Below are 42502 nucleotides of genomic sequence, written 5' to 3' on the forward strand. Positions count from 1 at the left end.
AAACAAAAAAGACTGTCGATATAAAACCCGAAATCCTTCGGATTTGTCGACAGTCTGAAACACCGTTTGTTCTCAAACGGTGTTCTTTATGTATCAAGATTCGAGGATGATCATAAGACATTTGATGATAAGATTGATGTATTTTTTTTACTGCCTTTCTTAATGAAAGCCTTTTTTTATTTTCCACGTATTTCCTTCATTAAAATTCAAACCGTAAAACAAGCTAATAATAAAATGATTTAGAGGTGTCTTATGACAAAAATACCAAAGTCCTTATTGTTTACTGTTTCCATTTTTATTTTTTTATCCATAGGGTTACTATTCTTAGGAAAAAATACAAGAAACGAAGAGAATCAAGGAAATAAAACAGCTGCTGTCAAAAACAGATTGAATCCCTCTATAACCCGTGTTCAAAATGTTGAAAACGAAAAAAAGGTTCTTCAAATAAACAGCCTTTCCATGGGTCAAACCATAAAGAATCAATTAAGAAATGATCCTTCCGTTTTTCTAATTAAACACAATGAAAAAACGGAGAGTCATTATATTAAGAAAGAAGTAAATGTTACATTCAAGACTCTTCCACCAACAGAGGAATTAGAATCGATGGCACGGGAAATAAATGGCAAAATCATTAAAAATCTAAATTCTACGATTGTTTTTCGTTCTAATAAGCTTACGACCAAGGAACTTATTGAATATTTTAACAGACAGGCTATTGTTGAATTTGCTGAACCCAATTATCTTTATCTGCAAAATCAAATTGAACTTCCGAATGATTTGCTGTATAGAGAACAATACCAATGGAACTTATCGGCAATTCAAGCAGAAGCAGGCTGGGATATCACAAAAGGGGATGAACATATTATTATTGCTGTTATAGACACTGGCGTTGATCTGGACCATCCTGATTTGAGAAGACGATTAACAAATGGTTATAATGTACTGTTGAATAATGATTTCCCTGATGATGACAACGGGCATGGCACCCATGTATCAGGAATCATTGCATCGGAAACAAACAACCAAGAAGGCCTTGCTGGTGTCACCTGGTATAACAAAATAATGCCTATAAAAGCAATGAATGCTGAAGGGTATGGGACGACCTTTGATATAGCAAAAGGGATTTTTTGGGCAGTGGACCATGGAGCAGACGTCATTAATATGAGTTTGGGCAATTATCAGTATTCTTCACTTTTAAAAGAGGCAATCGATTATGCATACAATAAAAATGTTGTCTTGATTGCTGCAGCAGGAAATGAAAATACTATGCAACCGAGCTATCCAGCTGCTTTTCCTAAGGTTCTAAGTGTCGCCGCCGTAAGTTACACAGGACAACGTGCCCCATTCTCAAATTATGGAGATTATATCGATGTTTCAGCTCCCGGAGTCCAAATTCCGAGCACCTATTTTAACCAGCAGTATGCGTCCCTTTCAGGCACCTCTATGGCTTCACCACATGTAGCGGGACTAGCAGGTCTAATGCTTTCTGCAAACCCTAATTTAACTAACAAAGAAGTAATAGACATTATTAAGAATTCTGCTTATGATTTAGGAATCCCTGGAACGGATAACGATTTCGGTAGTGGTTTAATTAATGTAAAGAATGGATTGGAAGCAGCCCAAAATCAATAATCGGAAACTCTCACTCTGTATGGATATTCCTCCGATCTGCCACCCGCCGGAGTCATCCAATATTAATTAATATAGTTGTTCAAAAAAGCCCTTAGATTTAAATGATCTATGGGCTTTTCGTATGCATTAAAAGGGATACATCAAATTTTTACGGCTATACCGACTAAAAGAGGTACCTTGCTCCATTTACCTCTGAGAAAGAGAGGGAAGGTTCCATCTAAAGTATATTCCTCAAGTGATTGGGAAATTTAGTAAAGAATGTGAACCTGCCTGCAGCATTTTAATTATTATGAAAGAGAGGAAATTTATTGTTACAACTAAAAAAGTTATATTCAGATCTTCAAAACCAAACTGAAAAAGCAATAAAGGAAATAGAAAATTCTGATCACCCGATTGCGATTTTACTTCAAACTATTTTGAGAGAGCAACTGGAAATGATTAAAAAGCTAATGCAAGAGCTTGCAAATGATGGGGCCGAACTAAAGAACATAACAGAATTTCTGACTATTATTTATCATGATAATGAAATAGCCAACCCTACATTTCGAGCATGGAAAAGAGCGGTTGAATGGATGAGTCTTCCATACCAGGAATCAGTGAGTAATTTGGAGCCTTTGTTCCAGGAGATTAAGACCAACCTTGAACACGCAGCTGCCGAATTGGAAAGGATTTATGGGGCTGAGCAAACGAAGTATATCATTCCTTCTTTTTACATATCTGCCCTTCGCTAACAGCAAAATCCTTTATCTCACAACTAATATCCAAGGAGGAATTTCAATGTCCTGGGAAACTGAAAGAACCGATATAAATGTGTACAGCCAGGGAGATATCGATAAGTGGGTGTACAGTACTTGTAATATATGCTCAATCGGCTGCGGCTGCTATATAGCTGTGAAAGATGAGAAGATAGTTGGAATCAAGGGAAACAGTGCCCATCCCATTAACAGAGGCAGACTTGGCCCCAAAGGGGAAAATCAGTGGTATGCCAACAATAGCCCCGATCGTCTGTTAACTCCCCTGATCCGTGATTCTTCCGGAAAGTTGGTTCCTGCAACACGGGATGAGGCGATGAATTTAATAGTAAAAAAAGCGACCGATTCTCTAAAACAGAAAGGGTCAAATAGCATAGCCATCTATTCAACCGGACAAGGTCTCTTAGAGGATTACTATACAATCGCAAAGATTGGCAGGGCCGGCTTGCAAACTCATTTGCTAGATGCCAATACCCGGCTTTGTACAGCTACCACCGAATTTTGCTTACTACAATCATTTGGTGCAGATGGCAGTCCAACTTCCTTTGATGATGTAGACGAAACTGAAACGCTCATGTTGTTTGGACACAATGTAGCTGAAACGGGTACAGTGCTGTTTGAACGGATAATGGATCGTAAGAAGAAAACAGGAAAACCGTTCATTATCACTGTTGATCCTAGAAGAACACTGACAGCAAAGGCCGCGGACATCCATCTTCAGCTTTATCCTGGAACAAATGTGGCTCTTATAAACGGAATCCTTTATCTGATTTTAAAAAATGGCTGGATTGATCAAAACTTTATTGATAATCATACAATTGGGTTTCAAGAAATGGAGGAATCCGTAAAAAATTGGACCCCGGAGAAAACGTCTGAAGTAACGGGGGTACCTATCGACTTACTCCTGCTTGTGGCAGCACAGCTAGGGAAAACTCCATCACTTATCACCACCACTCTGCAAGGAATCTATCAAAGCGCTGATGCGACAACAGCTTGTGTCGCCATCAATAATTTGCATTTGATTAGAGGGTTAATTGGCAAGCCAGGCTGCGGACCATTCCATATGGCAGGACAACCAAGCTCATCCGCTAACCGGACAGCAGGCGGAGTGGGAACTTTTCCAGCACAGCGGAATTCGGCCAACCCGTCACATATACAAGAGATGGCAAGGCTATGGAATATGGATGAAGCGAAACTTCCGGTGGGGCCGGAAAAAGGGATTGAGGAACAAATTGATATGATGGAAATGGGCCAAATCGGCTTCTTTTGGAATATCGGCACCAATCCCATGGTTTCTCTTCCGAATAGACGGCGGGCCAAAGCAGCATTTGAAAAAACATTCGTTGTAGTTCAGGATCCTTTTTTAACTGAGACGGCGACCGTTGCCGATGTTGTTCTGCCAACTGCTTTATGGGGAGAAAAAGAGGGAGTGATGGAGAATACAGATCGAACGATTAATTTATTAAGAAAAGCCGTAAACCCTCCGGAAGGAGTAAGAACGGATTTTGAAATTTTTTTAGATTTTGCAAAACGTATGGGCTTAAAGGATCGTGATGGAAATCCGTTAATTGCTTACACAACAACAGAAGAGTGCTTTGAAGAGTGGAAAAATGTCTCTCGTGGCCGTCCTTGTGATATGACCGGAATAACTTACGACAAGTTAGAAAAGTATAATGGCCTTCGCTGGCCTGTAAATGAAGAGCATCCTGAAGGTACAACCAGACTATATACTGATTTTAAATTTCCTACAGAAACAGAATATACCCAAAGTTTTACGAAACATCAATTTACAGGACGGCCTTTAACAAAACAAGAATATGAAAGGAAAAATCCAAATGGCCGGGCCATCCTTTATCCAATCACCTATTTGCCACCTGCTGAACAGCCAACAAAAGAGTATCCAATGTGGCTGACAACAGGACGACTTGTTTGGCATTGGCATACCAGGACAAAGACCGCACGCTCACCTCTTTTGCATGTAGCTGCTCCCCAAGGATATGTGGAAATCAATGAGGCAGATGCGGAGTTACTTTCGCTTCTTCCCGGAGAACTTATTCGTATCTCGTCCCCACGTGGATGGATTGAGGTTCCTGCAAGAATTGGAAATGTGGTACAAAAAGGACTAGTATTTGTTCCATTTCATTTTGGCAGTTGGGAAAGACGGGAAGCTGCAAATGAGTTAACAGCGGATTTTACCGATCCATTATCCAAACAGCCAACATTTAAGCAATCAGCATGTAAAATCGAAAAGTTGCGGACCCAGCATATCGTTACGGAAGAAGATACTTTGCAATCGCTGGCTAATCAATATGGCATATCCGTTGATAATCTACAAAAAGCCAACGCATTCATTTCGCCCTACGATATTCAAATGGGAAAGATACTTGAGATACCGGCATCAACCATAAATGTACCAATACCACCGTATTTACCAGAGTTGAAGGATGGCTCGTTTTAAAAAGGGATTTTTAATGAGGAAGGGAAGCATGATTATTGCTTCTCTTTTGTTTTGATCTCGTCCATATCAGGACAACTTTCATCGTCCATTTCCGCCATCATCATTCGTCCATAACACCATCATCTTTGCATATAGAAAAACTTATTAAGGAACATGCACTAGAAAAAATATAAATCATATATAGGTGATATCCCGTTTGAATGGTTGAGGAGGATATTATGAAACCTATGTTACCTAGTGAAAAATATTTCGGTGATTTCGAATTAGTTTATCCATTTTATGGAGCTATGCCTACAGGTGTTACTGTTTCAGAAACTGGTCGTATTTTCACTTGCTTTCCGAAATGGGGAGACGATGTTAAATTTACGGTGGCGGAAATTGTTGAGGATCAATTGCAGCCTTATCCTAATTTACAAACTAATGTGGTTGACCCTGGGAATATCACAATGACTTTCATCAGTGTCCAAAGTGTAGTAGCTGATGGAAGGGGAACGGTTTGGGTATTAGATACAGCGGCACCTAATTTTTCTGAACCTATTAAAGGGGGGGCAAAATTAGTCGCCGTTGATTTAGAAACCAATACAATAAGAAAAGTATATACCTTTACAGATGATGTTGTCCTGCCTACCACTTATCTGAATGATGTCCGTTTTGATTTTCGTGTTGGGAAAGCAGGTTATGCCTATATAACGGATTCTTCTTCAAGAGGACCAGGAGCTATAATCGTCGTAGATTTATCAAATGGAAATGCCTTTAGACGGTTAAATGGGGCAAATTCAACTTCACCCGATCCCTATTTCATACCGAAAGTAGAGGGAAAAGTGTTGATGAATCGAAATAAAGATGGCAGTACTTCTCCATTTAGACTGGCGTCTGACGGTATTGCGATTTCTCCTGATGGAAGTGTATTATTTTTTTGTCCACTAACCAGTCGTCATCTGTTCTCGATCACAACAGAAGCCCTGAGAGACAGAAATATACGGGACATGGATTTACCTTATCATGTGGAGTATTGGGGAGAAAAAGGTGCGTCTGATGGAATGATCACCGATGCAAAGGGAACGGTTTATGCTGGAGATTATGAAAACAACAGTATCCGTAAAATATTGCCCAATGGCAAAATGGAAACTATCGTACATGATCCGAGAATTTTGTGGCCGGATACTTTTTCAATTGGTCCGGATCAATATTTGTATGTCATTGTGAACCAATTACATCGACAGCCTAGATTTCATTATGGAAAAGACTTACGACAGAAACCCTATAGTTTACTTCGTATCAAAATTGATGAATTTCCTGCTCCGACCTTTTCATAATAAAATCCAAACTGATCTGTTCGTTTGTATTTCTTCCCGGGGTTCTAATTAAATTTTCAAAAAAGCCCTCAGATTTGAATCGTCTGAGGGCTTATGGAATGTATTATTATGATTATTTTCAAAATAAAAGTTAATAGCTATAACAGCGGAAAAAGTAGGCGGGCCCCTTGCTGCATTAACCGCTGTGAAGGCGAGAGTTGCAATAAATCATCCATTCGCAATGGGACAGAATCACAAAGGTCTTGCTCAAACTGTTCTGTAAGATCTTTCGCCACATCTTTACTGTGAATAAATTCACTCACTTCGTAATTCAAACGAAAACTTCTCATATCGTAGTTTGCTGCTCCCACTTCTGCTACTTCCCCATCGATAACCATCGTCTTCGCATGTAGCATTCCTTTGTTATATAAGTAGATTTGGACCCCTGCCTCCAATAATTCTCCATAATAAGTAAAGCTTGCACGTTCTACCATTTTTTGGTCCCCTTGATGGGGAACCAGCAATCTTACACGTACTCCACGTTGCACAGCCGTCTTAAGCCCCATAATAATATCCTGATCTGGTACAAAGTAGGGTGTGGTGATATCAACAGTCTTTGTGGCTTGTGTTAACCCTATAAAGTAAGCTTGCCTAATAAAAGGTGTAGGAATACTTGGATTCCCTTCTACTGTCTGAACATAGGCTTGGTGCATTTTCTCATTAGCCGGAACTTTATTCGTCTTTGTTCGTTCAACCGTGCCCAGCTCTGTGCTCCATTCTGTCATCATGGTAAATGGTTTTAACCTGCTGGTTTTAGGAATGATTGAGGGTCCACCCTTTATTGTTTTCATTCCAGAATTCCCCTTAATGTATTCTGGTGAGGCAATCTTCCAATGGTTCTCGAAAACCATTTTCAAATCAGCTGAAGCTTCCCCAACAATTTTTACATGAGTGTCACGCCAGTGGCCTACATTTGGCTTTAATCCAGTATATTCTTCCCCAATATTAATCCCACCGGTAAACGCTTCTTTGCCGTCGATTAGGGCAATCTTACAATGATCCCGGTTATTCAATGTTGAAAATATCCAAGGGGGACGTAAAGGAAAAATAGTCCGGCATTCTATTCCAGCATCCATCATCCGAAAAACCTGATTTTTGGATAATTTCCTGCTCCCCCAACCGTCTCTTATAAACCGGATATGTACACCTTCCAATGACCGTTCAATCAGTAAGTCCGTCATGTACCTTCCGATTTCGTCGTCTCTATAGATGTAATATTCAAGGTCAATCGTTTTTTGGGCGTTCTGTATAGATTCCATAAGTTTTTCATAAGTATTCATCCCATTTATAAGTACTTGTACTTGACCTGACTTTACTCCATTCCCGGTTAAATGTTTCAATGCTTTCGCTATTTGCTGAGCTGAGCTGCCAAAAGAATCAGGAAGCATGTCTGATTCAGAAGAAATAATCGCTGGCTTTTTACTTCGATTCATACGTATCGGATTTGATGTAATAAGATAGAGCCCAAAACCAATCACAGGGAAGATAAAACTAATGGTTATCCAATTTAAAGCCACTGCTGGTCGCCTTACCTCGCGGATCGCCATAATGATCATAAAAATAGTATTTAATAAATAGAGTCCAAAAATCCATACCAATATAAAGCCCCCTCCTTTTTCTTTTAGAATGTACAAATGGTAACTCGTTTATAAGTTTCTTTAAAATTTAGTTCCATAAGGAAAACTGTATCGCATACTACTGAGCAATTAACTACTCTACTTCCTTTTTGGGGTTATTTTGAGATGTGCCGTTTTTTCAAATCATCCTAAAAGCCAAACCTATCCATTATTATGTGAATTCATTTACATAATAAAAAAATTGAACTTTTAGACTGGTAGATATAACATTCATTTTAAGAGATAAACTGCTATGATTATTGAATCAGCAGTTAATTGTATGAAGATCAACTCATTAAGAAAGGTGAGTAGATAAATGGTTTCAAAACGACAAAAAGACATCGTGTTGTCTTTAATGAAAGAGAAGGAACCTGTTACAGCCGAATGGATAGCAAAAGAGCTCGGTGTGAGTGATAGAACCATTCGTACCGAGATCAAGGAACTTCAATCACAATCCACTTCGCTAGGAATCATGATTGAATCGGTTCGAGGAAAAGGTTACCTATTAGATATAAAGGATACTGAAGTGTTTGAGCAGGAGTTTATTTCTAATGCGAATGATGCAATAAATGAAAGCCAATCTGATTTTTCTGAACAGGAAAATCGGGTTTTGTATATGTTAAAAAGATTTTTATTAGAAAAGGAACCTATAAAATTAGAAAGTCTTGAAGAAGAGCTATTCGTTTCCAAGCCAAAGCTTCAAAATGACTTAAAAATTGTCCGTGAATTATTGGAAAGTTATCATCTAAAGTTAGTTACAAGACCGCATCATGGTTCGCAGGCAGAAGGCGATGAATATATGAAGCGGCTATGTTTTTCGAATTATATTTTACGGCGAAACAGCAACTTAAACATTGACAGTCATTCCTTTCAACTTTTGGATCAAAATTTGTTTGAAAGGGTAAAGGAAACGATCATGAAAAAAGTGAATGAATACAAAATTGAGGTATCTGACATTGCACTCGAAAATTTGGCAACCCATATCACAATTGGATGCAATAGAATTGAAAAAGGATTTGTCATTGAAAACCTTGAACAAGATTTAATAGGAAAATATCCATTTGAAAAAATAGTGGCAAATGAAATTGTCAAAGAGGTAGAGGATTTTACGGGTTTGGAATTTCCCAAATCTGAGATTGACTATATTATTGTCCATTTGTTGGGGACAAAATTAATTCATAAGAATACGTTGAATGAATTTAGTAAATTTGATGAACTAGGCACCATCATTCAATGCATGTTGGAAAGATTGAAAACTGAATTAAATTGGAATTTCCAAGAAGATTCCGAATTCATTCAAGCACTGACTTTACACATTCGGCCAGCAATGAACAGGTTACGCTATAACATGAACATTCGGAATCCATTATTAGAGGAAATTAAACGAAAATATCCTATTGCCTTTGAGGGGGCAGCCATTGCGAGCAGATGCATCGACGATTATTTGGAGAGAGAGGTAGGAGAACACGAAATTGCATATATTGCCTTACATATAGGGGTAGCATTAGAAAGAATGAAGACAAGGCAGAAAAAAGCAAAACGGGTACTCGTGGTATGTGCGTCTGGTGTGGGCAGTGCAAGGCTTTTGTTTTATCGCTTACGAAATGAATTCAATGATGAACTCGATATTGTGGCTACAACCAATTATTATCAATTAAAAGAATACGATCTATCGTCTATTGATTTTATTATTAGTACGATCCCTGTAAAAGAAGAGATAGGCGTTCCAGTACTAGTCGTTAATACCTTTTTAGGGGAAGGAGATATTGCCAATATTCGGAAGGGAGTATCGTCTGGAAAAGAGTGTCAGAGCTATTTAGATAGATCCAAAGTGTTTATTCATAAAGACTTGAAGGATAAAGAAAGTGTTATCCGTTTTATGTGTGATGAATTATACAAACAAAAACTCGTCTCCAAAGATTATGTGAATTTGGTGTTGGAAAGGGAGGCGGTTGCTCCCACCAGCTTTGGGAATCTGGTGGCCATCCCTCATCCACTTACGCCGGAAACAGATGAAACATTTTGGACCGTGTGCACATTAAAGAGGCCAATCGAATGGACAGACAAACATAGGGTTCAATTTATTTGCTTGTTGAACATAAGAAAAGTACCTGAGAGTGATCTGGATAGTATGTATAAAAGGCTCATTGCTCTAGTTGAAAACAGTACAACGGTCCAAAAAGTTATTAAAAGTGAATCAGCAGAAGAAATTATAAAGATATTAAATGAATCTTAACTTATGCCATAGGAAAAGAACGAGGGTATTCCAAAAGGAATTCCCTTTTTTATATTGGGTCTAAAATTTACATGACAGTAACTTCATAATAATTTTTAGGCTGTGTTAAAGGAAAATGTTGATTTTGGCACCCTGTTGACCTTCGTTACAGGCACGAAGACTCCTGCGGGNNCAGGGGAGACCCCGCAGAAGCGCAGCGACGAGGAGGCTCCCCGGCACGCCCGCGAACCGCTTGTGCCCTGAACGGAAATCAACAGACTGGTTACACAGCCAATTTTTATTATATTTCCGTTACCTAACGGAAAAAACCTTTCTGTAAAATTAAACGCTTTCAACGTAAACTATAAAACATAAAGAGGTTAAAACACTTTAGATTGTTTTTCAAAATAACTTTTATGAATAATAGGAGGAATAAATCAATGAATATTTTATTATGTTGTGCAGCAGGAATGAGTACAAGTTTATTAGTAACCAAGATGGAAAAAGCAGCCCAAGAACAAGGGTTGGAAGGGAAAATCTGGGCAGTTGCAGCTAACTCAGTCAATCAGCATATTGACAATGCAGATGTCCTTCTTTTAGGACCTCAGGTTAGATACCTTCTTTCAAATATGAAAAAGTTAGGTGAAGAAAAGGGCATACCAGTGGATGCCATCAATCCCATCCACTATGGTACATGTAACGGTGCAGAAGTTTTAAAAACAGCTATAAATCTAGCCAATAATAAATAATAAAGGGAGAAAAGAAAATGAGTAAATTCAACAGCTTTCTAGAAGAGAAAGTCATGCCCGTTGCAGGAAAAATTGGTGCGCAAAGACACTTATTGGCTCTTCGTGATGGTCTTATTGCGACCATGCCATTCATTGTCATTGGTTCATTTTTCTTGATCGTGGCTAATTTACCGATTCCAGGTTATGCTGATTGGATGACTTCTATTTTTGGCCCAACATGGGCTGCTAAATTAAGTTATCCAGTAGATGCAACTTTCAATATCATGTCACTTATTGCAGCGTTCGCCGTGGCTTACCGACTAGCAGAAGGCTATAAGCTTGATGCAATGAGTGCGGGTGCAATTTCAGTTGCTGCTTTCATGTTGACAACACCATTTAGTTTCTTATTTACTCCAACTGGAGCTGAAGAAGGAGTTTTGGTAACTGGTGCAATTTCAAAAGCTTTCTTGAGCAGTAAAGGTTTGTTTGTTGCGTTACTTTTTGCCATTATATCAACAGAAATTTATCGTTGGGTTGTCAAAAAAGATATTGTTATTAAAATGCCAGCGGGTGTACCGCCTAGTGTTGGTAAATCATTTGCAGCATTAATTCCAGGATTTTTTGTTCTTCTTGTGGTTTGGGTAATCCGTTTACTTGTTGAAATGACTCCTTATCAAAGTATCAACGGTTTAGTTACGACCCTTTTAGGTGACCCATTAAAGTTGGTAGGACTTACTCTAGGTGGAACCATTGTTGCTGAATTATTCGTAACTTTATTATGGGCTACTGGATTACACGGTACAAACATTGTTAAAAGTGTAATGGAACCAATTTGGTTTGGTGCGATGGGTGACAATATGACGGCCTATCAAGCTGGACAGCCTCTACCGCATATTGTTACACAACAATTCTGGGATAACTTTGTTCACATCGGTGGAACAGGTGTAACATTTGGTTTGGTTCTATCCATGGTTATGTTTGCTAAATCTCAACAAATGAAAAGTCTTGGTCGTTTGGCGCTTGCTCCAAGTATCTTTAACATTAACGAGCCATTAATATTTGGTATGCCAATCGTGTTAAACCCAATCATGATTATTCCATTCGTCCTTACTTCAATCGTTACTGTTATTGTCACCTTCTTAGGAATGGATATGGGATTAGTCGCAAAACCATCCGGTATTGCAGTGCCTTGGACCATGCCGCCAATTATCTCAGGATATCTTGCTTCTGGCGGACATATTTCAGGTGCTATCATGAACTTAGTTAACATTGCTATTTCTTTTGTCATTTATCTTCCATTCTTCAGAATATATGATAAAGCGAAAAAGAGAGAAGAAGATGCAATGAATAAAGGCGAAACAAAGGAAAGTATCGCCTAAGAAAAAAGACTGGGTATTAGTTCGGGGACCCAAAATTGACAGGAGAGGATATTGTTCCTCTCCTAGTAAATCATATGAAAGGCTGTTAATCATGAATAAAGAGGAACTTTACAATCATGCATTTCAACTTATCCTTCATTCAGGAAATGCAAAAAGCTTAGCAATGGAAGCGATGTATGCAGCTAAAGAGGGAAATTTCGATGAAGCGGAAGGAAAACTAACCGAAGCAGATTCTGCATTTAATGAAGCACATCATGTCCAAACTGATTTAATCCAAAAGGAAGCGGGCGGAGATGACTTTAATCTTCCTCTTATTATGATTCATGCACAAGATCATTTGATGAACTCATTGACTCTAAAAGATTTAGCGAGAGAAATCATTGAATTGCATAAACTTATCAAAAAGGCTTAAAACAAGATCATCTTTCAGGAGGACATACAAAAGTTAAACATTGTTGGTAACTTTGCAAAAGGTATGTCATTTTTTAATTGCCCAATATTGGGCTTTTTTTATTAAAGATTATTTCGCATACTCGTTCTTAGAAAGGAAATGAAATTAAATGAAAAAAACATTCCCAGAAAATTTTTTATGGGGTGGAGCTACTGCTGCAAACCAATATGAAGGTGGATACAATGAAGGCGGGAGAGGGCTGGCAACAAGTGACTTCATAACAAATGGTTCTGCAGACCGTCCAAGAAAAATTACCATCCAGTTAAATGATGGCACAAAAACAATGGTAAACCGACGACCTACCGGGGACCCGAAAGTAGATACAATACCAGAAGGCGCATCAGGCTATATTGATGAAAATGTTTATTATCCAAGCCATAAAGCGGTAGATTTTTACCACCATTACAAAGAAGATATTGCTCTTTTGGGAGAAATGGGGTTTAAGTGTTTCCGGCTATCTCTTAGTTGGTCCCGTATCTTCCCAAAAGGTGGAATTGAAGGGGAACAACCAAAGGAGGAGGGGCTAAAATTTTACGAAGATATTTTTAAAGAATGCAAAAAATATAATATCGAACCATTAGTCACTCTTTATCATTTTGAAACTCCTGCTTATTTGGCTGAACATTTTAATGGATGGGGCGGACGTGAGACGATTGATTGTTTTTTAAGAATGTGTAAAGAAGTCTTTACAAGGTATAAAGATTTAGTTAAGTACTGGATCACCATTAATGAAATTAATGTATTAAATGGTTATGCCTTTATGGGAACCAGGGAGGCTGCTGCACAGGTACGTTATCAAGCAAAGCATCATATGTTTGTAGCGAGTGCACGTGCCAATAAGCTTTGTCACGAGATTATTCCGGATGCAAAGATTGGCTGTATGGTTGCATTAAGCTGCATTTACCCGAAAGATTGTAAGCCGGAAAATGTATTTGGAGCTTTGGATTACCGAAGAGGAGCTCTGATCTATTCCGATATCATGATGAGAGGGTATTACCCATCGTACGCTGGCCGTCTTTTTGAAGAAATGGGGGTAACTATAAAAAAGGAACCAGGGGATGATGAATTAATCAAGGCGCATCCTTCCGATTTTTTATCATTTAGTTATTACCGCAGCAGTGTATACCATACTGAAATTGTTCAGAATACCGATACAGGCGGACAAATGGGAGATGTAAATCCTTTCGTAGAAAAAACGGAGTGGGGTTGGGCAATTGACCCCATTGGGCTAAGATACACTTTATCTGAACTTTATGACCGATATCAAAAACCACTCTTTATTGTTGAAAACGGAATGGGAACCATTGATAAAGCAGATGAGAATGGATATGTGGAGGATGATTATCGGATCCAATACTTCCGGGATCATATTGCAGAAATGAAAAAGGCGGTTACTTTAGACGGTGTTGACTTAATGGGCTATACACCATGGGGCTGCATCGATGTAGTTTCAGCAGGAACTGGAGAGATGAAAAAACGATATGGTTTTATTTATGTAGATATGGATGACGAAGGAAACGGAACATTAGAAAGAACAAAGAAAAAATCATTTGATTGGTATAAGAAAGTGATTGCAACTAACGGTGAAGACCTTAGTTTTTAGATTAATTAATATCAAGATTAACAAAACATAAAACAGGTGCTCAGCATCTGTTTTATGTTTTATTTACGCGCATAAATCATCAAGATCCTGGCTTTAAAATTTAATGCGGTTGACTTTTCATGATACTATAATGAGTATATGAATTTGATATGTAATGAGGTTGAGAATCATGAGTACAATTTTAGATATTGCCAAGCTTGCGGGTGTGGCAAAGAGTACGGTTTCTCGGTTTTTAAATGGCGGCTCTGTTGGGGAAGCGACGAAGAAAAAAATTGAACAAGCGATAAAGGACACCGGGTATACGCCGAATCCATTTGCACAGAGCTTGAAAGCGAAGAAAACGAATATTATTGGCACGATTGTCCCGCGGCTTGATTCCTACGCTTCTTCGCAAACGTTAATTGGTATTGATGAGAAATTAAAACAGCTGAATTATCAAATGATGATTTCTAATACAAGTCAAAATCTGGAGCGAGAGATTGAAAGCATTTATAGCTTTGCTAATCAAAAGATGGCGGGGATTATTTTGCTTGCTACCGAAATCACGAGGCAGCATATCGAGGCATTTGAAACCGTTAAAGTTCCTGTTCTGCTAATAGGACAAGAGCATGAGGATTTTTATAGTCTAATTCATGATGATTTTTGCGCTGGTTATGAAATGGGGCGGTATGTTCTTGAAAAAGGATATCGGAAAATTGCATATCTAGGTGTAACGGAACGGGATATTTCAGTAGGGGTGAAGCGAAAACAAGGCTTTAAAAAGGCGGTTCAAGAAGTAGAGGATTGTGAAGTTCGATTCTATGAGACATTGTTCAAGATTCCAGCAGCGCAAGCTAGTGCAATGGAAATCATCCATGAATTCCAGCCTTCAATCATTGTTTGTGCGACCGATAATATTGCCCTTGGGGTGATGAAGGCTGCGTATTTAGAGGGGCTAACGATTCCTAAAGATATAGCATTAACGGGTTTTGGCGGATATGATGTGACAGAGATCATGCATCCAGGCTTAACGACAGCGAAGTTTTTTTATAAAGAAGCGGGGGAAACGGCTGCAAAACATATCGTAGAGTTAGTCAATGAACGCCCTGTCGAAAGAGTAACTATTTCTAAATTTGAAATTATTGAGCGGGAAAGCGTTGACAATTTCTTTAATCGTCCACTATAATAAAAACAACGAAACCGGTTCCAATCAAGAGAACCTTTTCACTTGGTAACAATTGAATTCGGTTTCTCTTTTAATTATTTATTTTTTTAGCACATTTTGGAACCGGTTCCGGTCGGGATTTATTTTTACTCAAAAATGGAACCGGTTCCTAAATCAAATCAAAGGAAAAGAGAGGGATTAAGATGGATCATAAAAAAATTGCGCGGGAAGTTCTTAATGCCATTGGTGGTCAGGAAAACGTATCAGCTGCAGCGCATTGCGCCACACGTTTACGTCTAGTTTTACATGATGAATCAATTGTTAATCAGTCAGAATTGGATAACATGGATGTCGTGAAAGGGACCTTTGCAACAGGAGGTCAATTTCAAATTATCTTAGGATCTGGAACGGTGAACGAGGTCTACAAGCACTTGGCAGAGATGTCTGGTCAAACGGAAATGTCAACGAGTGATGTGAAAGACGCGGCGGCGAAGAAACTGAATCCGATTCAGCGATTCGTCAAAATGCTGTCAGACATTTTTGTTCCAATTATCCCAGCGATCGTCGCTGGTGGTTTACTAATGGGAATCAACAATATCTTAACGGCTCCAGACTTGTTTATTGAAGGAAAATCCTTAGTGGATGCCAATCCAGAAATGGCGGATTTAGCAGCACTTATCAATACATTTGCCAATGCAGCCTTTGTCTTTTTACCGATTTTAATTGGTTTTTCAGCAACGAAACGGTTTGGAGGGAATCCTTTCCTTGGGGCCACACTTGGAATGCTAATGGTTCATCCGGACTTATTAAATGGGTACGGTTACGGTGCTGCGTTACTGAAAAATGAAGTCCCGGTTTGGAATCTTTTTGGGTTAGAGATTGAAAAAGTAGGTTATCAGGGAACCGTACTTCCTGTTCTTGCCGCGTCTTTTATTCTAGCAAAAATTGAAACATCTTTACGGAAGGTTGTTCCCTCTGCTTTAGACAATCTATTAACACCGTTATTGTCTATCTTTATTACCGGAGTTTTAACGTTCACATTGGTAGGACCGCTTACACGCTCAGCTGGTAATCTATTAACAGATGGAATTGTCTGGCTATATGACACAACAGGTGTCATTGGCGGAATCATCTTCGGTTTACTTTATGCACCAATCGTTATTACAGGTATGCACCATAGCTTTATTGCGGTAGAAACGCAATTGCTTGCTGATGTTGTGAAAACGGGTGGATCGTTTATCTTTGTTATTGCAGCGATGTCAAACATTGCGCAAGGAGCTGCAACACTCGCTGTGCTAAAGACGACGAAAAATGCCAAGATCAAAGGAACCGCCTCAGCAGCTGGAATCTCTGCCTTATTAGGAATTACGGAACCAGCGATGTTTGGGGTTAACTTGAAATTACGCTATCCATTTATCGGTGCCATTATTGGTTCTGCTGTCGGATCTGGCTTTGTTACAGTGTTCAAAGTTAAAGCAACAGCGTTAGGGGCAGCTGGTATACCAGGAATTATCTCGATTCGTCCAGATACAATTATTTCTTATGTGATCGGTATGGCCATTGCGTTTGCCGTAGCATTTATCGTTACGATTGTTTTAGCAAAAAGAGAAGAGAAAATAGCAGTTAAAAAATCATCTGGTCAAGCAGCAGCATAAAAAAGAATGAAAAGGGGAATCCAGTGATTCTCCTTTCTGTATTAGGAGTGAATCAGCATGGAATGGACAACCGAACAACGATACAGAAGCATGGACGATGTGACCGAAGAGGAAATTCAAGCGTTATCTAAACTAGTGAATCAATGCCCATGGAGGCAGTCTTTTCATATTCAGCCGCCGACAGGATTGTTAAATGACCCGAATGGCTTTAGTTATTTTAACGGGGAATATCATTTATTCTATCAATGGTTTCCGCTTGGGCCGGTCCATGGGTTGAAGCATTGGTATCATACGAAGTCTAAAGACCTTGTTCATTGGGATAATGCTGGAATGGGCATTGCGCCATCGAATGAATTTGATAGTCATGGGGCGTATTCCGGAAGTGGCATTGAGCATGATGGGAAATTATACCTAATGTATACTGGCAACACACGCGATGAATATTGGAATCGACACCCGTATCAATGTTTGGCTGTAATGAGTCCGGATGGAAGCATTGTGAAAATGGATGCACCGGTGATTGCAGATATTCCTAGTGGCTATACCGATCATTTTCGTGATCCAAAGGTTTGGCAGCAGGGGGATCATTTCTACGCGGTGATTGGTGCTCAAAGGGAAAATGAGACAGGAAGTGTCGTTTTATATCGCTCTATTGATCTAAAAGATTGGCAGTTTGCGGGTGAATTGAAGACTGGTTTAGGTGAAGAATTCGGTTATATGTGGGAATGTCCGGATTATTTTGAGCTGGACGAGCAAGGTGTGTTCCTTTTCTCCCCACAAGGGTTAAAAGCGGAAGGCGACCACTATCAAAACATTTATCAATCAGGGTATGTACTTGGAAGTCCAATAGATTTAGAGAATATCGAGTTAAAGCATGGTGCATTTCATGAGTTGGATCGCGGGTTTGATTTTTACGCACCACAATCGACGGTGGATCATCAAGGGAGACGTATTTTAGTCGGCTGGATGGGATTACCGGAGATTGACTATCCTACTGATAAAAATGGGTGGGCACACTGCTTAACACTCCCTCGTGAGCTATCGGTTAAAGACGGAAAGCTGGTTCAGCAGCCAGTGCCTGAGCTAGTATTGCTTCGCGGGGAAAAGGTGGAAACCAGTCAAGCAGTTGATAATGAAAATGTTAGTTTGGATCACTTCGAGGGAGACGTGTATGAGCTTCTTGTGGAATTCTCTGATAGTACAGCAGAGGAGTTTGGTTTAGAGCTTCGGGTCGGAGAAATAGAGAAAACCGTGATTAAATATGATGCGGTTGCGAAAAAGGTTGTATTTGACCGGACTGGGTCGGGAGAATCCTTTGCTGAGGAGTTTGGTACCATTCGGAAGTGTATGTTGGATGCTGAAAAGATTTCGTTACGAATCTTTGTTGATGTCTCCTCTGTTGAAGTGTTTGTAAATAATGGGGAAGAAGTATTTACCGCAAGGATTTTTCCTGGTGAAAATAGTAATGGAATTCGCGTGTTTGCTCGTGGTGGTCAAACGAAAGTAAAGGCTGCTAAATGGGATATCATATAGACTTTTTAGACTTACTTGAGGTGAAAGAATGGGAAAGCTATTTTCGATTGGAGAGGTATTAATTGATTTTATTCCACTTCAAAAAGGGGTGGCCTTAAAGGATGTTTTTTCTTTTGAGAGAGCTCCAGGGGGCGCGCCGGCAAATGTGGCTGCGGCCGTTGCTAAATATGGGCAGAAAGCAGCGATGATTTCTAAATTAGGAAACGATGCGTTTGGTGACTTTTTAGTCGAGCAGCTTGTCGAGGCTGGTGTTGAGATGGACAAAGTATACCGGACTGGTGAAGCGAATACGGCTTTGGCTTTTGTCTCGTTAAAAGAAAACGGGGAACGTGATTTTTCATTTTACCGTAATCCTTCTGCTGATTTGCTGTTAAGAGAGGAGGAGATCGAGCCAGCGTGGTTCCAAGCTGGGGATATACTCCATTTTTGCTCGGTTGATCTTGTGGAAAGCCCAATGAAACAGGCCCATAAAAAGGCAATTAGAGCTGTGTCAGAGGCGGATGGCCTGGTCAGTTTTGACCCCAATGTGCGGCTGCCGCTTTGGAAAAATCCAGATGACTGTCGTAAGGCGATTCGCGAATTCTTACCGACTGCGGATATCGTAAAGGTTTCTGATGAAGAGCTAAATTTTATTACGGGAATAAAAGAGGAGTCCGTTGCGATACAATCGCTGTTCGTTGGAAACGTGAAGGCAGTTATTTACACAAAGGGAGCTGCTGGCGCAGATTTGTTTTTAAAGGATGAAAAGATTGAATCGAGAGGATACTCAGTTAAACCAGTGGACACTACGGGAGCGGGTGACGCATTCATGGGCGGATTTTTATATCAATTGCTAGAGTTGAAAGCAGCCCCGGCTAATCTCGAGGAAGTATTACGGGGCAATCAAACAGAGATATTGCGATTTGCCAATGCAAGCGGGGCTCTCACTACAACAGGAAAAGGAGCAATTTCCGCCCTTCCAACTAAGGGGGAAGTTGAGGAGCTAATAGGCTAGTGATACGCATGTAGTCTGCAAGGGACAATGTATAGTTAGGCTTACATTTATATTGGCATCAATAGCAAAAACCACTTCCTATAAAAATTAGGGAGTGGTTTTTTGTGCTGTTAAAATTTATTCATGTTTTTATCAAAGTAAATTACTATTCCAATAATCGGTTAATTTTAACATAAAAGGCAAACAATACAATCGTGTGTTCTAAAACATTTTAACGAAAATACTTTTGAGCATTTATAGGAGAGATTTTAATGTTCAAGAAAATCCTTTCTGTCATACCGGACTATATCATTTTCGTACAAGCATTTATTACATTTATAGTTCCACTTGGATTTTTTAAATTTTTCAAATGGGTTCATTCATTAGAGAAGAGTGATGATTAATGAGATGGCGGAGGCTAAACAAAAACCGGATGAAAATTGAAGAATCTGCAAAAAATGCAAAACAGGATAAACAGCCATTTCAAGAATCTATTAATGAAATGACTGGCAATCTTACGGAAGATCTAAATTTAATTCGCCAAGAGATTGGGCATAATTCAGATGTGAAATTTCGTGAGTTTCAAATGGGAACAACGGGCATACGTATTGCTATTATTTTTATAGATGGGTTGGCAGATACGGATGTAATTAATAATCATATTTTGGTTGATCTCATGTGGGCTTCACCAAAAGATACCGGCGATCCTCTAAAAAATTCCTCCTTAAAGGAGTATATTAAAAATCAAGCCCTTTCTGTATGCGGTTTAAGTGAAGCTCGTACTCTTAAGGATATAACCTCCGGAATAATGTTTGGGTCAATTGCGATTTTAGTCGATGGTCTAGAAGACGTTTTCCTGGCTGGCGTTTCTAATGCTAAAACAAGAAATATTGATGAGCCGCCTACTGAGGCATTAGTACATGGACCCAGGGTAGGCTTTATTGAAAATTTAAAGGATAATACAGCTCTTCTCCGGCGGCATGGCAAAGATCAAAACCTATCTATCATCAGCTCTCAGGTGGGAGAGCGCTCCAAAAAGGAACTAGTCATTATCTACATGAAAGATATTGTAGACCCTCATTTATTAGAAGAGGTTAAGCAACGGATTAACAAAATAAAAATTGATGATGTCCATGACTCTAGCTATATTGAACAATTAATCGAAGATAATTTTTTAAGTCCATTCCCGCAAGTGCAAAGTACAGAACGACCTGATCGTGTTATGGGGGCTTTGATGGAAGGAAGGGTAGCTATCCTGTTGGACGGCTCACCTTTTGCCTTAATTGTTCCTGTTACCTTCCATATGCTGCTACAGTCTCCTGAGGACTATTACGAAAGATGGATGGCTGCGACATTAATTCGTATATTACGTTATTTTTCAGCCTTTATTGCTTTATTTGTTCCTTCTTTATATATTGCTTTTATTTCCTTTCATCCAGGGTTAATTCCAACAAAGCTCATTTTCTCCATTGCAGCCACCAGAGAGGGAGTTCCTTTTCCCCCTTTAATTGAGGCACTCATAATGGAAGTATCAATAGAAGTATTAAGAGAAGCCGGGCTTCGTTTACCGAAACCTATTGGACAATCGATAGGGATTGTCGGCGGTTTAGTCATTGGAGAAGCAGCAGTGCAAGCAGGAATAGTAAGTCCAATCATGGTCATCGTTGTTGCTGTCACGGCCATCTCTTCATTCACGTTACCGCAATATAATGTAGGGATTGCATTAAGAATTCTTCGCTTTGCGTCAATGCTATTTGCTAGTGTGTTTGGATTATATGGAGTCGTACTATTCTTCCTATTGGTATGCAGCCATTTGGTCAGGCTTAAAAGTTTTGGCATTCCATATTTGAGCCCTGCTGTATCATTTCGATTGTCGGATTGGAAGGACTTCATGATACGGGTCCCCCTATTCCTGATGAAACGCCGTCCAAAACTGTTGCATCCAAAAGATTCAGTAAGAAAAAGGTAACGGTTTGAAAGGAGTTGACCAATTATGACCTCCAGTCCTTTAGATCGAATAACTTCTCATCAAGCAGTAATGTTTATTACAAATTTTATTTTCGGTGCAGGGATATTAACGCTGCCCAGAACCACGACAGAGAAAATCAAAACTCCCGATTCTTGGATCGCCATAATTGTTAGTGGAGTAATTATTACTCTTGTAGCAATAATCATATTAAAATTATGCCAAAGATACCCGAATGAAAGTTTCTATCAATTTAATCAAAAACTACTTGGAAAATGGATAGGATCGCTGCTAAGTTTAACAGTTATCTGCTACTATATTGCGTTGTCCGCTTATGAGGTTCGAACTATGGCTGAAACTACCCGATTATTCCTACTTCAGGGAACACCAACATGGGCTATCATGATGCCCTTTTTGTGGATCGGTCTTTACTTAGTTCAGGGCGGGGTAAATGCCATTGCGCGGTTATTAGAAATTATTTTTCCAATTACTGTCCTGTTTCTCCTTATGGTCATGTTTTTAGGCATCGAATTATTTGAGGTGGATAACTTACGTCCGGTGCTGGGATCGGGGGTTAAACCTGTCTTGAAGGGGTTAACAACTTCCTCTCTTTCCTTTGCAGGCTTCGAAATTCTCCTCTTTATTTATATGTTTATGAAGGAAAAGACCAAGGTAACAAAAGTTCCATTACTTGGAGTTGGAATACCCTTTATCTTTTATACCATTACCGTGGTAATCGTAGTAGGTACCATGTCAGTAGACACGGTGGTGACACAAACATGGCCTGTACTTACGTTTATTCGAAGCTTTGAAATCAAAGGCCTTTTATTTGAACGATTCGATTCCCTCATTCTTGTCATTTGGATTATGCAAATATTCGCTACGTATGTCATTGCATTATTTATTGCTACTCTAGGATTAAATCAGATTTTTTCGAAAAATAGTCCCGTGTTTATTTATAGTTTAATGCCGATCATTTATTTAGTTTCTATGATTCCTAAAAATATAAATGAGGTATTTAAAATGTCAGATGTGATTGGTAAATTCGCCCTTTATTTATTTTTTATTATGCCGCTGTTCCTTTTCGCTATCTCCAAGGTGAAGGAAAGAAAATATGAAAAAATGTAAACCTATACTAAGAAATTCATTTGTCTCGATCCTTTTGCTTTTTCTGCTGCCAGGCTGTTGGAGCAGCAAGTCCATTGAAGATTTAAATATCGCTGTCGGCACAGCAGTAGATATATCAAAAGATGGAAAAATACGATCAACTCTTCAATATGTAATACCAAATGCAATCGGTAATTCAAATAACAAATTGCCACAACAAAAACCTTATATTAATGTCTCTGCGACAGGAAATTCACTAGAACCAATTGGCTGGGAAACGACATTACGAAGGGAAGGGTTTATTTCTGGGGCACATGAAAAAGCAGTGATTATTGGGCAAAATCTTGCTCGTGAAGAGCCAATTAGAGAAATAACAGATTTGTTCTTTCGGGATATCGATATTAGAGGAAGTACCTTAGTTTTTATTTCTAAAGGAGCAGCCGCACGAACTCTAGAATCAAAGGAACCAGAAGTCATTCCTGCTATACGCTTGGTAGAAATTGCAGAACAGGAACTTACAACGAAAGTTTTGAGGCACATCTCATTAATGAAAATATGGGGGAAATCGAACTCGCAGACCAGCTTCCTCTTACAACTGATAGATATAAAAAAGGGAGAAATTGAACTTGATGGAGCGGCCGTAATCAAAGGAAGAACCAACAAGATGATTGGGATTCTTAATAAGGAAGAAATTGAAGGCATAAATTGGATAACAGGAGAGGGTAAAAGCGGAGCGGTAAAAGCCTACCAAAAAGAGTCGGATAAACCCACATATTATCAGATTCAGTCAATGAAAAGCAAAATTAAGCCGCATGTTATTGGTGGTAGAATTTCGTTTGATGTAAAAATTGAGTCCGAGGGAAGAATTGCTGAATATTGGAATCCTCACTTTAAACCTGCTTTTAAGGACAAAACGATTAAACAAATCGAAAGTGCGACTGAGAAGGAAGTGAGGCGCTTAGTAGTGAATACCACCAAAAAAATGCAAAAGGAATTGGGAGTGGATGTGGGGGGATTTGGCAATCAATTACGAATAAAATACCCCAATGTCTGGAAAAGCGTAAAGGGGAATTGGGATGAAAAATTTAGTGAGCTTCCCATTACTTATGATGTATCGATTACGATAAAGGATTACGGAATGATTGGATCAAAGAAAAATTAAAGATAGTGGAATAAAATTTATTTTTTTCTGTAACCTGCCTTCTATAAGGCGGGTTATTCTTTTATATAAACACACGTGCCAGCATCCAAGAAAGCCGACCTGTTCTTAATTATGTTTCGTATCGCTGGGCGATATAACTCTTGCAAATAAGTCATAAATCCTTCATATTTAATAGAAAAGGAGGTTCGATATGCGACGTGATATACAACCGAATGAACGTGCGTTCTCTTCCAAAGAAGCGGCAGAAGAAGTAGGGATTGCAACGCCCACTGTTCGAAAATATGGCCAAATCTTAGAGCGGAATGGATATGAGTTTTTGAAGGATGGCGATCGACGTATCTTTGTTCAATCCGATATAGGAGCGCTTATAGCGTTACGCGATACGGACAAGCCCCTGGACGATACAGCTAAAGAGATTGTGTATCAACAAAAAGAAAGATTAGAAGGATCCAGTGAAACAGAGATTGTAGCGCAGGGAATATTTGGGAATTTACCCCAAGACCCCAAGCAATTAAAAGAGGTCTTAATGTTTGTAGTCAATGAACTTGCAGCTGCACGTGAAATGAATGTTCAATTGACAAACGATATGTCACAGCTGAAGACCTCGGTTTCCCGACTTCAGCAAGATCACCATGTTATCAGTTCCAGTATTGCAAATTCAGCGCAAAAAACGAATACTAAAATTGAAAAATTAATTGAACAACAAAATACCCATTACGAAACATTGCTGCTACAAGAAATACAAAAAAGTGAATCCTTACAAAAAGAGATACAAAATATACGGGACGAACTGGAAAAAGAATGGCGTTCACAAAATGATTTTAATAAACGTTTAGAAGAGGCGATTGAGAAACCTAGAGTAAAATGGGGAGGACTTTTATCGATATTTAGAAAATAAAGTGTCCTTTTAGGCTGCTCTAATGTCTTTTGTATCGCGGGGCGATATGCTGTTTGTTTCGTATCGCTAGGCGATATACTAAAGGCCTTGGGAACCAACATAAAAAGGACTAGAAGAAACTGTTGCGATACCCGATACAAATAAAAATTCACCCCACGACCTCATTCAATAATAATTTCACTATTTTTCAAATTTCAACAAATTCCCGGGAAATATCTACAAATTCTGAAGTATATATCGACAAAGTTAGAAGCTATTATTTAATCTATATTTCTAGATGAATGGAAGGCATAATGTAATATCACTATTTCACGAAAAAGCATCGAACCTTACTTAATCAGGTTTAGTGCTTTTTTTATTTATGCTGTTATCGGCATCGATGTTCGGACACGAGTGCCATTGAAATCACGAAAGCTGTCCGAAGCTGACCGATGTTCGGACATGAGTGCCATTGAAACTATGAAAGCTGTCCGAAGACGCCCGATGTTCGGACACGAGTGCCTTTGAAATCACGAAAGCTGTCCGAATGGGCCACAAATCAAATACAGCAACAACGTTTACTATAAGAGCTTTATTTATTTTCTCAGTGCTGCTTTCTAGATATGAAATTTACTATTGTCTTAGACTGGTGGACATGATAGAATCTGAATATTATAAATTTTCAAAAGTTATATCGATAAAGGAAATCGCTTTCATTATTGTTCATCGAGAAACTACATAAATAGTGGAATATTTTGGGGAGGATTACAGATGAGAAAGAGTTTAGCGTTAGTATTGTGTGGATTCTTATTGTTACTTTCCGCGTGCAGTGGGGGAAGTAAGGAAACAGGAGGAGAGGAAAAAGAGAAAGTTGTAAAAATAGGAATTACGCAAATTGTTGAACATCCATCGCTTGATGCAGCTCGTGAGGGTTTTATCGCAGCACTGAAGGATGCCGGCTATGAAGAAGGAAAGAATCTGAAGCTTGATTATCAAAATGCTCAAGGTGACATGAACAATAATACGTCCATTGCTCAAAATTTAGTCGCAGACAAGAATGATCTTATTTTGGCTATTGCCACAGCTAGTGCTCAGGCGGTGGTCAATCAGACGAAGGATATTCCAACCTTATTTACTGCGATTACCGATCCAGTCGGTGCCGAGCTTGTCCAAAGCTTAGAAAAGCCAGGCGGGAATGTGACAGGCACATCTGATACACATCCTGACGCGATAAAGAACACGATTGCCGCAATTAAAACCTTTATTCCTGATGCCAAGAAAGTAGGCATCATATATAACAATGGAGAACCCAACTCTGTTGTAAATGTAAAACACGCGAAGACAGCAATAGAGGCAGCCGGACTGGAGTCAGTTGAAACCACGATAACAGCTAGTTCTGAAGTAAAGCAGGCGGCCGAGTCAATGGTAGGTCGTGCAGACGTATTATATATTCCAAAGGATAATACCGTTGTTGCTGCCCTTGAGTCAGTTATAACTGTTGCCAATGCCAAGGATATCCCAACCTTTGTTGGTGAAGGTGATTCTGTAAAACGCGGAACATTCGCATCTTATGGATTTGACTATCACGATTTAGGCTACACTACCGGTAAAATGGCAGTGGAAATTCTCAAAGGAAAAAAACCAAGCGAAATTCCTGTTGGCTTCCCGGAAAATCTTGAGCTATTCATTAACAAAAAAGCAGCCCAGGAAGAAGGAATTACCTTAACAGATGAGATGCTTAAGGACGCAAGAATAGTAGGAGAATAAGACCCTGCGATTATCTGTAACCTGCCATAAACATGGCAGGTTTTTTCAAGGAGCTTTTTTTATAAAGATATTTCATTATTGAAAAAATTTTTATAATCAGAGAGGCCTCTCATTAATCCAATTTTTGAGAAGCCTCTTTATTCACTTTTTAACATCAAAATGCCAACCGATTACGTTTTCTTGTCAAGTAAAGTTTGTGTATTTGGAACTGGACAAGGAACCCAACTCATTCCCGAAAACAGGCAAAAAGTTCTACGATTTTTTATATTCCCTTAATTTTCGCTTAAAAACCAACCCATTGTCTTGATGAGAAAGAATTATATTTTTCACATGTTCCTCCTAAAAATCCCTAATTTCAAAAATAAATAGAAAGAAAGTACTAGAAATAAGCCTACTCCAATCCGGGGTGATTTGAATGTTGTATGAACCTATGATAAAAAATAGATAGGAATATACTTCCAACGTAGTGATATTGGTCTGGAAAAAGTGATAAATCGATTCTAGGGCAAACTATAGGTAGAGGAGATGGAGAACAAGTGGCTGGACAAATTCGTATGACCCCAGCAGAGTTAAAAGCTAAAGCAACTCGCTATGGGCAAAGTTCACAACAAATTGAGCAAATTTTAAGAGACTTAACAAATTTACAAAATGAACTTCGTGGTGAATGGGAAGGCCGTGCCTTCCAAAGATTCGATGATCAGTTTAACCAATTGAAGCCAAAGGTACAAAATTTTGCTCAATTGATGCAAGAAATCAACACACAATTGAACAAGACAGCGGATGCAGTTGCTCAACAAGATGAGCAATTATCACAAAATTTTGGGCTTAATTAATCCGGTTGCCTGACATCTGGAAGATTAACATTGGATCAGTGGAATAAGTCATTCGGGACTAGTTCCCAATAAATCAAAAGCCACGCGACAATCGTTGTGTGGCTTTTATTCTTTATTTGTCGTAAAATGCAAATTTAAAAAGTTCCCAACATATTAATTTGTTTTTATATAAAAATAGAAATCATTTCTTTATTACTATTAAAAATTTCAGGGGTTGAGTAAATGAAAAGGTTTGAGCGGGGTGCCTTGTTATTTATAGTTCTGATCCTTGCATTATCTTCGGGCATCTCTTATCTGGCATTGAATCAAGTTTCAAATAGCAAAGCCAGTACTGATGAGCAGAAAATGACTGTAGCATTGGTTAATGAAGATCAAGGTGCTCAATTTAATGATAAGAACTATGAATTCGGTGCTGAATTCATCAAGAACATTGAGAAAGATAATACACATGACTGGTATGTTGTCAGCCGTGGAGTCGCTGAAAGCGGCCTTGCGCGGAATGTCTACAACATGATAATTGTCATTCCGAATGATTTTACAGAAAAGGCATTATCAATTGATTCGAAATCGCCAGAACAGGTGGTATTGAACTACAAAATTAATGCTTCGGAAAACAGCAATATAAAAGCAAAAGCCGAGAAAACGGCGAGCGCTATTTTAGGAGATTTTAACCGCCAAATTATTGATGTCTATTTTGCCAGTGTCATCGGCAATTTACATGATGCTCAGGACAATATTGGTACATTGGTAAATAAGGAGCAAGTATATACGAACTTCTATAATCAATCCATCCATCGTCCCTTAGCCGGTTATACCAATCAGTTTGGAGCCGTTGAGAGTAACACAGTGATATCGAAAGAGAGTTTTACGGGCTTACAGGATCTATTAAAAGGGTTCTCAACTAGTTTGGGTGAGGATGTAACCGCGAGTCATACCTACCAATCCAGCTTAGTGGATTTTACGAAATTTAAAGCAGCAAATGGCCTTTTAACTAAAGAGTTCTCCGGTCGGCTTAATATGTTAGATCGTAATATGAATCATGGCGATGTCATGCAGCAATTAGATTATTTAACGTCAGCCAATAAGGCGATTAACGATCAGTTTCACAAAAATGATGATCAATCCGCGACAATATTAACTGAATCAGTTGCCCTTCAAACATACTTAAAGAACACGAAGGATAAAATGGATCAAATGAATACAGAGCTGTCGGAAACATTGGCATCAGATATGCAGCAAGCAATTACCGACAAGCTTAAAAGCGAGATAAAAAATAGTTCCGGTAAGGAGCAAAATGTATCCTTAAATCATATGTTTGCGGCTCCAGATAAAAATGCTCGGGAAACATTACAGAAGCAAATCGATCAATTGCCGACAATGGATAGTAAGGATTTAGACGGCTTAGGCTTAAGTAATCAAACGATTACACAGCTGAAAAATGTCATAGCTGTAACCAATAAATACAATCAAGAGTTTGGTTATACTCCCAATCGCGTTGCAAATGGGATACCTTTGTCAAAAACGGTAGAACAATTAAAAAGTGATTTAATGACAAAGGGGGTAACTCTGTCAGATACCGTACACTTGGATAAAAATAAAAAGAACGGGCAGGAATTTACCCTTTCGATTCCAAAAGAATTTGAGATTAAGAGAGTGTTATTAACATTACCAAATAGCGAGGAAATGGATTATACTGAGCCATTTCTCCATAAAGATAAAATTAAACTGCCTTCAACAGATAAAGGGCAATTTACTGTGAAAGTTAATGTGGCACTTCATAATATGGATGCAATCCTTGATGTATTCCAGCCGATTACATGGAGTTGGGAACTTGATCAGAAAGATATTACCGATGTAGATCAACCAGAAGAGCCAGATCAACCAGAACAGCCAGATCAACCAGAACAGCCAGAACAACCGCAAACAACACAGGCAAATTCAGCTAAACTTGAAAAAGAATCAAATCCATCCGTACCGTCCGAAGAAAGTGAATTGACAGTCGCAGCTGAAGAGCCGAGCGAAGGTACAAGTGATGAAAAGCCGGTCGATACACAAAACGTGACTCAATCAAATGACAATGATAACGAAAGTATTATTGAGAGATTGGAAATTTTAAATAATCATATTACCCACCAAGTGATGTCACCTCTCACTGGGGACTCAACCAATGTTCTAATCAATGCTTCCAGTGATACCGTCAGTGATTTCCAAAAGTTAATGACGCTGTATAATTTATACTTTGGCATGGGCATGGAGTTATTTAATCGTCCGGACCTAGTAAATGATTTGAATCAAACCAATCTTACCGAAATGGCAACAGTAGATTCTCTTTATTATTTATTTAATAAGCAAGACATTGTGGATGTATTAGCCGCTTATGTTGCAGAACAAATAACAGAGGAAATTCGCGGAGAAACAGAAGATGTAAAAGGCAAAATAGATGAATATATGCTGCTAGTTGATAATGCCAATCAAAATGCATCGCAAATGTCGGAAAAGATAAAGGAAACAACGGCACAAGCAGAAACTTTAAATACGAATCTTTCAGAGACGTTAAAAGATTTGGGAGCATGGCGTGAAGCTAGTCTTAATTTACAAACGGCACAAGCAAAGGTTTTACTGAATGGGGATGAAGAACAACAGATCGTTTTATCGATAGGAAATGAATTTAACTCGCTGCTTGCTGCAAGTCAATCCCTTGCGGATCAGTCAAAGTCTAATTTAGCTTCCGCTGATTCGGTGTATCGAACCTTCGATACGATCGATCGACAAGCGAAGGAAATTCAAGCCAGTGGTACGAATTTGGTAAAACAGGCCGGGGACCTTTCGAATAATTTAACAACTAAATTGGCAGAGGATCAAAACTTCGCTGGCAATTTCGCAGGAGTGCTGGCCAATAGCCGCATAGGTGACCGTCCGAATGAAGAGTTGTTAAGCTTTCTTTCAAATCCGGTCGAAACCAAGAATGCTGGAGTCATCGCTGCAGGTGATACCTTTACACCCTACTTTGTTGTTTTGATTTGTTTTATTGTCGCGTTATTTACCGCTTATGTTCTCTCTACTCATGAGCGAAAACGTCAACAAGACGATACATTTGCAGGTGAAAAATCTGTAGTCGTCAATAATTTACCGCTTACCATTATAACGGTAAGTATGGGTCTCATCGAGGGAATCGTAATTGGGCTGCTGTCTGCCTATCTGCTGCAAATGAGTGAAGGGGAGTTCCTGCAATGGACCAGTTTAATCACGTTAATTATGGTCACACAGCTCTTGGTAGCATCCTATTTATTACGGCAGTTGAAAATGGCCGGTATGTTTATCCTTTTGGTGATTTTGAGCCTCTATTTATTCCTAACAGAGGCGCTCGGGCGTCACTTTGATCAATTCTCTGCTGCTGCGGCATTAAGAGACTACTCACCTTTGCAATACATTGAGACGTTATTAATGAACTTTGGAAGTGGAACAGCTGAAACGAAGTGGATTATTTTTGGCTTAGCGGCCTTAATTGTTGTCAGCATAGTGGGTCATTTGTTTGTCACTAATCGGTCCGTTAAAAGCGAGGAGGTTCATCATGAAGGAATTAGTGAGGCTCTTTAGCGTAATCGCTGTTCTTGCAGGCTTTCTATTGATGTTTTCACTCCAGCCTTTAGCAGATGAAACCCTTGACCATAGCGGGAAAATCCGATTACAAACGGATCGGATTGGCCAAGATGCAGTTGATAGGAAGACATTAGACACTCAGGATTATCAAGAAACAGAATTGGAAAGATTGGCCCCTGACCTGTTCAAAGAACAAACTCAGACTGCCCTTAAAACGAAACAAATCGAACTGGAACAATCTACTTCTGATTTACAACAAGGGCTTTTTGTTACGCCGAGTAAGTCCGATATTACCTTGAAGCAAACCGAATCGGCCTTGTTTTCGAGTGATTATTCCGTTCAATATAATACAGCTTCCGCCCAGAACGAGCTGGATGATCAACATGATGGTTTTCTAAACACTAAAACAATCACGACATTTTTAGGAATGGTCGTGATTGGCTGCGGCGGTCTTTTGACAATGATGAGAAAAATGCACGGTTAAAGGAGGGAACATCATGCCTAGTCAAACACATGTTAACGTGACCGTTGATTTTAGCAGATGGGGCCAAGGGCAATATGACGTAAGAATCCCTGCTCATCAACCGATAAAACAACTGCTGGTGAACTTGGCCGAATCCTTAAATCTGGATCTTGCTAGAGCACCTCTTTTTGCAGTAAAGCTCTCTAATAAGGAACTCTTATTGGCAGATGACGACCGGCTTATCGATTACCCGGTAACCAATGGAGACCTTTTACTAGTCTTATAAGTATATAGAAACAGGCCTGTCTGATGGGAAGATAGCGCCTGTTTCTTAAAAGGAGTTAGAACCCATGAATGAAAAAAGCATCCAATTGGAGTCCATGACATACAAGTTTCTCATTCTTAATAATAAATGGCAGCTCGACTTGCCGAAATCCCAAACACGAGTCAAAGATGTACGCCAATTGGCTTTAATTAACCATGACTCAGATTTATTCGTTCCTGCAATCGTTGAAGAAGGAGACGACAAGTTTACCTTCTCATTTGAAGTCGATCCACGGGCTCACACATGGGATGACATACAAAAGCTAAGCAGAAAAGAAAAACTACGCCTTTTGTGTAATCTTGCTCGATTCAGAACAATCCTAACCACGCGCATGACCTTCTTCTTACATCCCGACAATCTGATTTTTGATGAGAATCTTTTACCATCAATCGTGTTTCGCGGTATTCGGGAGTTAATTCCCCCATATGAACTGAATGAAGATAAATTTATTCTCCAATATAAATGTATCATTATCGCATTATTTTCAAAAAAGTTTACCTACGATGACCTCTATTCTGGTTCATTAGCAAATGCCAAGGATTCTGCGTTTGAACGTCATGTGGGTGAACTGCAGGAATTCGCTTCTTTAGTCAAATTTTTGGAAGAACAGTACACTAAGGAAAAGCAGGAGTTAGAAAAAAACATAGTAAATGTACCGAAAAAGAGGTTTCGCCTTTATAAACAATTAACCTTTAGCATGATTGCACTGGTCGTTATATTGGCTGTTCCGCTCGTCTATTTTAGCTTTGTAAAAACACCTTTCCAAAATGATCTCCTCGAAGCAGATCGTCATTTTTTATCTATAGATTATGGGAATGTCATTAATGATTTAGAAGATCAAACACCAGAAAAATTACCAGATACGAGTAAGTATGTTCTTGCGTATTCCTTCATTAAAACAGAAAAGCTTTCTGATGATCAGAAAGAGGTAATCTTGAAAAATATTAGTATAAAAAGTGATCCTAACTATTTATTGTATTGGATTTACAATGGCCGGGGTGATTTTGCTAGATCTATCGATCTTGCAAAGTATATTGATGATCCCCAATTAATTATGTATGGACTGATTAAGCAAATAGAACAGGCAAAAAATGACCCTGATTTAAGTGGGACAGCACGTGAAAAGAAAGTTCAAAAATATCAAGACCAATATGATACATATGCTGACAAATATGGTCTGGAATCCATACTAAACCCGCAGAACTGAGGGAGAGAAAGATGACACAACGATTATTACTTCTGAGTTATAAAGATCATTTGCATAAATGCCATTTAACGATAAATGAACCAAAAACAATAACAGTTGGAAATGATCTTTCCAATACGATGACATTTATCGATTTACATCCAGGATTGTCCATTATGTGGGATGGTGCTGCGTGCACAATCGGTGAACAACAGCTTCGGGTAAACGAATGCCTTACATTTAAACTCATGATGATGCCATCCGGATGTATTTGATGGAAGAGACTGAGCGGTGTGTATTCGATACAACACAAAACTTTAGTATTACGTTTGGTGCTAATGATTACGATGATGTAAGAATCGAGAGCCAAACACTGGATTTTGTACTTATTCGTAAGAAGTTAGGAGATCCTTTTAAACTTGAGGTCTTTGAAGGTGAGGTTTACCACAATTATATTCGAACAAAGGGTGTAGTTCAGCTAGAACCAGGAGACCAGCTTTTTTTTGAAGGAATGATGATGAGGCTTGGCCAGGATGAACTTGAAATTCTCGGAGCAGAATCAATCATCGGAACTAAATTAATTCGTTTATTTGACATTGACCAGAAATTCGGCAGTCATTACCCTGATTATCATCGTTCACCAAGGATTATCTACCGTGAGCCTGAGGAAAAACAAAAAATTGCTAACCCCTCTAATAAGCCTGGAAAACCGAGTGAACAACTGGCACGGGTGATCGTTCCGCCGCTGGTGATGATTGCAGCAATGATATTGGTTTCATTATTTATGTCAAATGGGTTTTATATCATCATTATGCTTGCCATGACAGTAACCACGGTCATTTTTTTCATCACATCCTATCTAAAAAGTTTGAAGAAATACAGTATGGATATTAAAGAGCGGGATACAAGCTACCGAGAGTACTTGAAACAAAAAACACAGCAATTATATCAGGTAAGTGAAGAGCAGCGGCATGCACTCCATTATCATTTTCCAGACGTGCAGCAGTTACGGGATATGGCCATGAAAGTGAATTCCCGCGTGTATGAAAAGACCAGCTTACATCATGACTTTCTTATGTATCGTCTTGGATTGGGCCGGATTGATTCGAGCTTCGAGATTGAGTTTAATATCGAGGAGTTTACCCTTGTAAAGGATGAATTGGTAGATGCAGCCCGCCAGCTTCGAGCTCAGTACCTCACATTAGAGGAGGTCCCGGCAGCGACGTCACTTATAAACGGACCTGTTGGATACATCGGGCAGCGTTCGCTCGTGCTTGAACAGCTACAAATGCTGGTGATGCAGACGTCTTTATTTCATAGTTACCATGATGTGCAGTTTGTCACGATCTTTCCGGAAGAAGAAAAGGGAAAATGGGAATGGATGCGCTGGCTCCCGCATGCTAGTTTACGAGAGCTAAACGTAAGGGGATTTGTTTATCACGAAAGATCCCGTGATCAAGTGCTTAACTCACTTTATCAGATCTTAAAAGCGCGCAAGCTCGCGATTAGTGAGAAAAGTAATAAGAGTGAAAAAATGCATTTTACTCCTCACTTTGTGGTGCTGATCACAGATGAAAAGATGATCTTGGATCATTCTGTGATGGAATATTTTAATGAAGACCCAAGTGAATTAGGCGTTTCACTTGTGTTCGTCCAAGATGTTATGCAGTCTCTTCCTGAACATGTGAAAACGGTCATTGATATTCGTGATGCCTCAACTGGAGTGATGATTCTTGAGAAGGGTGAATTGGTCAATCGGAGATTCGCACCGGATCAATTTCCGGAAGATTTTAATAAAGAAGATTTCTCTCGCGCGCTGGCATCGCTTAATCATCTGCAAAGTCTAAAGAATTCAATACCAGAAAGCGTGACTTTTCTCGAAATGTACGGTGTAGAGAAAGTGGAGGAGCTCGGTATTGAATGGCGTTGGCCTAAAAATGAAACCTATAAAAGCTTGGCTGTTCCACTAGGATTGCGGGGGAAAGAAGATCTTGTCAATTTGAACCTCCATGAAAAAGCACATGGACCGCATGGTTTAATCGCGGGAACAACGGGTTCTGGGAAATCAGAAATCATTCAGTCGTATATTCTTTCGCTTGCGGTAAACTTTCATCCGCATGAAGCTGCGTTTTTGCTCATTGATTACAAAGGCGGAGGAATGGCCAATTTATTTAAAGATCTCCCGCATTTATTAGGAACGATTACAAATTTAGACGGTACGCAATCGATGCGTGCACTTGCTTCGATTAAAGCAGAATTACAAAAGCGCCAGCGTGTATTTGGCGAGCATGATGTCAACCACATTAATCAATATCAAAAGCTCTATAAATCAGGTGAGGCAAGTGAACCAATGCCCCATTTATTCTTAATCTCAGATGAATTCGCCGAACTCAAATCCGAGCAGCCTGAATTCATGAAAGAACTGGTTTCCACAGCCCGTATTGGCCGCTCACTTGGAATTCATTTGATTCTGGCTACCCAGAAACCCAGTGGTGTTGTGGATGACCAAATATGGTCCAACTCTAAATTTAAACTTGCACTCAAAGTACAAAACGCCAGTGATTCGATGGAAATCTTAAAAACGCCGGATGCTGCGAATATTACACTGCCTGGCCGTTCTTATTTACAAGTAGGGAACAATGAAATCTATGAACTTTTTCAAAGTGCGTGGAGCGGTGCCGATTATATCCCGAATAAAAATGAACAAGACTTACTGGATACGACCATTTATGCCATTAATGAGCTTGGACAATACGACATCCTCTCGGATGACTTAAGTGGTCTATCGAATAAGAAGGAGATAACAAAGGTTCCAACCGAACTGGATGCAGTTGTGGATTATATCCATGCCTATGCAGCGGAAAATCGTATCGCGGATCTGCCTAGACCATGGCTGCCGCCGTTAGAAGAGCGGATTTTCCTTTCTGATTTTGCTGAGAGGAACTACAAAGAGGCATGGTATGGAGATAAGAAACCGTTGGAGGTGACCTTTGGCTTTGTAGATCTCCCGGAAATGCAGGCCCAAAAACCACTTACCTTAAATCTTACAAAGGATGGTCATATGGCTGTCTTTTCTAGTCCAGGGTATGGGAAGTCGACCTTTTTGCAAACTGTGGCCATGAATATTGCTAGACAACATAGTCCTAAACGAGTCCACTTTTATTTGATTGATCTCGGAACAAATGGGCTGCTGCCATTGAGGGAACTTCCGCATACAGCAGACACGATTATGGGGGATGAAGAGATAAAGTTAGGAAAGCTTTTCCGCCGCCTGCAGCAGGAATTGAAAGAACGCAAGCAACGATTAAGTAAATTAGGTGTCGCTAATATTCAAATGTATGAACAAGTCAGTGGTGAAGAGGTTCCGGTTATTCTTTTAATTATTGATACGTCGATTCCATTAATGATGCTGCCTATCGAGATGATTTTGAAAAAATGGCTGCGCAGATTGCCAGGGAAGGTGTTAGTGTAGGAATTCATATGGCTATTAGTGCGGGACGTCAGAGTGTGCTGAGAGCCCCTGTTCTTGCCAATATTAAACATCAAATCTCTTTATTTATGATTGATGGAATGGAGTCTCGTAATATTGTGGGAAGAACGGATTTACAAATTGAAGAAGTTCCTGGAAGAGGCTTGGTTAAATTAGAACAGCCAACATTATTTCAAACGGCATTACCTGTCGAAGGTGACGACACGCTCTCGATTATTAATCGGATACAAGAAGAGAGTAAAGAGATGCGGAATGCCTGGCATGGGGAACTGCCATTACCAATTCCTATGGTTCCAGATGTTATTGAGTTTACTTCTTTTATTGAAAAACAAGAGACGAAAGCGATCGTAAACAATGGCGGTATCCCGTTTGCTGTCGATTTTGAAAATGTAGAGCCAATGGAGTTATCTGTCATTGAAGATCAAAACACATTAATCTTAAGCGATCGCATGGACGCTGTTGAACAAACATATCTAACACTGATTTCCAGTATCTCGATTAATCAGCACATTGATGTGGGATTAATCGATAATGTTTCTTCGAGATTTAGAGTTTATAAGGAAAATGTGAATCTTTACGCGGATCATGCAGAAACAATGGATGTCTTTGTAGAACGGCTCCAACAATTATTTGAAACCAGGGAAGATGCCTTCCGTCAAGTGCAAACAGCTACTAACGGACGGGCAACAAGGAATGATTTCCTTAAGGAAATTCGCCCAATGATTGTCTTTATCACGGATGTCTCATTCATCATCGAATCGATGTCGTTTACGAGCCAATCGATGCTGGCTAATCTGATTGATACGGGTGCGAGAACAGGAATTTATTTTGTGATCGGAGCCGTCCATGGCGCATTAGAAAGACAATATGACGATATCGCCACAACAGTGAAGAAACAAAAGGCGGGAATATTAATTGGAAGAATTACGGATCAGAGCATCCTTGAGGTCTTGAGTCGTCCTTATAAAGAGCAAAACCTACTTCCTTATGAAGCTTACTACATTAGACAAGGCAAGGCAGAGAAAATCAAAATTGCGGCTCCATACGTAAATAGAGAGGAAGTGAATGTCCATGTTTGATTGGTTTAAAAGTGATACGGAGAAAAAAAGAGATGATTATTATGAGCTATATGAAAAGCTCAAGAGTGCCATTTCGGAACACGATCATAAGGTTTCAGAAGCAAATCAAGCGTACAGTTCCTATCTAGGTACGATTCCGTATCTATCTCATTCAGATATACCTTCAAATGATTTTGAAACCAGCAGGGAAGATGTAACGGAAAAGTTAAAACAGTATTTTCAAGCAGATCAAGAAAAGCGGAGTTCACTGGTTTCAGCGAAAAATAAGGCATATGAACGATATGTTCATTATAAGGATTTGGCCATTAAAGAGGCGGAAGCGGAAAGAGTAAAAAGAGAAAAGGAATTGAAAGAGCTACAGGAGAGATTGGAGCGATTGATCAGTGGGGACCGTTAGAATTGATGGGGATAAGGTAAATGAAGCGAAGGCTGCGGCAAAGGCGTTAGAGCAATCGATTGAACAAACCTATGAATCTTGTGAACAACTAATTTCTTACCTGCATTCGGCTAAATGGAGCGGGAAATCTAGAGATTCATTCTTAAGTTATCTAGAAATCATTCAGAAATATCATCATGACCTAAAATCTGCCGTCAAAAAACAAACAACAGCGTTAAACAACCTTGATGGCTACTTCGATGATTTCCTTCAAGACGGCTCAGTAAGGGAAGTGAGGAATTTATGATGGAACGGTCAACAGATACGTTTTCGGTGGCTGAATTATACCTATTAGCGGCAGCTTTTGGTGGGAATGTTCTTTTTGGCTTGCCTGAGAAAGAAGTATACCAATTAAAAGGCGAAGAAGTCTTTAAAGAGGCTCATAACCGGCTGATTGAGAAGAAAATCATTACACCCGCTGGAAAGATCACAAAGTCTGGGGCGCTAGTCATCCAAACCCTTGAATTTTATCATCAAAGCCAGAAATACGTTCGTATCAATAATCTTCTCTTTGCCTTCCGTGAACGTGAAAGAGATGAGGTTATTGTGCTGGTAGAGTTGGAGAGACAAGGGTCTTATCAGTTACGTATCACCTCTAAAGCAACACTTCTAAAAATGTTAAGTGAACAATTTCCGGTGATGGTAAGAGAACCGGTTGAAATGGAAAAAGCGTTCCTAAAAAAAGAATTATCCAATCAGGAAAGACGCGAGACAGAGTGTTTTGAGCCGGAAGAGATGTTTATGAATATAGAATTCTTTCATCTTAAGGAGGAACATAAAGACCGATTTAATTGGCACTATTATCAGCAGTGGCTCATTTTTACGAAAGACGAAAAGTTAATCATGGTCGATACGGTAAATAAAAAATATTACCATGCTAGTCAATATTGGTTTTTGAAGGTCCTATTTGACGAAATGGATTTCCCTTATAAGGAGGAGAAGTCATATGCTTAAAGCTGATGGGGGCGGTTCTAGCCTGCTCATCAATGTAAATCCTGATGAGATGACAACAATTTTCACCTTTTTACAAGCAATTATTACGGAACTAGAGACTAATGCTGCCCCGAATATTGAAAAGCTCGGAAGTCTTGATTATTACACAGAAGGAAAAGCAAAAAAAGCCATGGAAGTATATGCGGAGGCGAATCAGAAGGTAATGGATTTATATGACAATTACTCCCGAGCGGCTGCGTTGGTGATTGATATCCTAAATACGATGATGCAGGCAGACGAAGCGATTGCTGAGCAAATCATTGCGAAACTGGGGGTATAATTGAATGGATGTAAAATATATCCCATCAGACTGGGAAAAGATGAAAGACGGCATTGGCGATTTAATTGGCCTTGGCCGCTGGGGCAAAGGCATGATTGATACCCTAAAGGATCTAAGTGATAATTTAGAGGATGCTGAGTCTGATATCGCGAACTATGATAGTGACGGGGTCATAACCTTTCATCACACCAGTCAAAAAAGCAAGTACCAGGGATTATTTGAAGACTTCGAGATTTTACATAACTTTACCGGGAAGGTCGGAGAGATTGTTGACCGCACAATTGATCAGCCTTTCTATGAAGATATGGATGCCTTTGTCGAGGCGATGCGGGATTTAACGATTTCCAGCTATACGACGACGAATCGAGTCGGGGCGACAGAGACTCAGTATGTCTATGCAGGTTACGGTTACGGTCCTGCTCAATCGTTGGAAGTTCCTAAAACGGAAGTAAGCTTGGATGACTTGTTTAGTGGAGATAATTATTATGCAGAACAAATGAAACTTGAATACGATGCCTGGAAAGAACTTAATCCAGACCAGGATTTCTCGCAAGAAGAATATCAACAAGGTGTTCTAAATACGCGTGCCTTTGAGTATGAATCGATTCGTAACCAACAAGAAGACAAGGAATTTTGGGTTCAAATCGGGGCGTTGGCCGTTATTGTGGGGGCGACGATTATTTGTCCTCCAGCCGGCTTGGCATTAGGGGCTGCTTATGGGGCGCTGGAATTGAGTACAGCTGTGTCAGGTAAGGACTGGGTGTCAGGTCGGGAGCTGGGGACAGGGGAGCGCTGGTTTCGTGGACTGTTAGCTCCATTGGATATTGTTCCTGGTGTGAGTGGGTTAACAAAATTCTCAAGCACGGTCCGTCTTGCCCATCTAGGGGAGAATATCGGAACAATCGGATTGCGGACAGGAGTTAAAGAGAGTATCCAGCAAGGCATGAATCATATCGATAACATGGTAAAAACCGCTGGCCAGCAATCGGTCACACGTTTGAAGAGTGCGTCATCGGCAATAATAGATACAACCAATGTGGTGAAAAATAAACTGGCAAAAGATACACTGGAAGCAGGAAGGTTAGTAGATTCTGCTATAACAAAGGCGAAAAACATTACCCCGTCGCGGCGGATGGGCTTGTCAATTGGCGATGCTGGCGATGTTGGAAAGGTTCGAATCCCTGTTGAGAATTCTCATGCGGTGGAGAATAAGCTGAAAGATGTATTGAGCCGGATTGATGGGGTTAATCTCGGTAAGAGTAGTCCTAAGGAAGCTATTAAAACTGTTGATACCTTATTAACAGAAACTACTTGTTCACAGGAAGATTTATATAAATATTTAAAGAATAATGATAGTTACTCTAATACAAACTATGCCGAGGAATATTTAAAAACTGGAAAATGGCCGGAAGATATACAAATACCTAAGAATCCAGGAGTTTTAAATGAGGACGGTTCAATCAAATGGTCTGAGGTTCCAAATGGAGGCTATGTACTTGATGCTGATGGGAATGCAATTAAAGAAGTATATGTGCCCAAACCTGCTGAAACCCTTGATAGATATGGACCTGCAAATGGCAGATACACTTCACCTGTACCAGAAGGTACTCCATTCACTTATGACCAAAGATCATTACCATATTTAGAAGACCTCTCAAAATATCATCAATATGAAGTAACGGGCGATTTTTCAAAGCTAGAGGAATATGTTGCTAAGTGTAACAATCCTCAACTGAAATTAAAAATAGAAGCTCAGGTACTAAGATATTATAATGGGGATTACAGTAAATTAGTTACACATCAAGGGGGAATTGCAGAAGGTTTTGGGTCGTCAGGTGGAGGAATACAATATGAACTTCCATTACCTGTAGGATGGTTAGAAGAATTGGGACTGTTAAAGGAAGTTAAGTGATACTAATTTAAGGTAAGGAATCCATTGCTATAGTAATTACTAATAATTTATAAACTATAATTTAACTAACCTTAAAGTTATCCTAAGGAGGACATGATATGACGAATGAAGAAGCAAAGGAAATAATAAAAAATGAAGGGCTGCAACGTTTTAATTGGTATAATGATCATCCTTTAAGAGAAAATGAAGTAGGGATAAGTGGTAATAATAATAATTGGGAAGTATATGTAACCGATGAGAGAGCTAGTGTTGTCCAAGGTTCCATAACTGTATTTGATAATGAAAGTGATGCGCTTGAAAATTTTATTAAAAGATTGAGAACGGAAAAAATATTGTTTCAATAAATTTATTATTCTTTTTTTATAGGGGTTAAAAAGTGACTAATGAAGAATACGAAAAAAGAGTCGAAAAAGAAAACATAAATTTAAATGAATTGCAAATTGTTATAGGTATGGTTTCAAATGTACCTTATACAATAGGATGTTTTAGAGAAGGGGATTTTTGGGAAATATATATGATAGGTGAACGACAAGATTTGGATATCGTTCAACGAGGATCAGAAGAAGAAATATTTGATTTAATGTATAGTATTACAGAAAGTAGAAGGAAACGTAGTCTAATATAAAAACATAATTTTAAGAGGCTATGGTTTTTCGTATCGTTTAGGAAGATACAAGATATAAATCCAGGATTCAAAGTCAAATGAGCTTTGAATCCTTTTTATAATTTCAATGAGATAACTTGGGTTAACGAAATTCTCAAGCACGGTCCGTCTCGCCCATCTTGGGGAGAGTATCGGAACAATCGGATTGCGGACAGGAGTTAAAGGGAGTATCCATCAAGGAATGACTCATATCGATCACATGGTAAAAACTGCTGGTCAGCTAACAGTTACACGTTTGAAAAGTGCTTCGGCAGCAATAAAAGATGGAACGAAAAGCCCATTCTCCGCGGCGGGGTCAAGTTTTTCGCTTGGGTGATTGCTGAGTCTACTACTCTTCCTACTTCCACACGAAAACCTGGAATGCAAGTGGCAGCGGGCCGAGAAGACAGGCTATTGGATGACGATGGCGGGCACTTGATAGGAACCCAATTCCATGGATCTGGAGATATTGACAATTTAATTGCTCAGAATAGACAAATCAATCGCTCGGGTGGAGAGTGGTATAAAGTGGAGAAGGAATGGGCAAAAGCTTTGAAAGAAATTCCACCGAAAAAAGTATCTGTAAAAATTGAGCCGGTTTATTCAGGAAGTTCACTAAGACCAAGTTTTTTTGAGATAGTCTATGAAATAGAAGGAAAAGGGATATTTGAGAAGATGATTAGAAATGGTGCGGGGAGTTGATTCGAAGTGGAAAAAGAAATGAATAAGTTATATAGAGAAATAGCCGAAACAGTTAATGAAATGATTCCGGAAGAATGGGAGAAATTTTACTTTTATGCTCAAATATCAGAATCTGGAGGGGGAACTTATTTTTTTTATAATACACCAGAAAGTAAACAATCCTTTCATCCCCCTGTGTTAGGATAGA

Annotated in this window: 35 protein-coding genes and 2 pseudogenes; 35 read left to right on the top strand and 2 right to left on the bottom strand. The window is 39.3% G+C overall.

The features are described 5' to 3' along the window. A partial coding sequence (locus tag COJ96_RS29085; protein ID WP_218936556.1) for a hypothetical protein occupies window positions 1-187 on the bottom strand: 187 nt, incomplete at its 3' end. A 65-nt stretch (window positions 188-252) separates the two neighbouring features. Here COJ96_RS29085 and COJ96_RS26790 point away from each other — a divergent pair. From COJ96_RS26790 to COJ96_RS26805, 4 genes are all read left to right on the top strand, one after another. Continuing rightward, window positions 253-1632 (top strand): S8 family peptidase, encoded by a 1380-nt coding sequence (locus tag COJ96_RS26790; protein ID WP_251460758.1) that lies wholly within the window; start codon window positions 253-255, stop codon window positions 1630-1632. Between the two features lie 308 nt (window positions 1633-1940). Next, the gene (locus tag COJ96_RS26795; protein ID WP_098576677.1) at window positions 1941-2363 is read left to right on the top strand and encodes a hypothetical protein; all 423 of its coding nucleotides are present in this window, start codon (window positions 1941-1943) and stop codon (window positions 2361-2363) included. A 46-nt stretch (window positions 2364-2409) separates the two neighbouring features. Then, window positions 2410-4842, top strand: a complete 2433-nt coding sequence (locus COJ96_RS26800) for a molybdopterin-dependent oxidoreductase (RefSeq protein ID WP_098576678.1) — start codon at window positions 2410-2412, stop codon at window positions 4840-4842. Between the two features lie 218 nt (window positions 4843-5060). Beyond that, the gene (locus COJ96_RS26805; RefSeq protein ID WP_098576679.1) at window positions 5061-6158 is read left to right on the top strand and encodes an L-dopachrome tautomerase-related protein; all 1098 of its coding nucleotides are present in this window, start codon (window positions 5061-5063) and stop codon (window positions 6156-6158) included. 137 nt (window positions 6159-6295) lie between these two features. Here the strand turns inward: COJ96_RS26805 and COJ96_RS26810 are convergent, their stop codons facing one another. Further along, complete coding sequence (locus COJ96_RS26810; RefSeq protein WP_098576680.1) at window positions 6296-7795, bottom strand: phospholipase D-like domain-containing protein; 1500 nt, start codon at window positions 7793-7795, stop codon at window positions 6296-6298. Window positions 7796-8129: 334 nt separating this feature from the next. Here COJ96_RS26810 and COJ96_RS26815 point away from each other — a divergent pair, with 334 nt between their 5' ends. The 31 genes and pseudogenes from COJ96_RS26815 to COJ96_RS26965 all read left to right on the top strand — a co-directional run. Next, window positions 8130-10049: a BglG family transcription antiterminator gene (locus tag COJ96_RS26815; protein ID WP_098576681.1), complete on the top strand. Its 1920-nt coding sequence runs from the start codon at window positions 8130-8132 to the stop codon at window positions 10047-10049. Window positions 10050-10468: 419 nt separating this feature from the next. After that, on the top strand, window positions 10469-10777 hold the full coding sequence (locus tag COJ96_RS26820) for a PTS sugar transporter subunit IIB (RefSeq protein ID WP_026565245.1): 309 nt from the start codon (window positions 10469-10471) through the stop codon (window positions 10775-10777). 17 nt (window positions 10778-10794) lie between these two features. Beyond that, complete coding sequence (celB, locus tag COJ96_RS26825; RefSeq protein WP_098576682.1) at window positions 10795-12135, top strand: PTS cellobiose transporter subunit IIC; 1341 nt, start codon at window positions 10795-10797, stop codon at window positions 12133-12135. 91 nt (window positions 12136-12226) lie between these two features. Continuing rightward, window positions 12227-12547 (top strand): PTS sugar transporter subunit IIA, encoded by a 321-nt coding sequence (locus COJ96_RS26830; RefSeq protein ID WP_098576683.1) that lies wholly within the window; start codon window positions 12227-12229, stop codon window positions 12545-12547. A gap of 148 nt (window positions 12548-12695) precedes the next feature. Next, the gene (locus tag COJ96_RS26835; protein ID WP_098576684.1) at window positions 12696-14189 is read left to right on the top strand and encodes a family 1 glycosylhydrolase; all 1494 of its coding nucleotides are present in this window, start codon (window positions 12696-12698) and stop codon (window positions 14187-14189) included. Window positions 14190-14358: 169 nt separating this feature from the next. Further along, complete coding sequence (locus COJ96_RS26840) at window positions 14359-15354, top strand: LacI family DNA-binding transcriptional regulator (protein ID WP_098576685.1); 996 nt, start codon at window positions 14359-14361, stop codon at window positions 15352-15354. A gap of 182 nt (window positions 15355-15536) precedes the next feature. Beyond that, on the top strand, window positions 15537-16988 hold the full coding sequence (locus COJ96_RS26845; RefSeq protein WP_098576686.1) for a sucrose-specific PTS transporter subunit IIBC: 1452 nt from the start codon (window positions 15537-15539) through the stop codon (window positions 16986-16988). Window positions 16989-17045: 57 nt separating this feature from the next. Continuing rightward, on the top strand, window positions 17046-18521 hold the full coding sequence (locus COJ96_RS26850) for a sucrose-6-phosphate hydrolase (protein WP_098576687.1): 1476 nt from the start codon (window positions 17046-17048) through the stop codon (window positions 18519-18521). A 28-nt stretch (window positions 18522-18549) separates the two neighbouring features. Next, window positions 18550-19515, top strand: coding sequence for a carbohydrate kinase family protein (locus COJ96_RS26855; protein WP_098576688.1), 966 nt, complete (start codon window positions 18550-18552; stop codon window positions 19513-19515). A 251-nt stretch (window positions 19516-19766) separates the two neighbouring features. Beyond that, window positions 19767-19898, top strand: coding sequence for a hypothetical protein (locus COJ96_RS29455; protein ID WP_098576689.1), 132 nt, complete (start codon window positions 19767-19769; stop codon window positions 19896-19898). Then, a complete protein-coding gene (locus COJ96_RS26865) occupies window positions 19898-21463 on the top strand; it encodes a spore germination protein (protein ID WP_098576690.1) in 1566 nt (521 codons plus the stop codon). Before COJ96_RS29455 ends, COJ96_RS26865 begins: the two co-directional genes overlap by 1 nt. Before the next feature lie 24 nt (window positions 21464-21487). Continuing rightward, on the top strand, window positions 21488-22588 hold the full coding sequence (locus tag COJ96_RS26870; protein ID WP_098576691.1) for a GerAB/ArcD/ProY family transporter: 1101 nt from the start codon (window positions 21488-21490) through the stop codon (window positions 22586-22588). Further along, entirely contained in the window at window positions 22575-23729 is a 1155-nt protein-coding gene (locus COJ96_RS26875) for a Ger(x)C family spore germination protein (protein WP_098576692.1), read from the top strand. The genes COJ96_RS26870 and COJ96_RS26875 overlap by 14 nt, the downstream gene beginning before the upstream one ends. Before the next feature lie 190 nt (window positions 23730-23919). Further along, window positions 23920-24627 carry a hypothetical protein gene (locus COJ96_RS26880; RefSeq protein WP_098576693.1) on the top strand — a complete coding sequence of 236 codons (708 nt, stop codon included), beginning with the start codon at window positions 23920-23922 and terminating at the stop codon, window positions 24625-24627. A 750-nt stretch (window positions 24628-25377) separates the two neighbouring features. Next, window positions 25378-26373, top strand: a complete 996-nt coding sequence (locus tag COJ96_RS26885; RefSeq protein WP_098576694.1) for an ABC transporter substrate-binding protein — start codon at window positions 25378-25380, stop codon at window positions 26371-26373. A gap of 536 nt (window positions 26374-26909) precedes the next feature. Further along, window positions 26910-27206, top strand: a complete 297-nt coding sequence (locus COJ96_RS26890) for a WXG100 family type VII secretion target (RefSeq protein ID WP_026565218.1) — start codon at window positions 26910-26912, stop codon at window positions 27204-27206. A 222-nt stretch (window positions 27207-27428) separates the two neighbouring features. Next, complete coding sequence (esaA, locus tag COJ96_RS26895; protein ID WP_098576695.1) at window positions 27429-30803, top strand: type VII secretion protein EsaA; 3375 nt, start codon at window positions 27429-27431, stop codon at window positions 30801-30803. Beyond that, window positions 30778-31290: a type VII secretion protein EssA gene (gene essA, locus COJ96_RS26900; RefSeq protein WP_098576696.1), complete on the top strand. Its 513-nt coding sequence runs from the start codon at window positions 30778-30780 to the stop codon at window positions 31288-31290. Before esaA ends, essA begins: the two co-directional genes overlap by 26 nt. A 13-nt stretch (window positions 31291-31303) precedes the next feature. Beyond that, complete coding sequence (locus COJ96_RS26905; RefSeq protein ID WP_098576697.1) at window positions 31304-31555, top strand: EsaB/YukD family protein; 252 nt, start codon at window positions 31304-31306, stop codon at window positions 31553-31555. A gap of 64 nt (window positions 31556-31619) precedes the next feature. Further along, a complete protein-coding gene (gene essB / locus COJ96_RS26910; protein WP_098576698.1) occupies window positions 31620-32801 on the top strand; it encodes a type VII secretion protein EssB in 1182 nt (393 codons plus the stop codon). Between the two features lie 11 nt (window positions 32802-32812). After that, window positions 32813-37349 (top strand): annotated as a pseudogene (gene essC / locus COJ96_RS26920) (type VII secretion protein EssC). Next, window positions 37336-37746 carry a chorismate synthase gene (locus tag COJ96_RS26925; protein WP_180230278.1) on the top strand — a complete coding sequence of 137 codons (411 nt, stop codon included), beginning with the start codon at window positions 37336-37338 and terminating at the stop codon, window positions 37744-37746. The pseudogene essC and the gene COJ96_RS26925 overlap by 14 nt, the downstream one beginning before the upstream one ends. Further along, window positions 37733-38032: a WXG100 family type VII secretion target gene (locus COJ96_RS26930; RefSeq protein ID WP_098576701.1), complete on the top strand. Its 300-nt coding sequence runs from the start codon at window positions 37733-37735 to the stop codon at window positions 38030-38032. The genes COJ96_RS26925 and COJ96_RS26930 overlap by 14 nt, the downstream gene beginning before the upstream one ends. After that, the gene (locus tag COJ96_RS26935; RefSeq protein WP_257148650.1) at window positions 38029-38739 is read left to right on the top strand and encodes a DUF5081 family protein; all 711 of its coding nucleotides are present in this window, start codon (window positions 38029-38031) and stop codon (window positions 38737-38739) included. Before COJ96_RS26930 ends, COJ96_RS26935 begins: the two co-directional genes overlap by 4 nt. Beyond that, window positions 38732-39058, top strand: a complete 327-nt coding sequence (locus COJ96_RS26940) for a hypothetical protein (protein ID WP_098576703.1) — start codon at window positions 38732-38734, stop codon at window positions 39056-39058. The genes COJ96_RS26935 and COJ96_RS26940 overlap by 8 nt, the downstream gene beginning before the upstream one ends. A 4-nt stretch (window positions 39059-39062) precedes the next feature. Next, window positions 39063-40970: a TNT domain-containing protein gene (locus COJ96_RS26945; RefSeq protein WP_098576704.1), complete on the top strand. Its 1908-nt coding sequence runs from the start codon at window positions 39063-39065 to the stop codon at window positions 40968-40970. A 98-nt stretch (window positions 40971-41068) separates the two neighbouring features. Continuing rightward, window positions 41069-41314, top strand: coding sequence for an Imm59 family immunity protein (locus tag COJ96_RS26950; RefSeq protein ID WP_098576705.1), 246 nt, complete (start codon window positions 41069-41071; stop codon window positions 41312-41314). A 32-nt stretch (window positions 41315-41346) separates the two neighbouring features. Next, window positions 41347-41595 (top strand): hypothetical protein, encoded by a 249-nt coding sequence (locus COJ96_RS26955; RefSeq protein WP_098576706.1) that lies wholly within the window; start codon window positions 41347-41349, stop codon window positions 41593-41595. A gap of 220 nt (window positions 41596-41815) precedes the next feature. Further along, the gene (locus COJ96_RS29460; protein ID WP_257148651.1) at window positions 41816-41950 is read left to right on the top strand and encodes a hypothetical protein; all 135 of its coding nucleotides are present in this window, start codon (window positions 41816-41818) and stop codon (window positions 41948-41950) included. Next, window positions 41947-42315, top strand: coding sequence for a DNA/RNA non-specific endonuclease (locus COJ96_RS26960; protein ID WP_251463187.1), 369 nt, complete (start codon window positions 41947-41949; stop codon window positions 42313-42315). Before COJ96_RS29460 ends, COJ96_RS26960 begins: the two co-directional genes overlap by 4 nt. A gap of 6 nt (window positions 42316-42321) precedes the next feature. Then, window positions 42322-42480 (top strand): annotated as a pseudogene (locus COJ96_RS26965) (immunity protein YezG family protein); the annotation flags it as partial. Between the last annotated feature and the right edge of the window lie 22 nt (window positions 42481-42502).

This window comes from Bacillus sp. AFS073361 (assembly GCF_002567005.1).
Taxonomy (GTDB): Bacteria; Bacillota; Bacilli; order Bacillales; family Cytobacillaceae; genus Neobacillus.

Excerpts from the sequence above, each read along its gene's own strand:
- COJ96_RS26940 (WP_098576703.1), top strand. The coding sequence starts at position 38,732 with ATGCTTAAAGCTGATGGGGGCGGTTCTAGCCTGCTCATCAATGTAAAT.
- COJ96_RS26790 (WP_251460758.1), top strand. The coding sequence starts at position 253 with ATGACAAAAATACCAAAGTCCTTATTGTTTACTGTTTCCATTTTTATT.
- COJ96_RS29455 (WP_098576689.1), top strand. The coding sequence starts at position 19,767 with ATGTTCAAGAAAATCCTTTCTGTCATACCGGACTATATCATTTTCGTA.
- COJ96_RS26945 (WP_098576704.1), top strand. The coding sequence starts at position 39,063 with ATGGATGTAAAATATATCCCATCAGACTGGGAAAAGATGAAAGACGGC.
- esaA (WP_098576695.1), top strand. The coding sequence starts at position 27,429 with ATGAAAAGGTTTGAGCGGGGTGCCTTGTTATTTATAGTTCTGATCCTT.
- COJ96_RS26880 (WP_098576693.1), top strand. The coding sequence starts at position 23,920 with ATGCGACGTGATATACAACCGAATGAACGTGCGTTCTCTTCCAAAGAA.
- COJ96_RS26850 (WP_098576687.1), top strand. The coding sequence starts at position 17,046 with ATGGAATGGACAACCGAACAACGATACAGAAGCATGGACGATGTGACC.
- COJ96_RS26835 (WP_098576684.1), top strand. The coding sequence starts at position 12,696 with ATGAAAAAAACATTCCCAGAAAATTTTTTATGGGGTGGAGCTACTGCT.
- COJ96_RS26950 (WP_098576705.1), top strand. The coding sequence starts at position 41,069 with ATGACGAATGAAGAAGCAAAGGAAATAATAAAAAATGAAGGGCTGCAA.
- COJ96_RS26925 (WP_180230278.1), top strand. The coding sequence starts at position 37,336 with ATGTCCATGTTTGATTGGTTTAAAAGTGATACGGAGAAAAAAAGAGAT.
- COJ96_RS26885 (WP_098576694.1), top strand. The coding sequence starts at position 25,378 with ATGAGAAAGAGTTTAGCGTTAGTATTGTGTGGATTCTTATTGTTACTT.
- COJ96_RS26815 (WP_098576681.1), top strand. The coding sequence starts at position 8,130 with ATGGTTTCAAAACGACAAAAAGACATCGTGTTGTCTTTAATGAAAGAG.
- COJ96_RS26905 (WP_098576697.1), top strand. The coding sequence starts at position 31,304 with ATGCCTAGTCAAACACATGTTAACGTGACCGTTGATTTTAGCAGATGG.
- COJ96_RS26845 (WP_098576686.1), top strand. The coding sequence starts at position 15,537 with ATGGATCATAAAAAAATTGCGCGGGAAGTTCTTAATGCCATTGGTGGT.
- COJ96_RS26875 (WP_098576692.1), top strand. The coding sequence starts at position 22,575 with ATGAAAAAATGTAAACCTATACTAAGAAATTCATTTGTCTCGATCCTT.
- celB (WP_098576682.1), top strand. The coding sequence starts at position 10,795 with ATGAGTAAATTCAACAGCTTTCTAGAAGAGAAAGTCATGCCCGTTGCA.
- essB (WP_098576698.1), top strand. The coding sequence starts at position 31,620 with ATGAATGAAAAAAGCATCCAATTGGAGTCCATGACATACAAGTTTCTC.
- COJ96_RS26820 (WP_026565245.1), top strand. The coding sequence starts at position 10,469 with ATGAATATTTTATTATGTTGTGCAGCAGGAATGAGTACAAGTTTATTA.
- COJ96_RS26855 (WP_098576688.1), top strand. The coding sequence starts at position 18,550 with ATGGGAAAGCTATTTTCGATTGGAGAGGTATTAATTGATTTTATTCCA.
- COJ96_RS26865 (WP_098576690.1), top strand. The coding sequence starts at position 19,898 with ATGAGATGGCGGAGGCTAAACAAAAACCGGATGAAAATTGAAGAATCT.
- COJ96_RS26830 (WP_098576683.1), top strand. The coding sequence starts at position 12,227 with ATGAATAAAGAGGAACTTTACAATCATGCATTTCAACTTATCCTTCAT.
- COJ96_RS29460 (WP_257148651.1), top strand. The coding sequence starts at position 41,816 with ATGACTCATATCGATCACATGGTAAAAACTGCTGGTCAGCTAACAGTT.
- essA (WP_098576696.1), top strand. The coding sequence starts at position 30,778 with ATGAAGGAATTAGTGAGGCTCTTTAGCGTAATCGCTGTTCTTGCAGGC.
- COJ96_RS26805 (WP_098576679.1), top strand. The coding sequence starts at position 5,061 with ATGAAACCTATGTTACCTAGTGAAAAATATTTCGGTGATTTCGAATTA.
- COJ96_RS26840 (WP_098576685.1), top strand. The coding sequence starts at position 14,359 with ATGAGTACAATTTTAGATATTGCCAAGCTTGCGGGTGTGGCAAAGAGT.
- COJ96_RS26870 (WP_098576691.1), top strand. The coding sequence starts at position 21,488 with ATGACCTCCAGTCCTTTAGATCGAATAACTTCTCATCAAGCAGTAATG.
- COJ96_RS26935 (WP_257148650.1), top strand. The coding sequence starts at position 38,029 with ATGATGGAACGGTCAACAGATACGTTTTCGGTGGCTGAATTATACCTA.
- COJ96_RS26800 (WP_098576678.1), top strand. The coding sequence starts at position 2,410 with ATGTCCTGGGAAACTGAAAGAACCGATATAAATGTGTACAGCCAGGGA.